The organism is Spirillospora sp. CA-128828 (assembly GCF_050945415.1).
Classification (GTDB): domain Bacteria; phylum Actinomycetota; class Actinomycetes; order Streptosporangiales; family Streptosporangiaceae; genus Spirillospora.
Genome location: NZ_CP191986.1, coordinates 4,972,133 through 5,029,803, shown reverse-complemented (window position 1 = coordinate 5,029,803; position 57,671 = coordinate 4,972,133). Strand labels below are relative to the sequence as shown.

Here is a 57,671-nt window from a genome sequence, read left to right as displayed (position 1 = left end):
CCAGGAAGTCGGCGTCCTCGTCCAGCTCAAGGGACCCGCGGACCGCGCTGTAGGCGCCGTCCCCGGCCAGCACGACGGTGGCGGGCTCGGCGTTCCCGTCCTCCATCAGGACGGCCCCGGCCTCGGTGTCCACGCCGGTGACGCGCTGGGAGAAGCGCAGCGTCACCCCGGGCGTGGCCTCGGCGGTGTCCAGCAGCGACCGGTTCAGCTCGGCGCGGCTGATGGAGTTGATGGCGCGCTCGCCGTCCGCGCTGTAGGGCTGGAAGTTCTGCGTGCCCCGGAGGGGATGCACCATCCGGCCGTGCATGGGCAGCGCCTGCTTGAGGGACTGGTCCCGCAGGCCCACCTGCTCCAGCGCGGCCAGGCCGCGGGCCGAGATCGCCAGGTTGATGGAGCGTCCGCGCTCGGCGCCCGCGACGCGCGGGTCGGGGCGCCGCTCGTACACCGTCACGGCGATGCCGCGGCGGCCGAGGAGCACCGCGAGCAGGCAGCCCGCCAGGCCCGCGCCGACGATCGCGACCCGCTGGTCGTCAGCCGCCATGAACGGGGACCTCCCCTGTCTCTGCCGGCTCGGTCTGCGAGCGGACCTCCCACAGGTCGGGGAAGGCGGGCGCGAACAGGGTGCTGCGCAGGTAGTCGGCGCCGGCCGACCCGCCGGTGCCGATCTTCGCGCCGATCGTCCGCTCGACCATCTTCAGGTGCCGGTACCGCCACTCCTGGATGCCCTCGTCGACGTCGACGAGCGCCTCGCAGACCTCGGCGGCCGGTCCGCTCTCGTCCGCGTAGACGGTGAGGAGGACCTTCTGGACGCCGGGGTCCGGCTCCCACGCCCGGGACGTGTCGCGGCCGAGCGCCGCCTCCGGGACGGGGAGCCCGCGGCCGGCGAGGTAGCGCAGCAGCGAGTCGAACACCGACGGGCGGGAGACGGCGGCCTGGAGCCGCTCGTCGCCGCGCAGGTCGGAGGCGGGGAACGCGCGCCGGCCGAGGACGGCCTCGATCTCGCGGAACTGCTCGCTCTGGAATCCGCTGGAGCTGCCGAGCGCGTCGCGGAACGAGGCGAACTGCCGGGGCGTCATCGTCTCCAGCACGTCCAGCTGCCCGACCACGGTCTTGAGGATCTTGGCGATGCGGCGGGCGGTGTGCAGCGAGCCGCCGCTGTTGCCCTCCTCCAGCCTGCTCTGCAGCAGCTCGGCCTCGTGCAGGATCTGCTTGAACCACAGCTCGTAGACCTGGTGGATGATCACGAAGAGCAGCTCGTCGTGGGCCCGCGTCCTCGGCTCCTGGCAGGACAGGAGATCGTCGAGCTTCAGATAGCCGCCGTACGTCATCGTCGGCGAATCCGCCATCACGCCTCCTTGCGACACAACGGATGTGCCCCGCAGCATAAGCGATCGTTCCGCCCGCCCAGGGGGCGGGAAGGCCGCCTCACCACAGCCGCAGGGAGCGCCTGAAGATCTCGGCGACGGACTCCTCGTCCACCGGGCGCGGCGAGGTGGCCAGCAGCCGCTGCTGCTTCATCGTGCCCTCCACCAGCCCGGGGATGTCGCCCTCGGCGTAGCCGACGCCGGCGATCCCGTCCGGGATGCCGATGTCGCGCATCAGGCTCAGCACGGCGAGCGGCAGGTGCTCGGCCGGGTCGTTCGGCCGGTCCAGCCGCGGGTCGAGGAGCTCGGCGGCCCGCACGTGCCGTTCGGGACGCGCCTGGTAGGTGAACCGGAACGCCTCGGGAGCCGTCAGCGACACCGACATCCCGTGAGGGACCATCGCCTCCCCGCCGGGGTAGCCGTCCGGGTGGAAGTCCTTCACCATCCCGGCGATCGGGTAGGCGTTGGCGTGCGGGATGTGGACCCCGGCGTTGCCGAAGCCCAGCCCCGCGAACGTGGCCGCCAGCGCCATGTCGGTGCGGGCCTGCCGGTCGTCGCCGTCCCGGACGGCCTTGCGGAACGACCGGGACAGCAGGCTCAGCGACTTCTCCGCCCACATGTCCGACACCGGGTTGGCGCCGCAGTACGGCACCCGCTGCTCGGGGCGCTTGCGCTCGTAGTCGTCGTAGGGGCGTGCGGTGTAGCTCTCCAGGGCGTGGCACAGGATGTCCATCCCGGCGGACGCGGTCACGCCGGACGGCTGCGACATCGTCAGCTCCGGATCGACCACCGCGAGCGCCGGCCGCATCCGCGGATGGCTGATGCCGGTCTTGACCCGCAGGTCCAGGACGTCGAGGACGCACACCGTCGTGCTCTCGGCGCCGGTGCCGGTCGTCGTCGGGACGGCGACCAGCGGCAGCAGGGGCCGCTCCGGTGCGCGCCCCGCCCCGACGGGCGGGTTCAGGTACTCGGCGAGGTCGCCCTCGTTCGTCGTCAGCAGGTTGACCGCCTTCGCGGTGTCGATGCTCGACCCGCCGCCGACCGCCACGTAGGCGTCGTAGGGCCCGGTCTCCCGCGCGTGCTCGACGGCGTGCCGCATGCTCGCGTCCGTCGGCTCGACGCGGACGCCGTCGAAGACCGCCGCCTCGATCCCGTACGCCTTCATCGCGTCGGCGATCCGCTGCGGTCCGCCGGTGGCGGCGACTCCGGGGTCGGTCACCACCAGCACCCTGCCCGCCCCGTACTGCGCCAGGTCGAAGCCGATCTCGTCGGCCGCCCCCGTGCCGAACTTCAACTGCGGTGCCCCGTAGGTGAAGACCGTTTCGTTCGTCATGACCGTCCTCAGGTGTAGAAGGCGTCCGGTGCCTCTTCTCGGCGATTCCCCGGATCTTCTCCGCCGACGCGCACCGGCCGCCGGGATCGTCGACGACCGGCCGGGCGCGGACCGCGCTAGTCGAGGTCGCCGGTGGTCAGGCGTACCCGGCGCAGAGCAGCGGTGATCTCGGCCGCCTCGGCGGCGGGGAGGCCGGAGATGCCGAAGCCGGACTCGTTCAGCGCGAGGGTGGCCTCCTCGGCGAGGTCGCGGCCGGCTGGGGTGAGGGTGGCGAGGACGACGCGGCGGTCGTCGGGGGAGGGGCGGCGGCCGACGAGCCCGCGCTGCTCCAGGCGTCCGATGACGTTGGTGACCGACGCGGGGTGCACCATGAGGCGGGTGCCCATCTTGCCCATGGGGAGCGTCCCGGTGCGGGTGAAGGCGAGCAGCCGCAGCGCCTCGTAGGCGGCGAACGTCAGCCCGTACGGTTTGAGGACGGCCTCGATCCGGCTCAGCAGCAGCTGCTGGGCCCGCATCACCGAGGTGACGGCCGCCATGTGGTCGGCGTGCTCGGGCCAGCGGGTGCTCCACTGGCGGTGGGCCTCGGTGATCGGGTCGGGGGTGTCGGGCACCGGCCCACCGTACGTGGTCTTGACTGCGTCGCGCACGGAAACTATTTTAACTTCCAAATATTGGATGTCCAAGGTTTGGGGTGGGGACGGTGACGCGGGACCTGCACGCGCCGGTGCACCCGGTGCGGTTCGTGACGGCGGCGGCGCTGTTCGACGGCCACGACGCGGCGATCAACATCATGCGGCGCATCCTGCAGTCCCAGGGCGCCGAGGTGGTGCACCTCGGCCACGACCGCTCGGTCCGCGAGGTCGTCGACGCCGTCCTGGAGGAGGACGCGCAGGGCGTGGCGATCAGCTCCTACCAGGGCGGCCACGTCGAGTACTTCGAGTACCTGTCGCGCAGCCTGAAGGAGGCCGGCGCCGAGCACGTGAAGGTGTTCGGCGGGGGCGGCGGCGTCATCGTCCACGAGGAGATCGCGCGGCTGTCCGGCGCCGGGGTGCGGATCTTCTCCCCGGAGGACGGGCAGCGCCTCGGCCTGCCCGGGATGATCAACGAGCTGGTGCGCGACTGCGACGTCGACCTCGCCGCGGAGCCCGTTCCCGTGGACGAGGTCCTCGCGGGGGAGCGGCGCGCCCTCGCCCGGGCCATCACCTGCCTCCAGGCGGGGAAGCTGCCGGCGGACGACCGGGCACGGCTCGCGGAGGCGGCGGGCGCCCGGCGGGTGCCGGTGCTGGGGATCACCGGGACGGGCGGGTCCGGGAAGTCGTCCCTCACCGACGAACTGGTGCGGCGGCTGCGCGTCGACCAGGGGGACCGGCTGCGCGTCGCGGTGCTGGCCGTGGACCCGACGCGGCGGCGCGGCGGCGGCGCGCTGCTGGGCGACCGGATCAGGATGAACTCCCTGGACGGCGACCGCGTGTTCTTCCGCTCGCTGGCCACGCGGGGGGCGCGGGAGCTGCCGGAGAACGTCGGGGACATCGTCACCGCCTGCAAGGCCGCCGGATACGACCTGGTCGTCCTGGAGACCCCCGGCATCGGGCAGGGCGACGCCGCGATCGTCCCGCTGGTCGACGTCTCGCTGTACGTGATGACGCCGGAGTTCGGCGCCGCGTCCCAGCTGGAGAAGATCGACATGCTCGACTTCGCGGACGTGGTGGCGATCAACAAGTTCGAGCGGCGCGGCGCCGCCGACGCGCTGCGGGACGTGGGCCGCCAGCTCGTCCGCAACCGGGAGGCCTTCGGGCAGAAGCCCGACGACATGCCCGTGTTCGGCACCAGCGCGGCGACGTTCAACGACGACGGCGTCACGGCGCTCTACCAGCACCTCGGCGGGCTGCTGGGCGGCCACGGGCTGCGGCTGGAGGACGGCGCCCTGCCCGACGTCACGACCAAGGTGTCGACCGGCGCCGCGACCGTGATCCCGCCGGGCCGGGTGCGGTACCTGTCCGACATCGCCGAGACGGTGCGCGGCTACCACGCCGACACCGCGAAGCAGATCGAGGCGGTGCGGCGCGTCCAGCGGCTCGACGAGGTGCGCGCCGAGCTGACGGACGCGGCCGAGGTCGAAGGGCTGCTGGAGAAGGCGCGCCGCGACGTGGCCCCCGGCAACGCCGAGCTGATCGAGGGCTGGCCCGCCGTGGTGGAGTCCTACTCCGGCGACGAGCAGGTCGTGAAGATCCGCGACAAGGAACTGCACACCAGGCTCACGCGGGAATCGCTGTCGGGCAGCCGGATCCCGCGCGTCGCGCTGCCGCGCTACACCGACCACGGTGAACTGCTGCGGTTCCTCCGGTCGGAGAACCTGCCCGGCGGCTTCCCCTTCACGGGCGGTGTGTTCCCCTTCAAGCGCGACAACGAGGACCCCGCGCGCATGTTCGCGGGGGAGGGCGACCCGTTCCGCACCAACCGCCGCTTCAAGCTGCTGTCGGAGGGCCAGCCCGCGACGCGGCTGTCGACCGCCTTCGACTCGGTCACGCTCTACGGGCGCGACCCGGACGAGCGCCCCGACGTGTACGGCAAGGTCGGCACGTCCGGGGTGTCGATCGCCACGCTCGACGACATGAAGGCGCTCTACGACGGGTTCGACCTGTCGTCGCCGACCACCTCGGTGTCGATGACCATCAACGGGCCCGCGCCCACGATCCTGGCGTTCTTCCTCAACACCGCCATCGACCAGGGCCTGGACGCCTTCTACGAGGAGCACGGGCGCGAGCCGTCGGCGGAGGAGGCCGCGCAGATCCGCGCGCGCGTGCTGTCGACCGTGCGCGGCACCGTGCAGGCCGACATCCTCAAGGAGGACCAGGGGCAGAACACCTGCATCTTCTCCACCGAGTTCTCGCTGCGGATGATGGGCGACATCCAGGAGTGGTTCATCGCCAACAAGGTCCGCAACTTCTACTCGGTGTCGATCTCCGGCTACCACATCGCCGAGGCGGGCGCGAACCCCATCAGCCAGCTCGCGTTCACCCTCGCCAACGGGTTCACCTATGTCGAGTCCTACCTGGCGCGCGGCATGGACATCGACGACTTCGCGCCCAACCTGTCGTTCTTCTTCTCCAACGGCATGGACCCCGAGTACAACGTGCTCGGACGCGTCGCCCGCCGCATCTGGGCCGTGGCCATGCGCGACCGGTACGGGGCCAACGAGCGCAGCCAGAAGCTCAAGTACCACGTGCAGACGTCCGGGCGTTCCCTGCACGCGCAGGAGATGCACTTCAACGACATCCGCACGACGCTGCAGGCCCTGATCGCCATCTACGACAACTGCAACAGCCTGCACACCAACGCCTACGACGAGGCCGTCACCACGCCCACGGCGGAGTCGGTGCGGCGGGCGCTGGCGATCCAGCTCATCATCAACCGCGAGTGGGGCCTGGCGATGAACGAGAACCCGCTGCAGGGGTCGTTCGTCATCGACGAGCTCACCGACCTGGTCGAGGAGGCGGTGCTGGCGGAGTTCGACCGCATCAGCGAGCGCGGCGGCGTGCTCGGCGCGATGGAGACCGGCTACCAGCGCGGCCGCATCCAGGACGAGTCGATGCTGTACGAGCAGCGCAAGCACGACGGCTCCCTGCCGATCATCGGCGTCAACACCTTCCGGAGCCCGGACGCCGCGGACGGGACGCCGAAGAAGATCGAACTGGCCCGCGCGACCGAGGAGGAGAAGCGGTCCCAGCTCGACCGCGTCCACGGCTACCAGGACGCGCACGGCGCGGAGGCGTCGGCCGCCCTCGCCGCGCTCAGGGACGCGGCGCAGGCGGGCGAGAACGTCTTCGCGGTGCTGATGGACGCGGCGCGCGTGTGCAGCCTCCAGCAGATCACCGACGCGTTCTTCGAGGTCGGCGGCCAGTACCGCCGCAACGTGTGAGCGCTCTCGACGACACCCGCGTCCCGGTCTCAGTCCCGGACCGGGTGGGGCGGGTCGTGTCGATCGTCCCGTCGCTGACGGAGACGGTCGCGGTGACCGCCCCCGGGCTGCTCGCCGGCGCGACCGACTGGTGCACCCATCCCGGGGGCCTGGACGTGCCGCGCGTGAGAGGCACGAAGAACCCCGACGTGGCGAAGATCGCGGAGTTGCGGCCGGACGTCGTCGTCGGGAACACCGAGGAGAACCGTCCCGAGGACGTCGAGGCGCTGCGGGCGGCGGGAATCCCGGTGTGGATGACGGAGATCCGCACGGTCGACGAGGCCCTGGCGTCGTTGCGGCGCATGCTCACCGAGGCGTGCCGTGTGCCCGTCCCGTCCTGGCTGGACGAGGCGGCCCGCGTCTGGGCGGATGTGAGACCGGGCCGGATCCGCGCGGCCGTCGTCCCGATCTGGCGGCGGCCATGGATGGTCGTCGGCCGCGACACCTTCACCGGCGACGTCCTGGCCCGCCTCGGGGTGTCCAACGTCTACGCCGGGCACCCCGACCGGTATCCGAAGATCCCGCTGGACGAGCTGAACGCGTCCGGCGCCGGCCTCGCCGTCCTGCCGGACGAGCCCTACCGGTTCACGGCGGACGACGGCCCCGAGTCGTTCCCCGGCATCGACGTGGCGCTCGTCAGCGGCCGGTACCTGACCTGGTACGGCCCGTCGCTGGTCGACGCCCCGGCGGTGCTGTCAGGCCAGATCGGCGCGGCGCGGACGTACTAGCCCGGGGGCCGCCGGGTGAACATCGCCTCCACGCAGCGGGCCATGCGATCGTCCAGTTCCTCCGCGGGCACGTCGATCTCCCGCGCCAGATGCTCGCGCAGCAGCGTGTACCCGTAGATCGTCGATGCGATCGCCGCCTGGACGGCCGCCACGTCCTCGACCGGCAGGTCGCCCCGCGCGGCCTCCGCCGCGAGGTCCTCCCGGCCCGCGCCCCGGTTGAGCAGGACGCGGGGCCGGTCGTCGCCGTCCAGGACCAGCAGTGTCGCCAGCCGGACCGGCTCGGGATTGCGCAGGCTCGTCCAGAACAGCCGCGACAGCCGGCCGCGCAGCGGCAGCCCGGCCGCGTCCACGGCGTCCTCGGCGTTGGGGCGGGCGCGGTGGAACAGCGCCGAGCGCAGCAGTGCCCGCCGCGACCCGAAGTACTGGTAGACGAGCCCGCGGTTGACCCCGGCCTCGTCGGCGACCTGCCGCAGGTTCAGCCCGGCGAGGACGCCGCCGCGGCGCAGCAGCGCGATCGCCGCCGCGCGCAGCGACTCCTCGGTCCCCTCCCGGTCCCGCCCGCGGGCCGCCCCCTCAGGCGCGGGGACCACCGGCCACGTAGATGACCTGGCCGGTCACGAACGAGGCGTCGTCGCTCACGAGGAAGGCGACGGTGCCGGCGATGTCCTCGGGGACGCCGACGCGCCGGACGGGGATCTCCTTGGCGGCGGCGGCCTTGAAGTCCTCGAACCCGACGCCGATCCGGGCGGCGGTCGCGGCCGTCATCTCCGTCGCGATGAACCCGGGGGCGATCGCGTTGGCGGTCACGCCGAACTTGCCCAGCTCGATGGCGAGGGTCTTGGTGAAGCCCTGCAGGCCCGCCTTGGCCGCGGAGTAGTTGGCCTGGCCGCGGTTGCCGAGCGCCGACACCGACGACAGGTTCACGATCCGGCCCCAGCCGGCCTTCGTCATGTGCTCCTGCACGGCGCGGCTCATCAGGAACGAGCCGCGCAGGTGCACCGACATGACGGAGTCCCAGTCGTCGTCGGACATCTTGAACAGCAGGTTGTCGCGGGTGATGCCGGCGTTGTTCACCAGCACGACGGGCGGGCCGAGCTCGGCGGCGACGCGCGCGACGGCGGCGGAGACCGCCGCGGAGTCGGCGACGTCCACGCCGACGGCGAGGGCCGTGCCGCCGTCCTTGGCGATCGTCTCCACGGTCCCGGCGCAGGCGGCCCCGTCGAGGTCGCAGACCGCGACGGCGAAGCCCTCCTTCGCGAGCCGGACGGCGGTGGCGGCGCCGATGCCGCGCGCCGCTCCGGTGACCAGGGCGACCCGGGTGTCAGTCATGTGCGCAGCCTTTCCGTCAGACCTGGATGTCCTTGGCGATGATGGTCTTGAGCACCTCGCTGGTGCCGCCGTAGATGCGGGTGACCCGGGCGTCGGCGTACAGGCGCGCGATCGGGTACTCCAGGATGTAGCCGTAGCCGCCGTGCAGCTGGAGGCACTTGTCGACGACGCGGGCCTGGACCTCGGTGCAGAACAGCTTGCAGACGGCGGCGTCGGCGGGGGTGAGCTCGCCGGCGTCCAGCGCCTCGATGCAGCGGTCGACGAGCGACCGGGCGGCCTCGACCTCGGTGGCGCATTCGGCGAGGACGAACTTGGTGTTCTGGAACGACGACACGGTCTTGCCGAAGACGGTCCGGTCCTGCACGTACCTGCGGGCGAACTCGACGGCCGCGGCGGCGGACGCGTAGGAGCTGGTCGCGATGCCGAGGCGCTCCTCGGCCAGGTTGTGGGTCAGGTACTCGAAGCCGCGGCCCTCCTCGCCGAGGAGGTCCTCCACGGGCACCCGGACGTCGGTGAACGAGAGCTCGGCGGTGTCGGAGCTGCGCAGCCCGATCTTCTCCAGCTTCCGGCCGACCGCGTAGCCGTCGCTCCTGGTGTCGACGGCGAGGATCGACAGGCCCGCCCGTCGGTTCTCCGGCGTGGCGGGGGACGTCCTCGCCACCACGAGCACCCGGTCGGCGAGGACGCCGCCGGTGATGAACGTCTTGGCGCCGTTGAGGACGTAGTGGTCGCCGTCCCGCTTCGCGGTGGTCTGCATGCCGGCGAGGTCGGAGCCGGTGCCGGGCTCGGTCATCGCGATCGCGGTCATCATCTCGCCGGACACGAACGGCGGCAGCCAGCGCTTCTTCTGCTCCTCCGACCCGTACTTCAGCAGGTAGGGCAGGACGAGGTTGACGTGCACGCCGTAGCCGCCGAAGCTCACCCCGGCGCGGGCGCACTCCTCGGAGATCACCGCCTGGTACTTGAAGCTGGTCTCGCCCGCGCCGCCGTACTCCTCGGGCACCTGGATGCCGAACACGCCGATCTCGCCGAGCTTGTTGTAGAAGTCGCGCGGCGGGTGGCCCGCGTCCTCCCACGCCTCGTAGACCGGCGCGACCTCGGCCTCGATGAACGCCCGGATCGTGTCCCGGAACGCTTCATGGTCCTCGTTGAAAACGGTGCGGCGCACGCCGTGCCCCTCTCGCTGCGTTAACTAACAGAACGCTAACTTAACCCGAACGTAGTTCTAGAATCAACTACGCGTCTGGTTCCGAGGGGCGGGGCCGAGGCGGTTCAGCAGTCGGGTTCGCAGACCCGGCGCGAGACGGCCTTGAGGAAGATGCCCTGGATCTGCCCGGGCGTCTCGGCCACGTAGGCGTCGCCGTGCGTCACCTGCGCGATCTGCCGCAGCTCGTTGACGTCCACGCCGGACCCGTAGCCCACCATGTTGACCTGGACGGGACGCTCCGGGTCGTACGCGCGCCGCATGTGGTCGAGGGTCTCCTCCAGGGACGGGCCGCCCGGGTCCTCGTTCTTCCCGTCCGTCCAGAGCAGGACCGAGTTCACGTACTCCGGCTTGTAGGTCCGCTTCATGTGGTCGAACGCGGCCATGACCGTGTCGTACAGGCCGGTGTCGCCGTGCTTCTTCACCCTGATCCGCGCGAATGCGCTCAGCACGAGCTGCCGGCGGGTGGCCGAGCCGAGCCGCTCGTTGAGCGGGCCGACACCGACCATCTCCCGCCAGTCCTGGTCGTCCTCCAGCTTCGTGGAGAAGATCCACTGGCCGAGCTCGCTGTCATCCGGCAGTAGCGACAGCCCGCCCTGCGCCGTGCGGACCGTGGACTGCAGCCGTGTGACGCCGGGCGCGACGGTCTCGTCCATGGACCCGGACACGTCGATGATGCTCAGCATCCGGATGCTCAGCGACAGTTGCGCCCACGACTGCATGGTGCGCCGGACGTCGGCCGCCGGCGTCTCCGGGAGCGCCTTCGGCGGGCTCGGGTTCAGGCCGGTCCGCGCGGTGAACGCCGCGGGCGCCGCCCCGCCCGGCGCCCGGAACCCCAGCCGCTGGACGTCCGCGCGGGTGGCCTGGTCCGAGAGCGCCTTCCCCAGCAGCCGTGCCGCGCTCACCTTGGCCGCGTCCTTCGACAGGACGGTGACGGGATGGTCGAGGAAGATCGTGCCCTCCGCCGGGTACACCGCGACCGCCGGCTCGGCCGGGCGCCGCGCGTTGTAGCCGTACACCGCCTGCTCGGGCGCCAGCGCGACCGGGTAGCGGTCGGTGTCGCCCTGGCCGAACGCGGTGAACTCCGCCTTGACCGAGGCCGCGACGCCCGCCCGGATCGTCCGGACCACGCCGGCGAACATGGCCTCGCCGCCGGGGGCCTTCGCCAGCAGCGCGTCGGCCAGCATCAGCGAGCCCATGCCGGTGGCGCTGCGGCCGGGGTCGGGCACCTGCAGCCTGAACAGCCGCGGCGGGATCACGCTGTCGTCCGTCCCGGTGGCGGGCCCCTCCTCGGCGTTCGAGGCCGTGCCCGCCGCCGCGAGGAGGTCCTTCCAGGACGGCTGCTCCGGCGCGCCGAGGTTCCGCAGCTGGGTCGCGAGCCCGCGGGGCATCGCCAGCACGATCGGGGAGGAGGCGATCCCGCCCAGCCGGGTGAACTCCCCGGACGTCCCGTTCCCCCCGGAGCCGCCGGCGAGCTTGGTCCACAGCGACGAGTCGGGGATCCAGACGTCCGGTTTCCGCGTCACCCCGGCCACGCCCTTGCCGGACAGCAGCGTCGCGACGGCGGCCGGATCGGTGGCCCGCACCCGCGCGCGGACGCACCGGCCGTCCACCTCGTGCTTCGCGTCGTTGAACCGGCGCGCCGCCCGGATCACCGCCGGCGCGACGTCCGGAGCGGCCGCCACGCCGACGTCGAGCGCGTCGTCGCCGGAGCAGCCGCCGCCCGCCGTGGTGACCGCGTACACGCCGAGGCCGGTGAGCAGGACCAGGCCGATCGCGCCCGCCAGCGGGCCGAGCAGGATGCCGCCGACGCGCCTTGGGGGACGGCCCCCGCCGAAGCCCCGCCGCTTCCCGGCCGGCTTGGCGGCGGCGTGCGCCGGTCCCGGCGGACGGGGCGTGCGGTCCGGTTCGGCGAAGGCGTCGAAAGGTTCGCCGGTTCTCCTCCCGGGCGTTTCGGGCCGCCGTGGGCCGCCGCCGTGCGCCGCCCTCCTGTGGACGCCCTCGTACCCGTCGGGGACGCCGCCCGGGTCGGAGGCGCCGAGGAAGGTGAAGGGCGCCTCGGGGCCGCCGGTCTCCGGCAGGTTCCGGGGTGCCCAGTCGGGCACGTCGTCGTGTCCGCTCATCGCCGATCTCCGTTTCCCGGGCGGGGGTGCCGGGCCGCGTCGCGCCATGTGCCGACGCCCCGATCATGAGACACATGGACGATGTGTCTCACATAGGCCAGATGTGATGTTGGTCTCATCGGCGTCTTCCGTCAAGTGGTTCGGCGAGTCGGGAATGGGACGCGGCCGGTCAGGAGCGCGGGACGGGCTCCCCGGCCCGCGGCGCGGCCGGCCCGGCGTACGGGGGCTCCCCTCTGGCGCGGGGACGGTGCCGGCGCTCAGCAGTACGCAGCGGACCCGGGAACGGATCGGTCCGTGGCCGGGACGTTCTGACGGAGGGTGCCCGGCCGGAAACGCCGCGCCCGCAGGGGATCCGGGGGCGAGAGGTTCGGCTCGACCGGGTTTCGGGTCATGGCCGGACCAGGCCAGCCGTAGAGCTTGTGCTCCGGCGGAGGGATGCTAGGCGCCCGGACGGACGGTCAAGGAGCGCTCCCCGGAAGGTCATCCGCGACCCTCGGAACGTCCAGTGCAGACCCTGGACAGTGAAAAGCGGCGCCGGGTGGATACGGGGGCAATCCACCCGGCGCCGCATCATCGGTGTTCCGACGGGGGCCCGGAACACCGGCACGGGCGCCCCGACGGGGGATCAGAGCGCCGGTACAAATCGTACACCGAAACCCCCCGCGGTTAGTCAAGGGAATGTCACGACCGGATTTCCGGACGCTGTCCGGAAACCGGCTTCTGTTCCCTTTGTGAGCGGTCGTCGAAGGTCGCGGAGGCCGTCGGCTCGCGTCCCCCGTTCGCGAAGATCACCGCGACGTAGGGCAGTACGGCGGCCGCGACCACCATGAGCACCGCGAGCCACCACGGCGCGCCCGCCACCGCGGCCACCACCGCCCCCAGGAAGCAGATCGTGCGGACGCCCATGGACATGAGGTAGCGCCGCTGCCGGTAGCCGATGTCCTCGGACATGGGGCGGGGAGCGTCGGTGACCGTGTAGACCGCCGGCTCCCTGTGGTGGCGGGGATTCACCTTCACGTTTCCACGGTAAGCCCATGGAGTCCGCCCTGCGACGGCGGGCTGGGCAAAACATGCGGGAGGAACGAGATGACCGATCGCACGTATCGGGTGACGGAGATCGTGGGGACCTCGCCGGAGTCGGTGGAGACGGCGATCCGCAACGGCGTCCGGCGCGCCGCGCAGACGCTGCGCCACCTGGACTGGTTCGAGGTGACCGAGGTCCGCGGCCAGATCGAGGACGGGGAGGTCGCCCACTTCCAGGTCACCATGAAGGTCGGCTTCCGCCTGGAGGACACCTGAGCGCCGCACAGGGCCCGCCCCGGCCGGGGCGGGCCCTGGAAGACCTCCGGACGCGGGAGGTCAGGACGCCTGCGACACCGTCGACATGTTGAAGTCGGGGATCCGCAGCGCCGGCATCGCGGCGCGGGTGAAGTAGTCCGACCACTCGCGCGGCAGCGTCGGCCGGGTCTCGCCGACCTCGGCGAGCCGCGACAGCAGGTCGACGGGGCTCTCGTTGAACCGGAAGTTGTTCACGGCCCCGACGACCTCGCCGTCCTCGACGAGGTAGACGCCGTCGCGGGTGAGGCCGGTCAGCAGCAGGCTCTGCGGGTCGACCTCCCGGATGTACCACAGGCACGTCAGCAGCAGCCCCCGCTCGGTGCGGGCGACCATCTCCTCCAGGGAGGCGCCGCCGTCCGGCCCCCGCAGGGCCAGGTTGTCGACGGGCGGGGTGAGCGGCAGGCCGGTGCGCTCGGCCGAGTGCCGGGTCTGGGCGAGGGACGTGAGCGTCCCGCCGCTGATCCAGTCGGTGGCGCCGAGCGCGAGCCCGTTGTCGAACACCGACGCCTCGCGGCTGGAGGCGTGCGCGACGACGAACGGGGCGCACTCCATGCCGGGCGCGGCCGGGTCGCTGGACAGCGTGACGGGCAGGTCCGCGAGCTTCTCCCCGACGCGGGTCCCGCCGCCGGGGGCGCTGAACACCGTCCGGCCGTCCTCGGCGTCCTGCGCGCCCGCCGACCAGTACAGGTAGATCATCAGGTCGGCGACGGCGGACGGCGGCAGGACCGTCTCGTACCGCCCGGCGGGCAGGTCCACGCGCCGCTCGCCCCACTCCAGCCGCCGCGCGAGGTCGCCGGTGAGGGCGGGGACGTCGACGTCGGTGAAGTCGCGGGTGCCGGTGCCCGCCCACGCCGAGCCGCCCGCGCCCTTGGCGTTCAGCTCCAGCAGCCCGGTCGGCTGGTCGTGCCGCAGCCGCAGGCCCGCCGAGCTGCCGAGGAACGTCGAGGTGAGCACGTGGTTGGCGAACCCGTACAGGCGCCGGTCGCCGGCCTGCGCGGCGGCGAACGCCTCGCCGAGCGCGGGCGCGAACCCCTCGAAGACGCCGATGCCGGTCTCGGCCGGTTCGTCGTCCCACCCCGCGGCGCCGGACGGCCCCCCGGTGATCAGCGGCCGGGCGTCCTCGGCGGGCTCGTTCCCGGCCGCGTCGGCCTCGGCCGCGCGGACCAGGTCCTCGATACCGTCGGCGCCGACCGCGGACCGCGACACCACGCCGGCCGCGACGCCGCCGGCGGTCTCGCGCAGCGCGATGACGGTGAGGCGGCTGGACCGCGTGACACCGTTGGTGGTGAGGGTGTTGCCCGCCCACCGCAGGTTCGCGGTGCTCGCCTCGTCGGCGATGACGATGCAGTCGTCGGTGCGGGACAGCGCCAGCGCCCGCTCGACGGCCTCCTGCGGCCTGATGCTGCTCACTGGCCGGCCTCCTTCAGCGCGTTGAGGATGTTGACCCCGCGGAACAGCGCCGACGGGCAGCCGTGGCTGACCGGCGCGACCTGCCCGGGCTGGCCCTTGCCGCAGTTGAACGCGCCGCCGAGCACGTACGTCTGCGGGCCGCCGACGGCCTCCATCGAGTTCCAGAAGTCGGTGGTGGTCGCCTGGTAGGCGACGTCGCGGAGCTGCCCGGCGAGCCGCCCGTTCTCGATCCGGTAGAAGCGCTGCCCGGTGAACTGGAAGTTGTACCGCTGCATGTCGATCGACCAGCTCTTGTCGCCGACGATGTAGATGCCGCGCTCGACGCCGGAGATCAGCTCGTCGGTGGAGGGGCCGTCCTCGGCGGGCTTGAGCGAGACGTTCGCCATCCGCTGGATCGGCATGCTGGACGAGGCGTCGGCGAACGCGCAGCCGTTGGAGCGGTCGGCGCCGGTGAGGCGGGCGATGCGCCGGTCGGTCTGGTACCCGGTGAACAGCCCCTCGGAGACGATGTCGAACGCCTGGGTCCGCACGCCCTCGTCGTCGTAGCCGATGGTGGCCAGGCCGTGCTCGACGGTCCGGTCCCCGGTGATGTTCATGACCTTGGAGCCGTACTGCAGGTTCCCGAGCTTGTCGGGCGTCGCGAACGAGGTGCCGGCGTAGGCGGCCTCGTAGCCGAGCGCCCGGTCCAGCTCGGTGGCGTGCCCGATCGACTCGTGGATCGTCAGCCACAGGTTGGACGGGTCGACGACGACGTCGTACACGCCCGGGTCGACCGACGGTGCCGCGAGCTTCTCGGCGAGCAGCTCGGGGATGCGGGCGAGTTCGCCGTCCCAGTCCCAGTGCTCCCCGGACAGCCACTCCCACCCGTACCCGGCGGGCGGCGCGAGCGTGCGCATCGTGTCGAAGAGGCCGCCGGCGATGCCGACGGCGGTGACGACGGGGTGCAGCCGGACGCGCTGCTGGGTGGTGACCGTCCCGGCGAGGTCGGCGAAGAACTTGTTCTCCTTGACCTGCAGGAGCGTGGCGTCCACGTGGTCGACGCGGTCGTCGCCCAGCAGGCGGCGGCTCCAGCCGGACAGCAGCGCGACCTTGTCGGCGGTCGGCACGTCGAACGGGTCGGTCTCGTAGGCGGAGATCCACGTGCGTTCGCCGTGCACGGGTTCGGGCGCCAGCTCGATGGGCTCGCGGTTGACGGCCTTGGCGACGGCGGCGACGCCGACGGCCTGCTCGGCGACGCGGGCGGCGCCGCCGGGCGTCAGGTCGATGCCGGCGGCGAAGCCCCAGGTGCCGTCCTTGACGACGCGGACCGACAGGCCGACGTCGTCGGCGTCCAGGGCGGTCTCCAGCGCGGCGTCGTGCAGGCGGAGTGTCTGGCTGCGGATGCGCTCCAGGCGGAAGTCGGCGTGCTCGGCGCCCAGCTCCCGGGCGCGGGACAGGGCCGCGTCGGCCAGCGCGCGGAGCGGCAGCGCGGTGAAGGCGGGATCGATGTCATGCACCCTCCGCAACCTACCTCCCGCGCCCGCTGCTCCGGGGCCGCGCGGCGGCGAACAAACCGGGGTGACGGATCTTGTCGGTTCGGCACATCCGCAGGGGCGCCGCGGGCCCGCTAATGTCGTTCCGCAGCCAGCAAGCAGCACAACGAGAGGGTCGTGTATGAGTCGCTCTGTCCTCGTGACCGGGGGTAACCGGGGCATCGGCCTGGCCATCGCCCGCGAGCTCGCCGCGGCGGGCGACACGGTCGCGGTCACCTACCGGTCCGGCGAGCCGCCCGAGGGACTGTTCGGCGTCCGGTGCGACGTGACGAGCGCCGAGGACGTCGACGCGGCCTTCTCGAAGGTCGAGGCGGAGCAGGGCCCGGTCGAGGTGGTCGTCGCCAACGCCGGGATCACCAAGGACACGCTCCTGGCGATCATGAGCGAGGACTCGTTCACGTCCGTCCTCGACACCAACCTGACCGGCTCGTTCCGCGTGGCCAAGCGGGCCGTGAAGGGCATGATGCGCAAGCGCGCGGGGCGGATCGTGCTGGTCTCCTCGGTCGTGGGGCTGATGGGCTCGCCGGGGCAGTCCAACTACGCCGCGTCCAAGGCCGGCATGGTCGGGTTCGCGCGTTCGCTCGCCCGCGAGCTGGGGTCGCGCGGGATCACGGTGAACGTGGTGGCGCCCGGGTTCGTCGACACCGACATGACGTCGGTGCTGAGCGAGGACCAGCAGAAGGCCATCACGGCCGCGATCCCGCTGGGGCGGATCGCGGACCCCGGAGAGATCGCCAAGGCCGTGCGGTTCGTGGCCAGTGAGGACGCCGCCTACATCACCGGGGCCGTGATCCCGGTCGACGGCGGCCTGGGAATGGGGCACTGACGGTCATGGGAATCCTCGAAGGCAAGCGCATCCTGGTCACCGGCGTCCTCACCGACGCCTCCATCGGCTTCCACATCGCGCGGATCGCGCAGGAGCAGGGCGCCGAGGTGGCGCTGACCGCCTACCCGCGGCCGACGCTCACGCAGCGGACCGCCAAGCGGCTCCCGTCCGGCCCGGACTCGCCGCCCCCGGTGATCGAGCTGGACGTGACGAACGCCGGGCAGCTCGACGCGCTCGCGGGGAACCTGCGCGACCACGGCTTCGACCACCTGGACGGCGTCGTCCACGCGATCGCGTTCGCGCCGCAGACCGCGCTCGGCGGCACCTTCCTGGAGACGCCGTGGGAGGACGTGGCGACCGCCGTGCACGCCTCCACGTACTCGCTGAAGTCGCTGACGATGGCGTGCCTGCCGCTGATGAAGGACGGCGGCTCGGTCGTCGGGCTGGACTTCGACGCCAGCAAGGCGTGGCCGGTGTACGACTGGATGGGCGTGGCGAAGGCCGGCCTGGAGTCGTGCGCCCGCTACCTGGCCAAGTACCTGGGCCCGCAGGGCATCCGGGTGAACCTGGTCGCCGCGGGCCCGCTCGCCACGATGGCGGCCAAGAGCATCCCCGGGTTCGAGGGCATGACCGAGATGTGGCCGCAGGCGGCGCCGCTCGGCTGGGACATCAAGGACAGCGAGCCCACCGCCCGCGCGTGCGCGGCCCTGCTGTCGGACTTCTTCCCCGCGACGACGGGCGAGATCGTCCACGTCGACGGCGGCCTGCACTCCATCGGCGCCCCGTCGGCGTGAGCGCCGTCCGAACGAGCGCCGCGCCGCTCAGCGGGCGGCGCGGCGGCGGCGCAGGGCGCGGCCCGCGACGCTGATGTTGAGGGAGCCGACCGCTCCGGCGGCGCCCGCCGCGGCGGCGACCAGGAGCATCTGGCCGTCGTCGCGCCCGGAGGCGGCGACGGGCGAGATCAGGCGTGTCTGCGGCATGGCGGCCGTCCTGCCGGCCGGGTACCGGTAGGCGTTCGGGTCCGCGGCGATCTCGGGCAGGACGCCGGGCACCCCGGGCGCCGTGGACGGGGTCTGCCCGGAGTACGGCTCGAACCCTCCGGGCCCCGTCATGGTGGACGGCCCTGACGGGCTCGCCGCCCGGCCGCGGCCCGGCGACGACGACGGCTTGCGCGGAGCCTTGGCGGGCGCCTTGTGGGGCTTCTTTGCGGAGGGCTTCTCCGGTTTGGGTTTCGCCGTCTTCGGCGGAGTGGGCTTCGGCGCCGGGCTCTTCGGGGTGAGGGCGTCGCGGAGGTTGCCGAGGTTGCACTTCCAGTTCTCGATGGTGCTCTCGGGGTCGACGCCCTTCTTGCACGTCTCCGCCGCGTCGGCCGCCGGGGCGGCGAGGACGAGGACCAGCGCCCCCGCCGAGACCGCCGCCGACGCCGTTCCGAGCCGCCTGAGCCGCTGGGGCATGTCGTTCCTCCACCCGCACCGATGCCGTCCCTGACCCTGTTGACATCGTGTCCCATACGGGGTGGTCCGTAAACCGCGGCACAACGGTTTCTTTACCCGTCAGTACGTCACTGGATCACCAGCCGTGCCAGCCTGGTGCGCCGGGCGGGCGCCCCGTTCTCGCGGACGGCCCTGGCCAGCGCGGGTCCGGCGGCCTGGACGACGGACAGATGCCGGCGTGCCAGCCCGAACGCGGTGGCCACCAGCGGCCGCGACAGCCCGTCCGCGGACATGACCGCGACGACGGCGGGGCGCCGCGTCCCGCGCGCCGGCGCGACGGGCACGGCCCAGCCGTGCCGCAACCGGGACGCGTCCGCCGGGGCGACCACCGCGGCCCCGCCGGGGAACTCGATCTCCAGCCCGTGCGGGCCGCCGCCGGTCACCACGCCGGTCTCGCCGAGCGGAGCGTGCGGGAGCGGGGCGGCGACGACCACCCGGTCGCCGGGGTCCATCCCGCCCAGCTTGCCGGGGCCCGGGTTCAGGCGGGCCTTGAGGGCGGCGTTGAGCGCGCCGGTGCCGGCCTCGCCGCCCGCGGCCGGCGCGACGACCTGGACGTCCTCGACCGGGATCCCGAGGGCCCGGGGGATCGAGCCGGTGACGAGCTGGACGGCCCGGTGCACCGCCTCGCCGGGGCTTTCGGCGGGCACGATGACGACCTCGCGCTCGGGCGCGTCGACGGCGGTGAGGTCACCGCCGCGCACCGCCGCGGTCAGCGCGCCGAGCGGGTCGGACGGCGGCGCGGCGTCCAGCGTCACCACGGGCACGGCCTCCGACGCCTCCAGGTCGTCCAGCGGGCGGCCCGGCCCGGTGGGCGGCGGGGCGTCCGGCTCGGCGCACAGCATCAGGTGGGCGCCGTCGGGGCACGCCTCGGCGAGCACCGCGCACAGTTCGACGTCGAGCGCGGAGCCGTCCGCCACGATGACCAGATCGAGGTCGAAGGGATGCTGCTCGCCGCGCCGGTAGACCACGGCGCCGGGCGCGTCCGGTGCGTCGTCGAGCGGCTCCAGCAGCCGGTGCAGGCTGGTGACGGTGACGCCGTCCGCGTCCCCGGTGAGATCGGCGGCGAGGTCGGCGGCGGCGCGGTCGGTGGGCGCGGCGACGGCGGTCCGGACGCCCTGCGACGCGGCGGCGGCCGCGATGCCGGTGACCGCGCGCGCCAGGTCGTCCGGCGTCCCCCGCAGGATGCTCACGCCGGTGCGGAGCGCGGCGGTGAGCGCGAGGGACCGGTCCTCGGGCAGCCCGTCGCGCAGGCCCTTCACCGCGGCGTCGTCCAGGAGCGGCGCCGCCGTGAGCGTCAGCCGCTGGAGGCCCTCGGCCGCGGCCTCCTCGGCGAGCGCCCACCGCGCCGGGCCGAGCGTCTCCTCCGGCTCCGGCGGCTCGGCGTCCTCCTCGAAGGACTCCTCGTCGAACGCGGGCTCCTCGGTGAGCGACAGGACCTCCGCCTCGTCCAGCGCCGCCTCGATCGCGCCGCGCGGGTCGGGGAACCGCGCGCGTTCCAGCGCGGACAGCACCTCGGCGGCGGGCGTGACCGTGTGGCCGGCGCGGGCCGCCTCGGTCAGCAGGTGAAGGACGAGCGCGCCGCCGCGCCGGGGGTCCCCGGGCTCGGCGCCGTCGCCGAGGAGGGCGCGCGCGAAATGGTCGGCCTGGCCGGGCTGGACGCCCGGGACGCGCAGCAGCCGCCACGGGTCGGCGCGCAGCAGCCCCGCGGCGTCGGGCCCGAGCCCACGGGCGGCCCGCGGGGCGAGCGCGGCGGGGACGCCCGTCTCGGTGAAGAGCGCGGTGAGCGCCTGCAGGTTCTCCTGCGGGGTCCGGTCCTCGCCGGGCGGCGGGGCCGGCGCGGGGTCGCGGGCTTCACCGTCCGGGCGGGGCCGGTCGTCGAGCGCCCGCGCGGCGGCCTCGGCGGCGCGCATGGCCTCCGCGGCGCGCGCCGCCCGCTCGGCGGGGGAGGGGGTCTCGTCAGGGGTGTCGGTCACGGGCTTCCCGTCGCGGCTGATCACGGTTGGCGGTGGACCGTCCCGAGCGTGCCACGGACGGTCCCGGGGGTCACTTAGAACACGGCGTCACTGACAACACCGGGCACTGCGAGGACGGGGTCCACGATCACAGGTGGGAGGGTGTGTCGGAGAGGTCGGAGACGTCGTCCAAGGCGCGGCGGATCTCGTTCGGCAGCGTGAGGTCCTCGCTCTCCAGGATCGCGCCGAGCTGCGCGGCGGTCCGGGCGCCGACGATCGGCGCCGCGACCCCCGCGCGGTCGCGGACCCACGCGAGCGCGACCGCGAGCGGGGAGCGGCCGAGGCCCTCGGCGGCGGTCACCACCGACTCCACGATGCGGGCGCACTCCTCGTCCAGGTAGGGCTGGACGAACTCGGCGAAGTGCGGGGCGGCGGCGCGCGACCCGGCGGGGATGCCGGTGCGGTACTTGCCGGTGAGGACGCCCCGGCCGAGCGGCGACCACGGCAGCAGGCCCGCCCCGGCGTCCAGCGCGGCGGGCACGACCTCGCGCTCGATGTCGCGGCTCAGCAGCGAGTACTCCAGCTGCGCCGACACGACCGGCGCGCGGCCCGGCCAGGCCCGCTGCCACGCGGCGGCCTTGGAGACCTGCCAGCCCGCGTAGTTGGACACCCCGACGTACCGCGTCCGGCCGGTCGCGACCGCCTCGTCCAGCGCCGACAGCGTCTCCTCCAGCGGCGTGGCGGGGTCGTAGACGTGCAGCTGCCACAGGTCCACGTGGTCGAGGTCCATCCGGTCGAGGGAGGCGTCCAGGGCGCGGAGCAGGTGCCTGCGGGAGCCGTCGTAGCGGCCGTTCGGCCTGATCGCGGCCTTGGTCGCGATGACGAGGCCGTCCCGGTCGACGAGTTCGCTCAGCAGCCGGCCGAGGATCCGCTCGCTGTCGCCGTCGTTGTAGACGTCGGCGGTGTCGACCAGGGTGCCCCCGGCCTCCATGAACGCGACGAGCTGCGCCGCCGCCTCGTCCGGGTCGGTGTCCTGCCCCCAGGTCATGGTGCCGAGGCCCAGCCGGGACACCAGCAGCCCGCTCCGCCCGAGGTGACGCTCCTTCATAGGCGGCCAATCTAGCGGTCCGCGCGATCCCGGCGGAAAGTGAGCATCCGTCACGTCCGGCTTCAGCCCCGCCCATCGATCCTGGTGAGTTCCGCTGGCGCCGGGTGCCGCCGGGCTAGAGTGCGCAGCCATGGCGCCACCCCCGTTCTCGATGTACTCGCCGAAGACCCCGGACGGCGACGGCGGGCCGCCCGTGGCTCCGGTGTTCGGCGCGGGCCCCGCCGACGACCCCGGCTATCTCGGCTCGCTGCGCGGCGGGACCGAGCTCGGCCGGGTGCGCCTGATGATGCTGGTGCTGCTGGCCGCGCCCGTGCTCATCCTGGCGATCATGCCGCTGATCGTGGAGGACGGCCGCGGGGACGCCCCGCCGTGGATCTACGCGCCGCCGGCCGCGGCCGCCCTGCTCGCGCTGCTGGCCGGGCCACGGGCGCCGCGCCCGATGGCGCCGGGCGCGGAGCCGCCGGCGGCGGCGATGACCGCGCTGCTGATGTTCCGGCAGGCGGTGCTGCTGCGGTTCGCGCTGGCCGAGGGCGTGATCCTGCTGGGCCTGCCCCTGGCGATGGTCGGGCACAGCGAAACGGTGTTCGTCGCCGGGTTCGTCCTCGGCTACCCGCTGCTGGTCTGGCTGGCGCTGCCCACGCGCGGCATGGTGGAGCGGGTGCGGCGCCGCCTGGAGGCGCGGGACGCCGAGTCCCACCTGTGGGCGGTCCTCCTCGCCGCGCCCCCGCCTTCGGGCGCGACACCGCCCGCCGCGGGCCGGTAGTCCAGTCCGGGGCCGCGTTACAGGCCGCTCACGGCCGAGCAGGTGGCGCCTCTGGGCGCTTGCCTTACGGCGCCGGGTTCACACGGTCTCTTCTGGCCCGGGTTTCCCCCGGAGCTGCCCCGTCTCAGGGGCACAACTGAGAGAGAAGGGTGGTAGAGCCCTAATGATTCACGTATACAACGGCTTACCGGCGACCGGAGCGCCTCAGGCGTCTCCGTTCGCCGGGTGGCCGGCGACCGTTCCCGTCACCAACGGGGGGCTTCCGAGCTTCCCTTGTGCCGGGTGGCCGGTGACCGCTCCCATCACCACCGGAGCGCCGCCGATCGTCCAGGCGTGCGACAAGCCTGGGCACCTGCAGACGACATGCATGTTCTGCCAGACGTCGTACTGCACGGTATGCGAGAGTCACAGCTGCTAGTCCCGACCGGTACCAGGCCCCGCGTGGCCTGGGCGGTGAGCAGCTGATCTACACACCGGCCCCTCGGCGCACATGCCGAGGGGCCGGCCTTTGCCTCCGGCCTTACAGCCAGCCGCTCTTGCGGAGGCGGCGGAACAGCAGGACGCAGATGACGGCCATCACGGCGATGACCAGCGGGTATCCGATGGTCCAGTGCAGTTCGGGCATGTGGTCGAAGTTCATGCCGTAGATCCCGGCGATCGCGGTCGGCACCGCGATGATCGCGGCCCACGCGGAGATCTTGCGCATGTCCTCGTTCTGCTGCTTGCCGAGCAGCGCCAGGTGCGCGGTCAGCACGCTGTTGAGCAGCTCGTTGTGCGCGTCGACCTGCGAGTCGACGCGCAGCAGGTGGTCCAGGACGTCGCGGAAGTACTCCCGGGTGCTGCCGCACTCGGCGACCCGGCCCTTCACGATCTCCTGCAGAACGGGGATCAGCGGGTCCTCGGCGCCGCGGAACTCAAGCACCTCCCGCTTGAGGTTGTAGATGTCGGCGGTGACGTCCCGCGCGCCCGGGTCGAACACGGCCCGCTCCAGCCCGATGATGTCGACCTCGACTTCGTGGGCGACGAGGCCGTAGCGGTCGACGACCTCGTCGCACACCGCGTACAGGACGGCGGTGGCGCCGTGCTTGAGCAGCTCCGGGCTGTCCTCCAGCCGCTTGCGGACGAGGCCGAGCGGGTTCCCCGCGCCGTGCCGGACGGTGACGACGAAGTCGCGGCCGAGGAACACCATGATCTCGCCGACCTCGATGTCGGACGTCTCGTCGATGTACGCGAGCGTCTTCAGCACGACGAACAGCGTGTCGTCGTAGCGCTCCATCTTGGGCCGCTGGTGCGCGGTGACCGCGTCCTCGGAGGCGAGCGGATGCAGCATCAGCTCGTCCTTGACCAGCTCGAACTCGTCCTCGTCGGGCTCGAACAGGCCGATCCAGAGGAAGCAGTCACCGTCCGCGCGCGCGGCGTCGAAGGCGTCGCTGATGTCGCCGTCGATGTCGTGGCGCTTGCCGCCCGCGTAGATGGCCTTGTCGACGATCACAGTGTGCATTCTTCCGCATTCGGACGCCTGCCCGTGCCGCCCGGCCGGGATGATCTCCTAGAGTGAACCGGTGTGACGACGCTTCTCCTGGTCCGGCACGGCCTGACCGCGATGACCGGCCCGGTGCTGGCCGGATGGACGCCCGGCGTCCGCCTGGACGACCGGGGCCGCGCGCAGGTCACCGCCCTCGCCGCCCGCCTGGCGCGGCTTCCGCTGGCCGCCGTCGTGTCCAGCCCCCTGGAACGCTGCGCCGAGACGGCCGAGGCCATCGCCGCCGGGCACGCCGGGCCGGTCGGGAAGATCGAGACGGACGAGCGGTTCGGCGAGGTCCGCTACGGCGACTGGACGGGCCGGCCGCTGAAGGAGCTGGCCGAGGAGCCGCTCTGGCGGGTCGTCCAGGCCCACCCGTCCGCCGCGCGGTTCCCCGGGGAGGCCGGCGAGTCCCTGGCCGGCGCGCAGCACCGCGCCGTCACGGCCGTCCGCGACTGGAACGCGCGGATCGCGGCCGAGCACGGCCCGGACGCCCTGTACCTCGTGTGCAGCCACGGCGACATCATCAAGTCGGTCGTCGCCGACGCCCTCGGCCTGCACCTGGACCAGTTCCAGCGCATCCAGGCCGACCCGGCGTCCCTCACCGTCATCCGGTACACCGAAACGCGCCCGTTCGTCGTCCGGGTCAACGACACCGGAGGCGATGTCGCCGGGCTCGTTCCCGAACCGCGGGAGGAAGGTTCCGGGAAAGACGGACTCGGTCCGGGCGACGCGGTCGTCGGCGGCGGCGCGTAGGGTCGGTGTCATGCCCGTCATCTCCTACGACCTGCCGGAGCGGTTCGTCGCCGGCGCCGTCGGGCGGCCAGGCGACCGCGCCTTCTTCCTGCAGGCGCGCTCGGGCCGCCGCGTCACCAGCGTCGGCCTGGAGAAGTTCCAGGTGACGCTGCTGGCCGAGCGGCTGGAGGAACTGCTGGACGAGGTGCTGCGGCGCGCCGGCGGGGAGTCCGCCGTCCCCGCGGTCGCCCCGTCCGATCTCGAGGACGACGGTCCCCTCGACCAGCCCGTCGAGGAGGAGTTCAAGGTGGGCACGATGGCGCTCGCGTGGGATCCCGACGACGAGCAGGTCGTGATCGAGGCGCAGGAGGTCACCGAGTCCGAGGAGGAGACCGAGGTCGGCGAGGACGATCCCGCCATCGCGGTGCTGCGGGTGCGGATCAGCCCGGCGCAGGCCCGCGCCTTCGCCGAGCGCGCGCTGAAGGTCGTCGCGGCCGGGCGCCCCCCGTGCCCGCTGTGCGGCCTGCCCCTCGACAGCGAGGGGCACGTGTGCCCCCGCCAGAACGGATACCTCGGCTGAGATGACACCCCTGCGAACGGACCGCGCCCGGACGCGCGTGTGCCGCCGTCCCGCCGGGCCCGGTGCGGCGGAAACAGGCCCGCCGCGCTGGATCATGGGCGACGTGGCCGGGAGAATGAACGCATGACGCAGTCCTCCCGGGACCGGGCACCCGCCGGCGACGTCGCCGGGCAGGGCGGGCCCGCCCGCCCGGTGTCCCCGCGCGACGTCGCCGCCGCCGAGGGGCTGCTGTCGGCGGGGCGCCTCGCCGTGGAGGGCCGCCTCGTCCAGGCGTCCAACGCCACGCTGTACTGCTCGATCGAGCACGACGGGCTGTCGGCCAACTGCGTCTACAAGCCCGTCGCGGGGGAGCGGCCCCTGTGGGACTTCCCCGACGGCACCCTCGCCGAGCGGGAGGTCGCCGCCTACGAGGTATCCAAGGAGATGGGCTGGGGCACCGTCCCGCCGACCGTGCACCGCGACGGTCCCTACGGGCCCGGCATGGTGCAGCTGTGGGTGGAGCCCGACCCCGACGTCGACCTCGTGTCGCTGTCGCGGTCCGACGACGAGGCCATCCGCCGCATGGCCGTCTTCGACGCCGTCGTCAACAACGCCGACCGCAAGATCGGCCATCTGCTGCCGCCCGGCGACGGCCATGTGTACGGCTGCGACCACGGCGTCTGCTTCTCCGTCGACTACAAGCTGCGCACGGTGCTGTGGCAGTGGCGCGGCAAGCCCCTCACCCCCGAGGCCCTCGACGCCCTCGGCCGGGTCGACGCCGGGCTGCGCGGCGGCGCCCTCGGCGCGCGGCTCGCCGAGCTGCTCACCGCCGACGAGGTCGACGCCACGCGCCGCCGCGTCGAGCTGATGCTGAAGCACCGCATCCACCCCTATCCGCCCGAGGACTGGCCCGCCATCCCCTGGCCGCCGCTGTAGCCCGCCCCGGCCTGTGCGGGTTTTTGGGGGAATGCTCCAATTGGGGCATGTGCACTGCGATCATCAGTGTCGATCCCTCCTCCCCGGTCCCGGTCCTGCTCGTGGGCGTCCGGGACGAGTTCGTCGCCCGCGACTGGGAGCCGCCCGGGCGGCACTGGCCGGACCGGCCCGGCCTCGTCGGCGGCCGTGACCTGCGGGCCGGCGGCACCTGGCTGGCGGTGGAGCCGGACGCGCCGCGCGTCGCGGTCGTGCTGAACGGCCGCGGCCGGATGGCGCCCGAGGCGGGCCGCGCGACGCGCGGGGAGCTGCCGCTGCGCGCCGCCGCCGACGGCAAGCTCGGCGACCCGGACCTCGCCGCCTTCGACCCCTTCCACCTCGTCCTCGCCGAACCCGACCGGGTGCGCCTGTGGAGCTGGGACGGCACGGCGCTCGGCGAACGCGGCCTCGGCCCCGGCCTCCACCTCATCGTCAACAGCGGCCTGGAGGGCGAGGGCCAGCTGGAAGGGGAGACCGAGGACGCCTACATGGCGGCGCGGCTCGCGCACTTCCGGCCACGTCTGGCCACGACGCCACGCCCCGAGCCCGGCCCGGACGAAACCGTGGAAAAGGCGTGGGGTGCGTGGCTGCCGCTGGTGAACGGCGACGGGCTGCCCCGAGCCGACCACCGCGCCCTGCTTCCCCTGCTCGACCTGGGCGACGGCCGCGTCTGGGGCACCACCTCGGTCAGCCTCGTCGCGCTCGGCAGGGCCGGCGTCCGGTACGACTTCTCCGCCGCACCCGGCGACGGCGCCGCCTGGTCCCGCGTGCGGTAAGGACACGGTGACCCGTCCGGTCGGCGGCTACGCCTGCGATCAATCACCCTGGGTGCTAGTTTGGCTACTTAATGCGATCTTCGTCGGAGGCGGCGCCGAGGAGGCGCCGGGCCGAGACCGGGACCCGGAGGCCGCCGGAGGCCGCGGGCGGCGCCGCGCCGGTGGAGTGCCGCACCCCGTTCCAGCTCGCGTGCGGCCGGTTCCGCCGCGACCGGCTCGCGGTCGCGGCCCTCGCCGTCCTGGCGCTGATCGTGGCGTTCGCGGCGCTGGCGCCGCTGTGGGCGCAGCTGACCGGCCACCCCTACGACGCGACGTTCCCGCGGACGGGCCTGGACGCCGGCGGGCAGCCCCGCGGGCCGGGCGCCCGGTTCCCGCTCGGCGCCGACCAGCTCGGCCGCGACGTCCTCGTCCGGGCCGCCTACGGCGCGCGGATCTCCCTGGCCGTCGGGGTCCTCGCGGCCCTGCTCGCCGCCGCCGCGGGCACGGCGGCCGGGACGCTCGCCGGGTTCGCGGGCGGCGCCCTGGACACGCTGCTGGCCCGGCTGATGGACACGACGCTCGCGCTGCCGTACCTGCTGGTGGCGATCACGCTGGCGACCACGTTCCGGATCTCCTCGGTCGCCGCGAGCCTCACCCTGACGATCGTGGTGATCGCGTTCTTCCAGTTCGCGGCGTTCGGCCGGGTCATCCGCGGGCAGGTGGTCGCGCTGAAGCGCCGGGAGTTCATCGACGCGGCCCGGGCGCTCGGCTCCTCCAACGTCCGGATCATGTTCGCCGACGTCCTGCCGAACCTGGTCGCGCAGATCACCGTGCTGACCTCGCTGCTGATCCCGGCGTCGATCGTGTTCGAGGCGACGCTGTCCTTCCTCGGCGCCGGGGTCCGGCCGCCGATGCCGAGCTGGGGGTCGATGCTCGGCGAGGGCGGCGACGTGTTCCAGACCGCCTGGTGGCTGCTCGCCGTCCCGGGCGGCCTGCTGCTGCTGACCACGCTGTCGTTCAACCTGCTCGGCGACGGGATCCGCGACGCCCTGGACCCGGGCGGCGACCGCCCCGCCGGGGGGAGGTGAGCGCCCGTGGCGCGTTTCCTCCTCCGCCGCCTGCTGTACGCGGTCATCGTGCTGTGGCTGGTGTCCACGCTGGTCTTCGCGTTCCTGCACCTGTCGCCCGTCCCGGTGGAGCGGGTCATCGGCGGGCCCCGCGCGACCACCGGCATGCTGGACCAGATCCGCCGCAACCTCGGGCTCGACCTGCCCGTCCCCGTCCAGTACTGGCGGTTCGCCGAGCGGCTGCTGCGCGGCGACCTCGGCGACTCCTACGTCAACGGCACACCCGTCACCGCCCTGATCGGCGACCGCCTCCCGGCGACGCTGTGGCTGGTGGCCGGCGCCGGCGTCCTGTGCTCCGCCGGCGGCGTCCTGCTCGGCGTGCTCAGCGCGACCAGGGCACGGACCCTGTGGGACCGGGCCGCGACCGTTTTCGTGCTCGCCGGCCTGTCCACGCCGCCGTTCGTGATGGCGCTGGTGCTGCTCTACGTGTTCGCGACCAGGCTCGGGCAGAGCGGCGTCCACGTCTTCGAGGCGGGGCCGCCGCTGCAGGAGCACTTCCTGCGCCGGATGGTCCTGCCGTGGATCGCGCTCGCGTTCCTCCTGATGGCCTCCTACACCCGCCTCACCCGGGGGGCGATGCTGGACGTCCTGGGCGAGGACTACGTGCGGACCGCGCGGGCCAAGGGCCTGCCGGAGCGCCGCGTCGTGTGCGGGCACGGGCTGCGGGCCGCGCTGGCCCCGGTCGTCACCCAGGCCGGCATCGACCTCGGCGCGCTGATCGGATCCACGATCGTGACCGAGAAGGTGTTCGGGCTGCAGGGCGTTGGGCAGCTCGTCTACCAGTCCATCGCCCTCGGCGACACCCCGGTGATCATCGGGGTGACGCTGCTGGTGACGTTCTTCGTGGTCGCGGCGAACCTGCTGGTCGACATCGGCTACTCGGTCCTGGACCCGCGCGTCCGCCCCGCCTGACGGCCCCCTGACCGGCCGCCCCCCGCAGATGCCATGATCTCGGATTCATGCCGCGAACTGCGCATGGATAAGCTTTCGGGTATGCGATCGTGGCCCGCCCCCGAAGTCCCCAGCCTGTCCGACGCGGGACTGCCCGCCGCGGCACGGCCGCTGAGCCTGCACGACACGGGGACGGGGGAGACACGTCCCACGACGCCCGGCGAAACCGCCCGGATGTACGTGTGCGGGATCACCCCCTACGACGCGACCCACCTCGGCCACGCCAACACCTACCTGGCGTTCGACCTCGTCAACCGGGTCTGGCAGGACCTCGGCCACCGGGTGCACTACGTCCAGAACGCCACCGACGTCGACGACCCGCTCCTGGAACGTGCCCAGCAGACCGGGGAGGACTGGCGAGAGCTCGCCGACCGGGAGATCCAGCTGTTCCGCGAAGACATGACCGCGCTGCGGGTCCTGCCACCCGACCAGTACATCGGCGCGGTCGAGGCGATCCCGCTGATCGTGGAGATGATCGAGAAGCTGCGCGGCCGGGACGCCACCTACGAGGTGTCCGGCGACACCTACTTCCCGATCGCCGCCGACCCGGCGTTCGGGCAGGTCAGCGGGCTGCCGCGGGACGAGATGACGGCGCTGTCGGCCGAGCGCGGCGGGGACCCCGGCCGGCCCGGCAAACGCGACCCGCTGGACGCCCTGCTCTGGATGGCGAAACGCCCCGGCGAGCCCGGCTGGGAGTCCCCGTTCGGCGAGGGCCGCCCCGGCTGGCACGTCGAATGCTCCGCGATCTCCGTCGAGTACCTCGGCATGGCGTTCGACGTCGAGGGCGGCGGCTCCGACCTGGCGTTCCCGCACCACGAGATGGGCGCCTCCCACGCCCAGGTCGCCACGGGGGAGCGGCCGCACGCACGCGCCTACGTCCACGCGGGCATGGTCGGCCTGGACGGCGAGAAGATGTCGAAGTCGCGCGGCAACCTCGTGTTCGTGTCGAAGCTGCGGCAGAGCGGCACCGACCCGATGGCGATCCGGCTGGCGCTGCTGGCCCACCACTACCGCGCCGACTGGGAGTGGACGCCCGCCGCCCTGGACGAGGCCGCCGCACGCCTCGGCCGCTGGCGCGCCGCTGTGGCCCGCCCGTCCGGGCCGCCCGCCGCACCGCTGGCCGCCGCGGTCCGCGACCACCTGGCCGGCGACCTGGACGCCCCGGCCGCACTGGCGGCCATCGACGGCTGGGGCGCCGCCGACGGCGCCGACGAGGCCGCCCCGGCGCAGGCCCGTGCCATCGCCGACGCCCTGCTGGGCGTCACGCTCTGACCCTCCGCCGGCCGAGCCGGGTCATTCCAGCACGTAGCAGTCCCAGTCGGACGGGGTGCCCGCGTCGCCGCGCAGGCGCGCCTCGGCGTCCGGCCGGTACTGCGACGTGCACACCAGCGTCATCGTGATCTTGGTGTCCACGCCGATGTCGCCGCCGCGGGGGACGCAGTACCAGTCGCCGGAGCGGAACACGGCGTCGCGGTCGCGGGCAGCGCAGTACCTGCCGGGGTCGGGGGACCCGAGCACGACGGGTGTGGGCGGCGGGTCACTGGAGGTCGGCGGGTCGCCGTTCCCTCCGCCCGGCCGCGTCCCCTGGCCCGGCCCGGGACGGCCCGCCGTGGTGGGCGGCCTTCTGGAAGTACGGCCGGTGGTGGGCGACGCCGACGACGGCCCGGACGAGTGCCGCGCCGTCGTCGGAGCCGAGATCGGCCCGCCGCCGTGCGTCCCGGTGGGCCCGGACGGTCCGCCCCGATGCCGGTCCAGCAGCCCGTATCCGGCGGCGCCCACGACCGCGGCCACGACCACCGCGGCGGCGGCCGCGGCCAGCGGCCGGCCGAGGCGCCGCCGCCCGGGGCGCCCGCCGCCGGGACGCGGGTCGGTGGCCACGGGCGGCAGCGTGCCGGTGCCGTCCGTACCCTCGGTGGAGCCCGCCCCCGCGGGCGGGGCTTCGGCCGGCGGGGTCTCGCCGGGCGCGGCCGCGGCGGGCGCGGGTTCGAAGGCGTCCTCGTGGCCGACGAGCCGCAGAAGCAGCTGCGCCGCCGTCGGCCGCCGCGCGGGGTCCTTGTCCAGGGCGGCCGCGACCAGCTCGCGCAGCTCGCCCTCCAGGTCCCCGAGGTCGGGCTCGTGGTGCAGGACGCGGTACATCACCGCCGGGACGGAGTCGGACCCGAACGGGGGCCGCCCGGTCGCCGCGAACGTCATCGTCGCGCCCCAGGCGAACACGTCCGCGGCGGCGCCGACGTCCTCCCCGGACACCTGCTCGGGCGCCATGTACGCGGGGGTGCCGACCGCGCGGCTGCTCACCGCGCTGGCGGCGTCCAGGACGCGCGACAGCCCGAAGTCGATCACGCGGGGCCCGTCGGGGCCGAGCAGCACGTTGTGCGGCTTGAGGTCGCGGTGCACGATCCCGGCGCGGTGGATGGCGGTCAGCGCGCTGGCGGTGCTGACGGCGAGCCGGTCCAGCGCGCCGCCGCCCATCGGCCCGTCCCGCGCGACGAGCCGGTTCAGCGCCTCGCCGGGGACGTACTCGCTGACCAGGTAGGGGCTGTCCCCGGCGACCTCGGCGTCCAGGAACTGGGCGGTGCAGAACCGGGCGACCTGCTTGGCGACCTCCGCCTCGCGGACGAACCGGGCCCGCGCGGTGTCGTCGTCGTCGAACTGGACCCGCAGCAGCTTGACCGCGACGCGCTCGCCGTCCGCGCCCTCACCGAGGTAGACCGTGCCCTGCGCGCCGGACCCGAGCCGCCCGAGCAGCTCGTAGCGGCCGAGACGCGCCGGATCATGAGGATGCAGGGGCTGGGCCTCCGGCAAAACCTGCGCTCCCTCACCCGTCCGGTCATCGGTCGCCGCACATCACGTTAGGCCCGCCACCCTATACAGGGCCAGGCCGCCCGAGACCGCGTCCGGGCCGCGGGCCCTTCCCCGCGCGCCGCCGCCGGAGGCGAGCGGGCGCGGTCAGGGGCGACCGGCGGCGATCACTCCGGATCGCGGCGGCGCAGGTAGCGCTCGAACTCGCGGGCGATGGCGTCGCCGCTCGCCTCGGGCAGCTCGGTGGCGTCCTTCTGCTCCTCCAGCGTGCGGACGTACTCGGCGACCTCGGAGTCCTCCTCGGCGAGCTCGTTGACGCCGTGCTCCCAGGCGCGGGCCTCCTCGGGCAGCTCGCCGAGCGGGACGGTGACGTCCAGGAGGTCCTCGACGCGGCGCAGCAGCGCCAGGGTCGCCTTCGGAGACGGCGGCTGGGCGACGTAGTGGGGGACCGCGGCCCACAGCGAGACGGTGTCGAGGTCGGCCTTGGCGCAGGCGTCCTGGAGCACCCCGAGGATCCCGGTCGGCCCCTCGTAGCGGGCCGGCTCCAGGTGCAGGGTGCTGACGAGCCCGGCCTCGGACGCGGCGCCCGTGACGGGCACCGGGCGGGTGTGGGGGGCGTCGGCGAGCAGCGCGCCGAGCAGGACGACGTTGCGGATCTCCAGCTCCAGCATCAGCCCGACCAGCTCGCGGCAGAACGACCGCCACCGCATGTTCGGCTCGATCCCGTGCAGCAGCACGACGTCCTTGCCGTTGGGGAGCCGCGTCCAGGACACGCGGGTCGTCGGCCAGGTGATGCCGCGGGTCTCGCCGTCGGTCATCTCCACGATCGGGCGGGTGACCTGGAAGTCGTAGTAGTCGTCCGGATCGAGCTCGGCGATGGGCACCGCCTCCCAGGCGGACTCCAGATGCGCGATCACCCCGCTGGCGGCCTCACCGGCGTCGTTCCACCCCTCAAAGGCGGCCACGAGCACCGGATCGACGAGTTCCGGCACGCTTTCCAGCTCGATCACGCGCTGCCTCCTTCCGACGCCCAGGTACAGCGTCACCGACGGGGGCCGTCATTCCCGGGGCGGGGTCCCCGCTCATGATCGGTGGCTGTCAGCCTACGTCCTGACAGTGACGTACCCCACCCCACAGGAGGCCAGACCCCGCCCTGTACGCCCGCGGCGGAACCCGGGTCACGATCCGGTCACCGGCCGCGGGGGGTGGTGTGCGCGATCAGCACGTCGCAGGGGGAGCGGTGCGACAGGTTCGCGGGCACGGACCCGAGGATGCGGCCCGCGAGGCTGTTGAGGCCGCGGTTGCCGACCACGACGAGGTCCGCGCCGCGCTCCTTGGCGATCCTGCTGATGACGTCGACGGCGTCGCCCTCGGCGGCGACGTGCTCGATGTCGGTGGCGCCGGCCGCGACGGCCCGCTCCCGCGCGGCCCGCAGCGCGTCGTCGGCGGGCGTGGACCCCTGCACCTTGTAGGCCAGGTCGCCGAGCCGGTCGGCGGCGCTCGCCCGCTCGCGCTCCGGCATCGGGCTGTAGGCGGAGGCGAGCAGGAGGGTGGCGCCCGTGGCGGCGGCCAGCTGCGCGGCCCGGTCGACCGCGCGGAACGAGGAGTCTGAACCGTCGGTGCCGACGAGGATGATGCGGTACGCGCTCATGCCGTTCCTTACCCGTTGGTAGTCACTGCTGGCACGGTATCGGCCCGGTGACCCTTCCGTCACCGTCTCTTTGCACACCCCGTCCAAGAGGAGCGGCCCTTCCAGCATGTGGACGGCCCGGAGCCGCCTCCGGCCGCGCGGATAGGGTGGGTCCCCGCCCCTTCGCCCCGTGAGGAGAGACGTGACCCCTGGCCTCCCGCAAGCCGTGCTGTTCGACATGGACGGCCTGCTCATCGACTCCGAACGCGTCTGGCTGGAGGTCGAGTCGGAGGTCATGGCGTGGCTGGGCGGCGAGTGGAGCACCGCCCACCAGGAGCGCCTGGTCGGCGGCTCCCTCTACCTCGCCGTCGACTACATGCTGGAGCTGACCGGCGCGGACGCCCCCCGCGAGGAGGTCGGCCGGCGGATGCTGGACGGCATGGCCGAGCGGCTCAGCACCTGCGTCCCGATGATGCCTGGCGCCAAGGACCTCCTCGCCGAGGTCCGCGCGGCGGGCATCGCCGCGGCGCTGGTGTCCTCCAGTCACCGGCGGCTGATCGAGCCGGTGCTGGACGCCGTCGGCCGCGAGCACTTCGCACTCAGCGTCGCCGGCGACGAGGTGACCCGGACCAAGCCCGACCCCGAGCCGTACCTGACCGCCGTCGCCCGGCTCGGCGCCGACCCCGCCCGCTGCGTGGTGCTGGAGGACTCCCCGAACGGCGTCGCGGCGGCGGAGGCGGCCGGCTGCGTCACCGTCGCGGTCCCCGGCGTCCTGCCGATCCCGCCCGCGCCGGGACGCACGGTGGTCGCCTCGTTGCGCCAGGTGAACCTGGCGATGCTGGCGTCGCTGGCGGGCTGAGCCGGCGGCGACCCGGCCGTCGCCGCACCGTTGCCGGGCGGTGACCCACTCACGCCGCAGGAGGAGGACGGCCCGGCCGCAAACCGTCCGCCGGGAGGAGCAGGACCGGCGCCTCGCGTGTGACGATGGAGAGAGCACCACCGTACGGAGTGAGGGGCCGGCATGAGCGACGCAGCCATATTCGCGATCAGTCTCGGGGTGACCCTGGTCGGTCTGGTGATCAGCTGGGGCGCCTACCGCCGCCGGGGCGCCGGCACGGGGATGCGCGGTGCGGCCCTGTCGCTGGTGCCGCTCGCGGCGGCGATGACCGGGGTGACGGAGTTCTTCGTCGACCTGGCGTTCAGCCCGGTGAAGTGGGCCGGCGTCGCGGTGGCGGGCCTGGCCGTCCTGCTCTACATGACGTCCGGGGCGATGCTGAGCCGCCGCGCGGGCACCGAGGGCGGCAAGTCCGGCAAGTCCGGCAAGGCCGCCGAGGGTGGCGCCGGGCGGCGGTCCGCGGGGCGCGGCGGGAAGCCGAAGGGCGCCGTGGAGGGCCCCGCGCAGCGCGGCGGCGACCCCGAGATGGCGGAGATCGAGAAGATCCTTCGCGACCGCGGCATCTCCTGAGCGGCATCTCGCCGGGCGGCGTCTCCTGAGAGCGGCGCGCGGTTCACCGTGTGCGCAGCGTGACGGCGGGCCGGGACGTATCCACCCCGATGGGGACGTCCCGGCCCGCCGTTTCTCCGCTTCCACGCTCTGACCTGCGGAGAATCGATATCGGAACGGACTCAGTACGGTAAACTTTGCCGGTCTAGACCGGCCTTCGCTTGCCTGGCAGGGGTTACCGGAACGTACTATTCGGGCGATTTGTCCGAAGTGTTGAGTGACTGCGTGTTGCCCAGATGACGACGAGATCACAAGTCAGATACGGGTACTGGCGAAGGTCGCCTCACGGATGGAGAGTCGTGCCCGAAGGACTACGTTTCCCTTCAGCAAACGCGGCGTAACGGGCACGGGGGCAGCGGATGATCTCCGCGACCGCCGGTCACTCGCCGGCGGCATGGCCGAACCAGTGGCCGGACGGTAGGAGGTATGGAGCGTGGCCGCACCCCTTGAGGTGACCGGGTCCGACGCCGAGGCGCAGCCGGAATCGGTGCTCGCCGGTGTCGACAGGAAGAAGATCCAGGGACGGTCCCTCGGGCAGATCGCCTGGATGCGGCTGAAGCGCGACAAGATCGCACTCAGCGGCGCCGTCATCGTCATCGTGCTCATCCTGATCGCGATCTTCGGCCCGTTCTTCGTGCAGAACCCGCTGACCTACCACCAGAACCTGATCGACCCGACCTACAACCGGCCGAAGTCCGGGATCTGGCACTCGGGCATCAGCGGCGACCACTGGCTCGGCGTGGAGCCCGGCACCGGCCGCGACATGCTCGCCCGGATCGTGCACGGCGCCCGCATCTCGCTGCTGGTGTCGTTCCTGGCCACCCTGATGTCGGTGGTCATCGGGACGGTCGCGGGCATCGTCGCCGGCTACTTCGGCGGCTGGGTCGACTACCTGATCAGCCGTGCGATGGACGCCTTCCTCGCCTTCCCGCTGCTGCTGTTCGCGATCGCGCTGGTCGGCGTCGTGTCCGACGGGGCGTTCGGGCTGAACGGCAACGGGCTGCGGATCTCGGTGCTGGTCGTGGTCATCGGGTTCTTCAACTGGCCTTATATCGGCCGCATCATCCGGGGTCAGACGCTGTCGCTCCGGGAGCGCGAGTTCGTCGACGCCGCCCGCAGCATGGGAGCCCGGAACTCCTACGTGCTGTTCAAAGAGGTCCTGCCGAACCTCGTCGCGCCGATCCTGGTCTACTCGACCCTGCTGATCCCGACGAACATCCTGTTCGAGGCGGCGCTGTCGTTCCTGGGCGTCGGTGTCATCCCGCCGACCCCGTCCTGGGGCGGCATGCTGACGCTCGCGGTGCCGATCTACTCCTCCGACCCCGCCTACATGATCATCCCCGGTATGGCGATCTTCATCACCGTCCTCGCCTTCAACCTCTTCGGTGACGGGCTGCGGGACGCTCTCGACCCTCGGGGCAAGTGACTCGGGTTCAACGGACCCGTCTATTTGAAGGGGTGCGCCTGCACATGAACAAGATGAGACCAATCGCGGTCTTCGCGGCCGGCGTGGTCGCGGCCGCGGGGCTCGCCGCCTGTGGCGGCGGTGACTCGGGCGGGTCCGGAAGCGGCCCCGGCTACAACGCCGGCAACCAGGCCCAGGTCAACAAGTCGGACAAGAAGGGCGGAACGCTCAAGTTCGCCGACTCCGACGACTGGGACTCGCCGGACCCGGGCAACACCTACTACGCGTTCTCCCAGAACTTCGCCCGCCTCTACGGCCGTGGCCTGACCACGTTCAAGGCGGCCGCGGGCAAGGAGAGCCTTGAGATCACGCCCGACCTGGCCACCGACATGGGCCAGTCCAGCGACGGCGGCAAGACCTGGACGTACAAGCTGCGCACCGGCGTCAAGTACGACGACGGCACCACGGTGACGTCCAAGGACGTGAAGTACGCGATCGAGCGCAGCAACTTCACCAAGGAGCTGCAGCTCGGGCCGAAGTACTTCAAGCAGTACCTCGTCGACAACAAGCCCGCTTACAAGGGCCCGTACGAGGACAAGAGCGACGAGGGCCTGAAGTCGATCGAGACCCCCGACGACCAGACGATCATCTTCCACCTGAACGCGCCGTTCCAGGAGTTCGACTACCTGGTCGCGATGTCGCAGTCGATCCCGGTGCCGAAGGCCAAGGACACCGGCACCAAGTACGAGACCTCGATCGTCTCCAGCGGTCCGTACAAGATCGACAACTACACGCGCGGCAAGTCCATGTCGCTGTCGCGCAACCCGAACTGGAACCAGAGCACCGACCCGCTCCGCAAGGCTCTGCCTGACAAGATCGAAGTGCAGATCAAGCAGAACGCCGACGACATCGACCAGCGGCTGCTCGCCGGATCGCTGGACATGGACATCGCCGGCGTCGGCGTCCAGGCGGGAACCCAGCCGAAGGTGCTGACCCCCGAGCAGAAGCCGTACGTCGACAACCCGGTCCAGGGCTTCCTGCGGTTCATGTCGCTGAACCAGCACGTCAAGCCGCTGGACAACCAGCACTGCCGCATCGCCGTGCAGTACGCGACCGACAAGGTCGCCGCGCAGACCGCCTACGGAGGCCCGCTCGCCGGCGGCGACATCGCCACCACGATCCTGCCGCCGACGGTGTCCGGGTACAGCAAGTTCGACCTGTACCCGCAGAAGCAGGCGGAGGGCGGCGGCCTCGACCAGGCCACCCTGGCCAAGGCCAAGCAGGAGCTGCAGGCGTGCGGCAAGCCGAACGGCTTCTCCACCAAGATCTCGGCGCGGTCGGACCGGCCGAAGGAAGTCGCGATGGCCGAGGCGATCCAGCAGAGCCTCGCCAAGGTCGGCATCAAGGTCAGCATCGTGCAGTTCCCGGCCGGTGACTACTTCAACAAGTACGTCGGCGTGCCGAAGTACGTGCACGACCACGGCATCGGCATGATGATCATGGCGTGGGCGGCGGACTGGCCGACCGGCTACGGCTTCCTCTCGCAGATCATCCACGGTGACGCGATCAAGCCGTCCGGCGGCAACAACCTCGCCGAGATGGACGACCCCGCGGTCAACAAGGGGCTGGACGACGCGATCGCCAACCCGGACGAGGCCGCCCGCCTGAAGGCCTACGGCGAGGTCGACAAGACGGCGATGGGGAACGCCATGGAGGTCCCGCTGATCTACGCCAAGGCCCTGATGTACCGGCCGAAGCGCGTGACCAACGCCGGCATCACCTACGGCTACGGCGGAATGTACGACTACCTGAACATGGGCGTGGAGTGACACTCCGCTTCGTCCGTGCGTCCATCTGAAGGCAGGTGAAGGCGACGCCCGCCGGCCCGGCAGGGACCTACCGGTCCCGCCGGCCGGCGGGTGGGGCCGAGCAATGTGTTCGCATACATCATCCGGCGGCTCATCGGTGCCGTCATCATGTTGCTGCTGGTCAGCCTGGTGACCTTCGGCATCTTCTTCTGGCTGCCGAAGCTGGCGGGGCAGACCACCGACCAGATCGCGGCGTCCTACGTCGGCAAGGCGCCGACCGCGGAGGCCATCCAGGACACCAAGGAGCGGCTCGGCCTGGACAAGCCGGTCGTGGTGCAGTACGGCAACTACCTGAAGGCGATCGCCGTCGGCAAGGACTACAAGGCCGGCCCGGTGACCGACCACTGCCCGGCGCCGTGCCTCGGCTACTCGTTCCGCAGCAGCCAGCCGGTCCTTGAGACCCTGCTCGACCGCGCCCCTGCGACGCTGTCGCTGGCACTCGGCGCCGCGATCGTCTGGCTGGCCGGCGGCATCGCCACCGGCGTGGTGTCGGCGCTGCGAAGAGGCTCGATCTGGGACCGCGCGACGATGATCATCGCGTTGAGCGGTGTGTCGCTGCCGATCTACTTCACCGGCCTGGTCTCGCTCGCCCTGTTCTCCTACAGCATCAAGATCTTCCCAGGGGGCGGCAGCTACACGCCCTTCCTCGACAATCCGGTGAAATGGTTCGAGGCGCTGGTGCTGCCCTGGGTGACGCTCGCCTTTCTCTACGCCGCGATGTACGCGCGGCTCACGAGAGCGGGCATGCTGGAAACGATGAACGAGGACTACATCCGCACCGCCCGCGCCAAGGGGCTGCCGGAGAAGACCGTCGTCACCAGGCACGCGCTGCGCGCCTCGCTGACGCCGATCCTCACGATCTTCGGCCTCGACCTCGGGCTGCTGCTCGGCGGCGCGGTCCTGACCGAGAACACCTTCGGCATCCCGGGGCTGGGCCAGCTCGCGATCAGCTCGATCCGCGGCGGCGACCTGCCCATGGTGCTCGGCGTGACGCTGCTGACCGCGACCTCCATCGTCGTGATCAACCTGATCGTCGACATGCTGTACGCCGTCGTCGACCCGAGAGTGAGGCTTGGCTGATGACCGGCACCGCGCCCGCCGCGGACACCGCGGGCACCGGCGAGGCTCCCACCTCGTTCCTGGAGGTCCGCGACCTCAAGATCCACTTCCCGACGGACGACGGGCTGGTGAAGTCCGTCGACGGGCTGTCGTTCGCCCTGGAACGCGGCCGCACCCTCGGGATCGTGGGCGAGTCCGGCTCCGGCAAGAGCGTGACCAGCCTCGGCATCCTCGGCCTGCACAACCGGCGCAACGCCGACGTGTCCGGGGAGATCTGGCTGGACGGCAAGGAGATCGTCGGCGCCTCGCAGGGCGAGGTGCGCCGCCTCCGCGGCCGCAACATGGCGATGATCTTCCAGGATCCGCTGTCGTCGATGCATCCCTTCTACACGGTCGGCAAGCAGATCATCGAGGCCTACCGGGTGCACAACGACGTGTCCAAGGCGGTGGCCCGCAAGCACGCCATCGACATGCTGGGCAAGGTCGGCATCCCGAAGCCGGACAAGCGGGTGGACGACTACCCGCACCAGTTCTCCGGCGGCATGCGGCAGCGCGCGATGATCGCGATGGCGCTGTCGTGCGACCCGGAGCTGCTGATCGCCGACGAGCCGACGACGGCGCTGGACGTGACGGTGCAGGCGCAGATCCTGGACCTGATCCGCGACCTGCAGCAGGAGTTCAACTCCGCCGTCATCATGATCACCCACGATCTCGGGGTGGTCGCGGAGCTGTCGGACGACATCCTGGTGATGTACGCGGGCCGCGCGGCGGAGTACGCGTCGGTGGACGACGCGTTCCACCGGCCGCTGCACCCCTACACGTGGGGTCTGCTCGGGTCGATGCCGCGGCTGGACCGGGAGCGGTCGGAGCGGCTGCTGCCGATCGAGGGGTCGCCGCCGAGCCTGATCAACGTGCCGTCCGGGTGCGCGTTCCATCCGCGCTGCCCCTACAAGGACCTCAACGGCGACAAGAGCACGACCGAGCGGCCCGAGCTGGTCGAGGTCGAGCCCGGCCACAAGGCGGCGTGCCACCTCCCCCTGGAGAAGAAGCGCGAGATCTGGAACGACGAGATCCGGGCGAAGCTGTGACGAGCACAGGTGGGAACGAGACTGTGAACACGACCAAGACCCCGGCGGGCGAGACCCGTCCGGCCGAGGAGACCCGCCCCGTGCGGGACGGCGAGCCGCTGCTGGAGGTGGACAACCTCGGCAAGCACTTCCCCGTCACCGCGGGGCTGCTGCGCCGGCAGGTCGCGGCGGTGAAGGCCGTCGACGGCGTGTCGTTCTCGGTCCGCAAGGGCGAGACGCTCGGGCTGGTGGGGGAGTCGGGCTGCGGCAAGTCCACCACCGGCCGGATGATCATGCGGCTGCTGGACCCGAGCTTCGGGAAGATCACCTTCGAGGGGCAGGACATCACCACGATGTCGCAGGGCCGGCTCCGGCCGCTCCGCCGCGACCTCCAGATGATCTTCCAGGACCCGTACTCGTCGCTGAACCCCCGCAAGACGGTCGGCGCGATCGTCGGGGCGCCGTTCCGGCTGCAGAACATCGAGGCCAAGCAGGGCGTGAAGAAGGCCGTCCAGGAGATCCTGGAGCTGGTCGGCCTCAACCCCGAGCACTACAACCGGTACCCGCACGAGTTCTCCGGCGGGCAGCGGCAGCGCATCGGGATCGCCCGCACCCTGGCCCTCAAACCGAAGCTGATCGTCGCCGACGAGCCGGTGTCGGCGCTGGACGTGTCGGTGCAGGCGCAGGTCGTCAACCTGCTGGAGGACCTTCAGGACGAGCTCGACCTCACCTACGTGGTGATCGCGCACGACCTGTCGGTGGTCCGGCACATCTCCGACCGCGTCGCCGTCATGTACCTCGGCAAGATCGTCGAGCTGGCGGACCGGGCCGACCTGTACGAGCGGCCCATGCACCCCTACACCAACGCGCTGCTGTCGGCGGTTCCGGTCCCGGACCCGAGCGAGCGCGGCGACCGCAAGCGGATCCGGCTGCAGGGCGACGTGCCGAGCCCGCTCGACCCGCCGCCCGCGTGCCGGTTCCACACCCGCTGCTGGAAGGCGCAGGACATCTGCAAGCAGGTCGAGCCGCCGCTGGTGGAGCTGAGCCCGGGCCACCTGGCCGCCTGCCACTTCCCGGAGAACACCACGGTCAGCGCGACCGACGCGGTCGCCAAGGCCGCGGTGGCGCCCGGCGCGACCGGGGCCGACGCGGCCCCGGCCGACGACGCCGAGCCCGAGGAGTAGCCTCTCCCGGCGCGCCTCCCGCACGGAACAAGACCCGGCCCCCCGCGTTGGGGGACCGGGTCTTGTTCTTGTCAGCCGCCGGTTCGGGGCGGCCCGTCCGGGGTCACTCGGTGGAGATGGCCTTGAGGACGTCCATGCGTCCCGCCCGCCACGCCGGCCACAGCGCCGCGAGGACACCGATGACCGCGGCCACCACCAGGTAGATCACCAGCGTCCCGTAGGGGACGGCGAGGACGCCGAGGCCCTGGTCCGCCAGGGCGTTCTGCAGCGCCGCGCCGAACGCGACGCCGATGCCCATGCCGAGCACCGCGCCGAACACCGCGATCACGATCGACTCGACGCGGATCATGCGGCGCAGCTGGCGGCGGCTGATGCCGATGGCGCGCAGCAGCCCGATCTCCCGGGTCCGTTCGATCACCGACAGGGCGAGCGTGTTGACGACGCCCACGGCGGCGATGATGACCGACATGGCCAGCAGGATGGTCAGGAACGTCACGAACCCGTCGACCTGCTTGCGGGCGTCGGCCTTCAGCGACGTCTGGTCGGACACCTTCAGGTTCGGGTAGTCCTTCAGCGTCGACTCCAGCGCCGTCTTCGTCGCCGCCGACGGTGCCGCGTCCACCACGATCGCGTCCACGGACGGTTTCACGGTGTGCCGCAGGTACGCCGGCTGGGAGATGATGGTGTTGCCGATCAGGTTGCTCTTGGCGAACACGCCCGTCAGCGTCAGCCGCTCGGTCCTGCCGTCGGTGAACTGGACGGGCACCACCGCCCCGACCTTCCAGCCGTGGTCCTTCGCGGTGTCCTCGTTCACCATGATCCCGGCGTCGCCGATCCGGGTGCCACCGGAGGTGACCTTCAGCTTGGCGGCCTTGGCGATCACCGCGACGTCGCCGGACATGTACGACGCCTTCTTCCCGTCGATCTTGGCGCCGCCCGCGTAGGTGGGGGTCGCGGAGGTCACCCCGGGCGTCGACCCGATCTTGCCGGCGACCTCGCCGCCGATGCTGCCCGCACCCTCGGACTGGACGAGGTAGTCGGCGCCGAACTGCGCGTCGACCTGCTCGTCGACCGACGCCCGCATCGTCGCGCCGAGCACGTTCACCGTGGTGATCAGCGCCAGTCCGATCATCAGTGCGGCCGCCGTCGCGGCGGTGCGGCGCGGGTTGCGCAGCGCGTTCTGCCGCGCGAGACGCCCCGGCGCGCCCATCAGCCGCGCGAACGGCGCGCCGAGCACCTTCACCACCGGCACACTGATCACCGGGGCCAGCATCGCGACGCCGATGAACACCGCGAACGCGCCCACCCCGACCAGCGCCACCGGGCTCCCGCCGTTCCCGGCGAGCCCGGCGCCGATGAGCCCGGCGCCCGCGAGGGTGAGCAGCGACCCGAGCGCGATACGGATCCGCAGCGACCGCTGCGGCAGCGCGACGTCGTCGCGCATCGCCGCGACCGGCGGGATCTTCGCGGCGCGGCGGGCCGGGAAGTACGCCGACACGACCGTCACGACGATGCCGACCGTGTAAGCCCAGATCACCGGGGTCTTGGTGAACGTCAGCCCGCCCTGCCCCGCGTCGCCCATCTGCGTCTGCAGCAGCGACGCCAGACCCGCACCGGCCGCCAGGCCGAGCGTGGAGCCGACCACACCGACCGCGACGGCCTCGCCGATCACCGCCCGCGTCACCTGCCCGCGGGCCGCGCCGATCGCGCGCAGCAGCGCCAGCTCCCGGGTCCGCTGCGCGACCAGCATCGAGAACGTGTTGAAGATGATGAACGACCCGACGAAGATCGAGATCAGCGCGAACACCAGCAGGAAGATCCGGAAGAAGTTCATCATCGTCGCGATGTCGCTCTTGGTCTCCTCGCGGAGCTTCTCGCCGGTGACGGCCTCCGTGCCGGACGGCAGGACCTTCGCGACCCGGTCGCGCAGCTCGGCCTGCGACACGCCGGTCGAGCCCATCTCGATGTCGGTGAAGTAGCCGGGCTTCAGCATCAGCCTCTGCGCGGTCGGGGTGTCGAACGCGGTGAGCGTCGCGCCCATCAGGTTCCCGGTGTCGGCCAGCCCGACGATCCGCATGCGGGCGGGCGGCCCGGCGGTGACGACCCGGGTGGTGTCGCCGACGGCGAGCTTGCCCTTCTCCGCGGTCTTGGCGTCGATGACGACCTCACCGGGCCCCTGCGGGGCGCGGCCCGACTTCAGGTCGTAGGACCCGCCCGTCGTCCAGTTCGTTCCGATCTGCGGCGGCCCGTTCTGCGCCGTCCCGACGATCTTCCCGTCCTTGCCGACGACCGCCGCGTACCCGCTGACGTTGCCCTTCGGGTCCTTGACGCCCTCGACGCCCTGCAGGGCCTTCAGCACCGTCGCCGGCACCGGCTGCACCGCCATGCCGTCGTCGTCGCCCTCGACGACCTTCTTGGCCCGGACGTCCACGGCGACATTGGTGCCGACCCGGCTGAACAGGTCGTCGAACTGCTTGTTCATGCTGTCGGTGAAGATCAGCGTGCCGGCCACGAACGCGACGCCGAGGATCACCGCGACGGCCGTCAGCACCAGCCTGATCTTGTGCGCCGCGAGATTGCGGAGCGTGACCTTGCCCATCATCGCGCCGACACCCCGGACTCCGGCGTGCCCACGGGGCCGGTGTTGTGGCCGCCGGCGTCGAAGCCCTTCATGCGCTCCAGCACCCGCTCGGCCGTCGGCTCGGCCATCGTGTCGACGATCTGCCCGTCGGACAGGAACAGCACCTGGTCGGCGTACGCGGCCGCGTTCGGGTCATGGGTGACCATCACGATCGTCTGGCCCATCCGCCGCACCGAGTCCCGCAGGAACCCCAGCACCTCCGCGCCGGACCGCGAGTCCAGGTTCCCCGTCGGCTCGTCCGCGAAGATGATCTCCGGCCGGGACGCCAGGGCGCGGGCGCACGCCACCCGCTGCTGCTGCCCGCCCGACAGCTCCGTCGGGCGGTGCTTCAGCCGCGGCCGCAGCCCCACCGTGTCGATCACCGCGTCCAGCCAGTCCTTGTCGGCCTTCCGGCCCGCGATGTCCATCGGCAGCGTGATGTTCTCCAGCGCGGTCAGGGTCGGCACCAGGTTGAACGCCTGGAAGATGAACCCGATCTTGTCGCGGCGCAGCCGGGTGAGCTGCTTGTCCTTCAGCCGCGTCAACTCGGTGTCGCCGATGTACACCTGCCCGGAGTCCACCGAGTCCAGCCCCGCCATGCAGTGCATCAGGGTCGACTTCCCGGACCCGGACGGCCCCATGATCGCCGTGAACCGGCCGCGGGGAATGCCGACGGTGACCCCGTCGAGCGCGACGACCTGGGCGTCGCCGCGCCCGTACACCTTCGCGATCTGCTGGGCCCGAGCGGCGAAGTCGCCCGCCCCGGGCGCGGACGCCGCGCCGGCGGTCGATGGGGCGGTGTTCGTCACGTGAAACTCCCGTGTGTGAGTGAGCTGGGAAAGGGTCCGGACCGCGCCGTGCCCCCGGCGATCCGACATCCAAAACAGTAGAACCCCGCCCAACCCCTGTGATGCACCCCAGGAACGGACTTGGCGGTCCACCCACGGCAGGAGAAACCCGCACCCACTCGTCCTACCGGAGTAGGCCTCCACCCCCCGAACGCCAGGGACACCTCAGGGACCGACCCTGAAACCGCCCACCCCCGCGCGGCGTCCCCCGGGACGGCTCAGCTCTGCCCCGGCCTGCTCAACCCCGTCTCGTACGCGTACACCACGGCCTGCACCCGGTCCCGCAACCCCAGCTTCGCCAGGACGTTCCCCACGTGCGTCTTCACCGTCGTCTCGCTCACCACCAGCTCCGCCGCGATCTCCGCGTTCGACTGGCCCCGCGCCACATGCGCCAGCACCTCGCGCTCCCGCTGGGTCAGCGTGTCCAGCCCCGGAGGCGGAGCCGCGTCCCGCACGGCCGGCAGCCGGTTCGCGAACTTGTCCAGCAGCCGCCGCGTCACCGACGGCGCCACGATCGCGTCGCCCTCCGCCACGATCCGGATCGCCTGCACCAGATCCTCCGGCGGCGAGTCCTTCAGCAGGAACCCGCTCGCACCCGCCCGGACCGCCTCGATCACGTACTCGTCCAGGTCGAACGTCGTCAGGATCAGCACCCGCGGATCATGCGACGCCGCACCCTCCCGGATGATCCGGCGGGTCGCCTCGATCCCGTCCACCCCCGGCATCCGGATGTCCATCAGCACCACGTCCGGCAGCAGCGACCGCGTCAGCTCCACCGCCGCCGCGCCGTCCCCGGCCTCCCCGACCACCGCGATGTCGGCCTCCGCCTCCAGGATGAGCCGGAACCCCGTCCGCAGCAGCGGCTGGTCGTCGACGAGCAGCACCCGCACCGTGGTCATCGGGCCCTACCTTTCTGGGGGCGACCCCCAGACCCCCGGGCCGGGCGGCCCGACGATCCTCGCTTCGCTGCGGTCATCGGGCCGCCACCGCCGGCCGCCGTCCCGGACCGTTCATCGTCGCGCTCCTCGCCTCACCCGGGGCACCGCGTCCGCGGCACCCTGCCAACCTACGGCCTCGCACCGCTCACGCCTCCAGCGGGAAACGCGCCCGCACACCGAACCCGCCCCCGACCCGCGGCCCGATCTTCAACTCGCCACCGTACAGCGCCACCCGCTCGTACATACCGACGAGCCCATGCCCCGGATTGTCCCCGTCGTCGGCCATGAACGTCGCCGTGCCCCGCCCGTCGTCCTCGATCTCCACCGTCAGATCATGATCCCCGTAGTACAGCCGCACCCACGCCCGCGCCTGCGGCCCCGCGTGCTTCAGCGTGTTCGTCAGCGCCTCCTGGATCAACCGGAACGCCGCCACGTCCACCCCCGGCGACGGCGCCCGCGCCTCACCCTCGATCCACAGCTGCACCGACAGGCCCGTCTCCCGCACATGATCCAGCAACTCGCCCAGGTCGCCCAGCCCCGGCTGCGGCGCCAGCTCCCGCCCCGCCCGGTCCTGGTCCCGGTCCGTCCGCAGCACCCCCACGATCCGCCGCATCTCGCTCAGCGCCGTCCGCCCGACCTCCTCGATCGTCGACATCGCCTCACGCGCGCTCCCCGGATCCCGGTCGATGATCCGCCGCGCCGCCCCCGCCTGCACCGTCATCACGCTCACGTGATGCGCCACCACATCGTGCAGCTCCCGGGCGATCCGCGACCGCTCCTCGATCCGCGCCGCCCGCGCGTCGGTGCCACGCGCCCGCTCCAGCCGCGCCGCCCGGTCCTCCAGCTCCGCGAAGTACGCCCGCCGCAGCCGCAGATTCCGGCCCAGCACCCACACCCCGATGACCAGCGCGCAATCCGTGATCAGCACCACCGGCGACGCCGACACCGGCAGCAGGATCAGGTACACGAGGAAATAGACGAACGCGATCAGCCCGCCGGCCGCGCTCTGCGCCAGCCCCCGGTGGGCCGCCACCGTGTACACCGCGATCAGGAACGCCACCACGTCCGGCACCGACGGCGGATACCCCGCCACCGCCATCACCAGCTCACCACCGATGATGAACAGCAGCACCGGCATCGGATGACGCTGACGCCACGCCAGCGCCATCGTCACCACGACCACCAGCAGCCCGTCCCACACATCCGGCGCCCGGAAGTCCTCATAGCCCGCGTTGGTGGGGAGCTCCTCCAAGAACAACTGCGGCAGCCCCACCGCCAGCAGCCCCACCGCCAGCAACGCATCGGACGCCATCGGACGCGCCTGCAACCAGGCGCGGACGGCACGAAGACCACGGATGCGGGGTGACACGACACTCACCCTAGGAGGTAGCGGCAGGTCCCGACCCCTCCTGGACGCGGATCCGCGGTCCTCCCCAAGGATGACCCGGCCGCACCCGCACCCACCCTAAAGATCGTCGTGCTCCCGGGCCATCCCGCCCGGACGCCCCTCCACCGGCCCCGCACCCTCCAGATCGGCCGGCGACGGCCGGTTCACCGGCACCACCGGCAACGGCGGGGGAGTACCACCGAACTCCGGGCACCGCTCCTTGTGATCACACCAGTCGCACAACCGGCCCGCCCGCGCCCGCCACTCACCCGTCTCCATCGCCCGCCGGATCGCCTGCCACAGCGCCTCGACCTTCCGCTGCGTCGCCCGCAGATCCGCCTCGTCCGGCTCGTAACGCAGAACCTCGCCGTTCCCCAGATACATCAGCTGCAGCAACCGCGGCACCCGCCCCCGAAGCCGCCACAGCACCAGCGCGTAGAACTTCATCTGGAACAGCGCACGCGCCTCGAAATCCGCCCGCGGCGCCGTCCCCGTCTTGTAGTCCACGATCCGCACATCACCGCTCGGCGCCACATCCACCCGGTCGATGTACCCCCGCAGCTTCAACCCCGAGTCCAGCACCGTCTCCACGAACAGCTCCCGCTCGGCCGGCTCCAGCCGCCGCGGATCCTCCAGCGTGAAGTACCGCTCCACCATCCGCCGCGCATGCGCCAGCCACTCCGCGTGCTCCGCCTCCCCGGCGTCCCCGTCCTCGAACAGCTCCGCAAGACCCGGCTCCGCCTCCAGCAGCCGCTCCCACTCCGGCCCCAGCATCTCCAGCGCCGCCGCCGGCGTCCGCGTCCCCGCCGGCAGGTCGTACAGCCGCTCCAGCACCGCGTGCACCAGCGTCCCCCGGACGGCCGCCGCACTCGGACGCTCCGGAATCCGATCGATCACCCGGAACCTGTACAACAACGGACACGTCATGAAATCGCCCGCCCGGGACGGCGACAACGACCCCGACACCACCACCCCGCCCGCATCCCCCGCCACCGCAGCCGATGCCCCACTACCCGCCTCGGTCGTCGTCATGGCACAGCACACTAGGCGACACCCCCGACGAAAATCCCGCACCCGCCCCACCACACCCCGCCGACCCCCAGCGCCCACCCGCAGCCGACCCGCCCCTCCGGGGCCGTAGCATCGATGACGTGACACACAGCGCGCCCCCGACCGAGGGCAGGACACCGGCCGGCGGCACCGGACCCGACGACGACCGCGCCGCACGCCCCGGCCTCCTCATGGGCCGCCTCCTCGGCGTCCCCATCTACGTCTCGCCCAGCTGGTTCCTCGTCGCCGTGCTCGTCACCGTCATGTTCGAAGGACAAGTCCACGACGTCGTCAGCCGCCCCCTCAGCTACCTCGTCGCCTTCACCTACGCCGTCCTCCTCTACGGCTCGGTCTTCGTCCACGAACTCAGCCACGCCGTCACCGCACGCGCCTTCGGCCTCCCCGTCCGCTCCGTCACCCTCCACATCCTCGGCGGCGAGACCTCCATCGAACGCGAAGCCCCCACACCCGGCCGCGAATTCCTCATCGCCTTCGCCGGACCCCTCGTCAACCTCGTCCTCGCCGGACTCGGCCTCCTCCTCCACGCCACCCTCCCCCTCCCCGACGTCGCGCTCCTCCTCATCGAAGCCCTCACCTTCGCCAACCTCCTCGTCGGCGTCTTCAACCTCCTCCCCGGCCTCCCCCTCGACGGCGGCCGCCTCGTCCGCGCCATCGTCTGGAAAGCCACCGGACGCAGCCGCAACGGCGCCATCTTCGCCGGCTGGGTCGGCCGCGCCGTCGCCATCGGCTGCCTCATCGCCGGCGCCTACCTCGCCACCTACAACACCGGCGAAGGCGGCGGCATCGGCTGGCTCGCCCTCCTCTGGTCCGCCCTCGTCGCCTCCTTCATCTGGGTCGGAGCCACCCAGGCCATCCGCGCCGAACGCGTCCGCGACCGCATCCCCCTGCTGTCCGCCCGCCGCCTCGCCCGCCGCGCCACCCTCGTCACCGCCGACGTCCCCCTCGCCGAAGCGATCCGCCGCGCCCAGCAGGACCACGCCGGCGCCATCGTCATCGCCGACCACGACGGCAGACCCCTCGGCCTCGTCAACGAGAAGGCCGTCACCGCCACCCCCGAACACCGCCGCCCCTGGATCAGCGCCGGCGACCTCTCCCGCGGCATCGACGACCACCTCACCCTCCCCGCCGACATCACCGGCGAAGACCTCATCGAAGCGCTCCGCCGCGCCCCCGCCACCGAATACCTCCTCGTCGAACCCGACGGACGCGTCTACGGCGTCCTCGCCGTCACCGACGTCGACCGCGCCTTCGCCGGAGTCTGAACCGCCCGAGCCCACGCCCCTCCGCGCCCCGCACGGCACGGCCGGACCGCCCCCCACCCGCCGATAGCCTTGACCTCCATGAGCGAACCCCAGCCGAACGACCCCGCCCACTCACCCGGCCGCATCCCCCACGGCCCCTTCCGCCCCGGCGACCAGGTTCAGCTCACAGACCCCAAAGGCCGCATCAACACCATCACCCTCCAGCCCGGCAAGCTCTACCACTCCCACAAAGGCTCCGTCCCCCACGACGACATCATCGGCAGCCCCGAAGGCACCGTCTTCCGCTCCACCGGCGGCACCGAATACCTCGCCTTCCGTCCCCTCCTCGCCGACTTCACCCTCCGCATGCCGCGCGGCGCCGCCGTCGTCTACCCCAAAGACGCCGCCCAGATCATCGCCATGGCCGACATCTTCCCCGGGGCCCGCGTCATCGAAGCCGGCGCCGGATCCGGCGCCCTCACCTGCTTCCTCCTCCGCGCCGTCGGCGAACACGGCCTCGTCTCCTCCTACGAACGCCGCCCCGACTTCGCCGACATCGCCCGCGCCAACGTCGAAAAATTCTTCGGCGCCCCCCACCCCGCCTGGCGCCTCACCGTCGGCTCCCTCGAAGACGCCCTCGCCGAGACCGACGTCGACCGCGTCGTCCTCGACATGCTCGCGCCCTGGGAAACCCTCGACGCCGTCGCCAAGGCCCTCATCCCCGGCGGCATGGTCTGCGCCTACATCGCCACCACCACACAGATGTCCCGGGTCGTCGAAGACCTCCGCGCCAACGGCCGCTTCGCCGAACCCCAAGCCTCCGAGACCATGCTCCGCACCTGGCACGTCGACGGACTCGCCGTCCGCCCCGACCACCGCATGGTCGGCCACACCGGCTTCCTCGTCACCGCCCGCCGGCTCGCCGACGGCGTCACCCCGCCCGCCCGCCGCCGCCGCCCCGCCAAAGGCGCCCACCCCGCCCCCGGCCAGGACACGCCCGGCCAGGACACGCCCGGCCAGGACACGCCCGGCCGGAACGCCACGCCGGCGCGACCCGCCGAGTCCTAGATCACATTCCCGCCACGCGCCCCACCGAACTCGGCAAACCTCCCCCCACGACACGCCCGCGCCCACGAACGCCCAGGTCCAGGCCCCGTAACCCCCCACCCCGCCGCACCCCCGCGGCACCCCCGCCAACCCTCCCGGAACACACCCGCACGACACGAACACCGAATGGGCAGGTTACGGAAGCCCTCCAGATAGGTAGGGTCTCAGTAGGTCGTCGGCTCTCTTCGTGAGGAGGTGACGGGGCGTGGCCGCTCGTGACGATGCTGGGGCGCGCAGGGCGCAGCACGAAAAGGAGGTCAGGGACCTTCAAACGCAGATCTCCTTCCTGGAGGAGGAGATCTCCGTGCTGCGCCGCAAGCTCGCGGAATCCCCGCGCCAAGTACGTGTGCTGGAAGAACGCCTCCATGAGGCACAGGCAAACCTGGCCGCTGTAACAGGCCAGAACGAGCGACTCGTAGCGACCCTCAAAGAGGCTCGCGAACAGATCGTCGCGCTCAAGGAGGAGGTCGACAGGCTCGCACAACCACCCTCCGGATTCGGTGTCTTCCTCGAAGGACGCGACGACGGAACAGTCGACATCTTCACCGGCGGACGCAAACTACGCGTCAACGTCAGCCCGGCCGTCGACATCGACGAACTCCAGCGCGGCCAAGAGGTCATGCTGAACGAGGCCCTCAACATCGTCGAAGCCCTCAAGTTCGAAGAGCAAGGCGAAGTCGTCATGCTCAAGGAACTCTTCGACGACGGCGAACGCGCCCTCGTCATCGCCCACGCCGACGAAGAACGCGTGGTCAAGCTCGCCGAGCCGCTCCGCGGCGTCCCCCTCCGGGCCGGCGACTCCCTCATGCTCGAACCCCGATCCGGATACGCCTACGAGAAGATCCACAAGGCAGAGGTCGAAGAACTCGTCCTCGAAGAGGTCCCGGACATCTCCTACAACGAGATCGGCGGCCTCGGCTCACAGATCGAAATGATCCGCGACGCCGTCGAACTGCCCTACCTGCACGCCGACCTCTTCCGCGAACACCAGCTCCGCCCCCCCAAGGGCGTGCTGCTCTACGGCCCCCCCGGATGCGGCAAGACCCTCATCGCCAAGGCCGTGGCGAACTCCCTCGCCAAACAGGTCGCGGAGAAGACCGGCCAAGAGGGCAAGAGCTTCTTCCTCAACATCAAGGGCCCCGAACTCCTCAACAAGTACGTCGGCGAGACCGAACGGCACATCCGCCTCGTGTTCCAGCGCGCCCGCGAAAAGGCCTCCGCCGGAACCCCGGTCATCGTCTTCTTCGACGAGATGGACTCCATCTTCCGCACCCGCGGATCCGGAGTCTCCTCCGACGTCGAGAACACCATCGTCCCCCAGCTCCTCAGCGAGATCGACGGCGTCGAGGGCCTGGAGAACGTCATCGTCATCGGCGCCTCCAACCGCGAGGACATGATCGACCCCGCGATCCTGCGCCCCGGCCGCCTCGACGTCAAAATCAAGATCGAACGACCCGACGCCGAAGCGGCCAAGGACATCTTCTCCAAGTACATCCTCGACGGACTGCCCCTCCACCCCGACGACCTCAAGGAACACGGCGGCTCCACCGACGCCACCGTCGAGGCCATGATCCAGCGCACCGTCGAACGCATGTACACCGAAAGCGAGGAGAACCGCTTCCTGGAGGTCACCTACGCCAACGGAGACAAGGAAGTCCTCTACTTCAAGGACTTCAACTCCGGCGCGATGATCCAGAACATCGTCGACCGCGCCAAGAAAATGGCCATCAAGCAGTTCCTCGACACCGGCCAGAAGGGCCTGCGCGTCGCCCACCTCCTCGCCGCCTGCGTCGACGAGTTCAGCGAGAACGAGGACCTGCCCAACACCACCAACCCCGACGACTGGGCCCGCATCTCCGGCAAGAAGGGCGAACGGATCGTCTACATCCGCACCCTCGTCTCCGGAACCAAGGGCACCGAGGCCGGACGCTCCATCGACACCGTCGCCAACACCGGCCAGTACCTCTAACCCCGAACACACCGTGACAAAGCGCACGCGGCGGCCCCCCCGAAGGGAGGCCGCCGCGTACGCATGCCCCGCCACGACCCCCGCGAACAGCGGGCCCCATGGCTCCACCCTCCCGGCCCCGATAGGCTCGACGATATGAGTGTTCGGCGGGTGATGGGCATCGAGACCGAGTACGGCATCTCCGTACCCGGTCAGCCAGGGGCCAACGCGATGGTGACCTCCTCCCAGGTCGTCAACGCCTACCTCGCGGCGTCGGCGGCACGGGCCCGCAGAGCCCGCTGGGACTTCGAAGAGGAGAACCCCCTCCGCGACGCCCGCGGCTTCGACCTCGCCCGCGAGGTCGCCGACCCCACCCAGCTCACCGACGAAGACCTCGGCCTCGCCAACGTCATCCTCACCAACGGCGCCCGCCTCTACGTCGACCACGCCCACCCCGAATACTCCGCGCCCGAATGCACCAACCCCCGCGACGCCGTCATCTGGGACAAAGCCGGAGAACGCGTCATGGCCGACGCCGCCCAGCGCGCCGCCCTCGTCCCCGGCACCCACCCCATCCAGCTCTACAAGAACAACACCGACAACAAGGGCGCCTCCTACGGCTGCCATGAGAACTACCTCATGCGCCGCGAAACCCCCTTCGCCGACATCGTCCGCCACCTCACCCCCTTCTTCGTCTCCCGCCAGGTCGTCTGCGGCGCCGGCCGCGTCGGCATCGGCGTCGACGGCCGCGGCGACGGCTTCCAGATCAGCCAGCGCGCCGACTTCTTCGAAGTCGAGGTCGGCCTGGAGACCACCCTCAAACGACCCATCATCAACACCCGCGACGAACCGCACGCCGACCCCGAAAGGTACCGGCGGCTCCACGTCATCATCGGCGACGCCAACATGGCCGAGCTCTCCACCTACCTCAAGCTCGGCACCACCTCCCTCGTCCTCGCCATGATCGAGGACGGCTTCCTCACCGTCGACCTGTCCGTCGACATGCCCGTCGCCGCACTCCGCGCCGTCTCCCACGACCCGTCCTGCAAGCACCTCCTCACGCTCCGCGACGGCCGCAAGATGACCGCCGTCCAGCTGCAGATGGAGTACCTCGAACAGTCCCGCAAGTACGTCGAGGACCGCTTCGGCGCCGACGTCGACGAGATGACCAGGGACGTCCTCGACCGCTGGGAATCCGTCCTCCACCGCCTCGGCGACGACCCCATGCAGCTGTCACGGGAACTCGACTGGGTCGCCAAGCTCTCCCTCCTCGAGGGCTACCGCAGCCGCGACGGCCTCGACTGGTCCCACCCGCGCCTCCAGCTGGTCGACCTGCAGTACACCGACATCCGGCCGGACAAGGGCCTCTACAACCGCCTCGTCGACCGAGGCCGTATCGACCGCGTCATCACCGAGCCCCAGGTCCAGGCCGCCGTCGAGGACCCGCCCGAGGACACCCGCGCCTACTTCCGCGGCCGCTGCCTGCGCCAGTACGCCGAGTCCGTCGCCGCCGCCTCCTGGGACTCCGTCATCTTCGACGTCCCCGGCCGCGAGTCGCTCCAGCGCGTCCCCACCCTGGAGCCCCTGCGCGGCACCAAGCAGCACGTGGGCGCCCTCCTGGACCGCTGCCGCACCGCCGCCGACCTCGTGGCCACCCTGACCGGCCAGAGCTGACTCAGGAGCCGTTCAAGGCCGGGCAGCGCGCGAGCGCCGTCCGGCCTGTTCGCGCACGCATTGGATAGCGCGACTATCGAGTTCTCCGCACGTCGCTGACCTGCGCCAACGGGTGAGGTCTCCGTTTCGTGACCGGTATGACCGTTTCGCTGGCACGCTGACCGGCGATAACCCGAGCAAGTCCCCGGCCCCCGGGGCGGAGGCGGCGAAACGGGTGTTCAAGATCCGCTAGCCGTCGAAGATCGGAGATAGGGTCGGAAGGACCGGCAGAGCGGAGGTATCGAATGGCCACGAAGGACACCGGCGGTCAGAAGCAGACCACCCGGCGCACGGAAGAGGTCGAGGAGACCGAGGCCACGACCACCGAGGACGTGCAGGAGCGCCAGGAGAAGCTCACGGACGACGTGGACTCAATTCTGGACGAAATAGACGAAGTATTGGAAGAGAACGCAGAAGATTTCGTAAGGGCGTATATTCAGAAGGGTGGGGAGTAATCCCCATAAAACGGACATCTCCGAAAAGCCAATAAATGGCATACGCGGGGCTGGTCGGAAAATCGAAGAGATGACGCAAAGGTGTGAGCGGGGCCGGTAAGGTCTCGCTCATGCTTTCGAAAAGATGCAAGGACTGCGGAGAGAACAAGCCGGTCACGGAGTTCTGGAAGCTCAAGTCCTCCAAGGACGGCCTCGCCTACTACTGCAAGGTCTGTTTTGGCTTACGTAACAGTCACTCATATCGGAAGAAGCAGGCCGAACTCGGCAAGGCGACCCGGGCCTACCGGAGATACTCCGATGTTCCCGAGGGGATGAAATACTGCGCGAAGTGCAAGGAGATCAAGGGCGTCGATGAGTTCGGGCGGAACCGTTCTCATAAGTCGGGGCTTGCCGACTACTGTCGCCCCTGCCATGCGGCCGCCATGGCCGAGGGGAGGATCCGCAATCACGGAAGCGGACGCAACTGGCAGTTGAAGCGCAGGTACGGCCTCACCGAGGGTGAGGTCGAGCAGATGATCGCCGAGCAGGGCGGCGTCTGCGTCATCTGCCTTCGGGGCGACGCCAAGCACGTCGACCATGACCACCTCACCGGACTCGTTCGCCGTGTCCTCTGCTTCAAGTGCAACGGGGGCCTCGGACAGTTCGACGACGACCCCGATCGGATGCGGCTCGCGGCCGACTACCTGGAGCTGCGGGGTTCCCACGCCAGGCGGATGCACATCGAGATCGGCGCTCCGGTCTTCGGAGGGCCCGAACGCGTCCGCTGGGATCCGTTCTGGCGGACGAGGAAGAACGCGGTGCAGTCCGCCCGGCACTACCACCTGCGCCAGAAGTACGGGATCAACGACGAGGACACGCAGTGGCTGCTCAAGCTGCAGTTCGGGCATTGCGCGGTGTGCTTCGACGTCCCGGCTGAACATGTCGACCACGACCACAGGACGGGTATGGTGCGCGGCCTGGCGTGTTCGGGATGCAACACCGGCATGGGCCAGCTGAGGGACGATGCGATCACCCTCCGCCGCGCCGCCGATTATGTGACGGGTCGGCTCGTGCAGAGAGTGCCTACCGAGGACGGTGGCACGCGTCTGTCGTTGACGGTCCCGGACGTCGATCCGGCGACGGTTCCGAGAGGCGGCTGGAAGGCGCTCTGGGAAGAGGACGGCCGGTACCGGAAGGAGACCCTGCCGTTCGACGAGGAGCTCGACTTCCCGACGTGGGACGACTCGGAGCCGGTCGGCGCGCCGGGACCTGCTTGAGGGCCGGAGGCGCCGAGGGACGCGAGCCGACCGGGGCCGAGGCTGGGTGCGCCTGCCTTCGCGGCTTGGCAGAGGCCTTTGCGGGGCGGGTTCGCCGTGGGCTGATCGGGTGGGGTGATCGTGGCATGCGCGTGGGCGACCTTGAACAGTAGGGTCATAGGCGTCCGTGCCGGTGAGGTTGCCGCCAGCCGGTGCCATGGTGGAGGGGAAGGGAGTCGCGTGGCGTCCCACGATTCGCACACCGGACGTCTGCCGGGGTTGTTCGCGAGCCCGGATACGTCGTCGTTCACGGAGTTCCTGGGGGCGTACTCTCCGGAGTTGCTGCCCGGCAGGCGGACGCCGCCGGCGTCGCGGGCGGGCGACGACATCCCGCACGGGACGACGATCGTCGTGGTGGGCTTTCCCGGCGGGGTGGTGATGGCGGGGGACCGGCGGGCGACGGCGGGCAACGTCATCGCGCAGCGTGACATCGAGAAGGTGTTCCGGGCCGACGAGTTCTCGGCGATCGCGATCGCGGGGACGGCCGGGATCGGGATCGAGATGGTGCGTTTGTTCCAGGTGGAGCTGGAGCACTACGAGAAGCGTGAGGGCCGGACGCTGTCGGTGGAGGGCAAGGCGAACCGGCTGGCGACGATGGTGCGGCAGAACCTGGGCATGGCGATGCAGGGTCTGGCGGTGGTACCGCTGTTCGCGGGCTATGACGAGGAGCGGGACGAGGGGCGGATCTTCTCCTATGATCCGGCGGGCGGCCGGTACGAGGAGCGGGACTTCCATTCGATCGGTTCGGGTTCGGTGTTCGCGCGTGGTGCGCTGAAGAAGCTGTACCGGGCGGACCTGTCGGCGGAGGACGCGGCGCTGGTGTGCGTGCAGTCGCTGTACGACGCGGCCGACGACGATTCGGCGACGGGCGGGCCCGATCTGACGCGCCGGATCTTCCCCGTGGTGGCGTCGGTGACGTCGGACGGGTATCGCCGGCTGGGCGAGGACGAGGTGGGCGCGCTGGCGCAGGCCGTCGTCGACGGACGTTACGACTCGCCGGGCGGTCCGACCGCCCCGCTGCGATAGAAGGGATCCTGACCGGTGTCCATGCCGTTCTACGTGTCGCCCGAACAGCAGATGAAGGACAAGGCGGACTATGCGCGGAAGGGGATCGCGCGTGGCCGCAGTGTCGTGGTGCTGCAGTACGACGACGGCATCCTGTTCGTGGCGGACAATCCGTCGCGGGCGCTGCACAAGATCAGTGAGATTTATGACCGGATCGCGTTCGCGGCGGTGGGGAAGTACAACGAGTTCGAGAATCTGCGGCTCGGCGGTGTCCGGTATGCGGATATCAACGGGTACCAGTACGACCGCCGGGATGTGACGGCGCGGGGGCTGGCGAACGTGTACGCGCAGTCGCTGGGGACGATTTTCACGGAGACGAACAAGCCGTACGAGGTGGAGCTGGTCGTCGCGGAGGTGGGCGAGGACGCGGAGACGGATCAGATCT

General features: G+C 71.8%; 51 protein-coding genes (2 of these 51 running past the window's edge). 28 read left to right on the top strand and 23 right to left on the bottom strand.

Going from position 1 to position 57,671, the window contains the following annotated elements:
• From ACQPXG_RS24685 to ACQPXG_RS24670, 4 genes are all read right to left on the bottom strand, one after another.
• Nucleotides 1–541: the beginning of an FAD-dependent oxidoreductase gene (locus ACQPXG_RS24685; protein WP_433461483.1), read on the bottom strand. 764 nt of this gene lie to the left of the window's left edge; the window shows 541 of its 1,305 coding nt (coding positions 1–541); the start codon lies at nucleotides 539–541; the stop codon falls past the left edge of the window.
• Entirely contained in the window at nucleotides 531–1,346 is an 816-nt protein-coding gene (locus ACQPXG_RS24680; RefSeq protein WP_433461482.1) for a tryptophan 2,3-dioxygenase, read from the bottom strand. Before ACQPXG_RS24680 ends, ACQPXG_RS24685 begins: the two co-directional genes overlap by 11 nt.
• A gap of 79 nt (nucleotides 1,347–1,425) precedes the next feature.
• A complete protein-coding gene (locus tag ACQPXG_RS24675; protein ID WP_433461481.1) occupies nucleotides 1,426–2,697 on the bottom strand; it encodes a hydroxyacid-oxoacid transhydrogenase in 1,272 nt (423 codons plus the stop codon).
• A 116-nt stretch (nucleotides 2,698–2,813) separates the two neighbouring features.
• Nucleotides 2,814–3,344, bottom strand: coding sequence for a MarR family transcriptional regulator (locus tag ACQPXG_RS24670; protein ID WP_433461480.1), 531 nt, complete (start codon nucleotides 3,342–3,344; stop codon nucleotides 2,814–2,816).
• Nucleotides 3,345–3,397: 53 nt separating this feature from the next.
• On the opposite strand from ACQPXG_RS24670, the gene icmF reads away from it, so the two are divergent.
• Both icmF and ACQPXG_RS24660 read left to right on the top strand, forming a co-directional pair.
• A complete protein-coding gene (gene icmF, locus ACQPXG_RS24665) occupies nucleotides 3,398–6,616 on the top strand; it encodes a fused isobutyryl-CoA mutase/GTPase IcmF (RefSeq protein ID WP_433461479.1) in 3,219 nt (1,072 codons plus the stop codon).
• Nucleotides 6,613–7,383, top strand: a complete 771-nt coding sequence (locus tag ACQPXG_RS24660; protein WP_433461478.1) for a helical backbone metal receptor — start codon at nucleotides 6,613–6,615, stop codon at nucleotides 7,381–7,383. The genes icmF and ACQPXG_RS24660 overlap by 4 nt, the downstream gene beginning before the upstream one ends.
• Here the strand turns inward: ACQPXG_RS24660 and ACQPXG_RS24655 are convergent.
• The 5 genes from ACQPXG_RS24655 to ACQPXG_RS24635 form a co-directional block, all read right to left on the bottom strand.
• Complete coding sequence (locus tag ACQPXG_RS24655; RefSeq protein WP_433461477.1) at nucleotides 7,380–7,973, bottom strand: TetR/AcrR family transcriptional regulator; 594 nt, start codon at nucleotides 7,971–7,973, stop codon at nucleotides 7,380–7,382. The genes ACQPXG_RS24660 and ACQPXG_RS24655 overlap by 4 nt on opposite strands.
• Nucleotides 7,957–8,712 (bottom strand): 3-oxoacyl-ACP reductase FabG, encoded by a 756-nt coding sequence (gene fabG, locus ACQPXG_RS24650; protein WP_433461476.1) that lies wholly within the window; start codon nucleotides 8,710–8,712, stop codon nucleotides 7,957–7,959. Before fabG ends, ACQPXG_RS24655 begins: the two co-directional genes overlap by 17 nt.
• Nucleotides 8,713–8,728: 16 nt before the next feature.
• Nucleotides 8,729–9,880, bottom strand: coding sequence for an acyl-CoA dehydrogenase family protein (locus tag ACQPXG_RS24645; protein WP_433461475.1), 1,152 nt, complete (start codon nucleotides 9,878–9,880; stop codon nucleotides 8,729–8,731).
• Nucleotides 9,881–9,984: 104 nt separating this feature from the next.
• Nucleotides 9,985–12,039, bottom strand: a complete 2,055-nt coding sequence (locus ACQPXG_RS24640) for a substrate-binding domain-containing protein (protein WP_433461474.1) — start codon at nucleotides 12,037–12,039, stop codon at nucleotides 9,985–9,987.
• A 681-nt stretch (nucleotides 12,040–12,720) separates the two neighbouring features.
• On the bottom strand, nucleotides 12,721–13,056 hold the full coding sequence (locus ACQPXG_RS24635; protein ID WP_433461473.1) for a DUF3099 domain-containing protein: 336 nt from the start codon (nucleotides 13,054–13,056) through the stop codon (nucleotides 12,721–12,723).
• Between the two features lie 69 nt (nucleotides 13,057–13,125).
• Here ACQPXG_RS24635 and ACQPXG_RS24630 point away from each other — a divergent pair, with 69 nt between their 5' ends.
• Nucleotides 13,126–13,338, top strand: coding sequence for a dodecin (locus tag ACQPXG_RS24630; protein ID WP_433461472.1), 213 nt, complete (start codon nucleotides 13,126–13,128; stop codon nucleotides 13,336–13,338).
• Nucleotides 13,339–13,398: 60 nt separating this feature from the next.
• On the opposite strand, the gene ACQPXG_RS24625 is transcribed toward ACQPXG_RS24630, so the two are convergent.
• Together ACQPXG_RS24625 and ACQPXG_RS24620 are read right to left on the bottom strand one after the other, a co-directional pair.
• On the bottom strand, nucleotides 13,399–14,778 hold the full coding sequence (locus ACQPXG_RS24625) for a metallopeptidase TldD-related protein (RefSeq protein WP_433470041.1): 1,380 nt from the start codon (nucleotides 14,776–14,778) through the stop codon (nucleotides 13,399–13,401).
• Nucleotides 14,779–14,783: 5 nt separating this feature from the next.
• Nucleotides 14,784–16,283 (bottom strand): TldD/PmbA family protein, encoded by a 1,500-nt coding sequence (locus tag ACQPXG_RS24620; protein ID WP_433461471.1) that lies wholly within the window; start codon nucleotides 16,281–16,283, stop codon nucleotides 14,784–14,786.
• A gap of 157 nt (nucleotides 16,284–16,440) precedes the next feature.
• Between ACQPXG_RS24620 and ACQPXG_RS24615 the strand changes: the two genes are divergently transcribed.
• Nucleotides 16,441–17,145, top strand: coding sequence for a beta-ketoacyl-ACP reductase (locus ACQPXG_RS24615; protein WP_433461470.1), 705 nt, complete (start codon nucleotides 16,441–16,443; stop codon nucleotides 17,143–17,145).
• Nucleotides 17,146–17,150: 5 nt separating this feature from the next.
• Complete coding sequence (gene fabI / locus ACQPXG_RS24610) at nucleotides 17,151–17,939, top strand: enoyl-ACP reductase FabI (protein WP_433461469.1); 789 nt, start codon at nucleotides 17,151–17,153, stop codon at nucleotides 17,937–17,939.
• Nucleotides 17,940–17,966: 27 nt separating this feature from the next.
• Here fabI and ACQPXG_RS24605 read toward each other — a convergent pair whose 3' ends face one another.
• The 3 genes from ACQPXG_RS24605 to ACQPXG_RS24595 form a co-directional block, all read right to left on the bottom strand.
• On the bottom strand, nucleotides 17,967–18,599 hold the full coding sequence (locus ACQPXG_RS24605; RefSeq protein WP_433461468.1) for a hypothetical protein: 633 nt from the start codon (nucleotides 18,597–18,599) through the stop codon (nucleotides 17,967–17,969).
• Between the two features lie 107 nt (nucleotides 18,600–18,706).
• A complete protein-coding gene (locus ACQPXG_RS24600; protein WP_433461467.1) occupies nucleotides 18,707–20,611 on the bottom strand; it encodes a helix-hairpin-helix domain-containing protein in 1,905 nt (634 codons plus the stop codon).
• A 127-nt stretch (nucleotides 20,612–20,738) separates the two neighbouring features.
• Entirely contained in the window at nucleotides 20,739–21,698 is a 960-nt protein-coding gene (locus tag ACQPXG_RS24595; RefSeq protein WP_433461466.1) for an aldo/keto reductase, read from the bottom strand.
• 130 nt (nucleotides 21,699–21,828) lie between these two features.
• Between ACQPXG_RS24595 and ACQPXG_RS24590 the strand changes: the two genes are divergently transcribed.
• Nucleotides 21,829–22,461, top strand: a complete 633-nt coding sequence (locus ACQPXG_RS24590) for a hypothetical protein (RefSeq protein ID WP_433461465.1) — start codon at nucleotides 21,829–21,831, stop codon at nucleotides 22,459–22,461.
• A 520-nt stretch (nucleotides 22,462–22,981) separates the two neighbouring features.
• Here the strand turns inward: ACQPXG_RS24590 and corA are convergent.
• Nucleotides 22,982–23,953, bottom strand: coding sequence for a magnesium/cobalt transporter CorA (gene corA, locus ACQPXG_RS24585; protein WP_433461464.1), 972 nt, complete (start codon nucleotides 23,951–23,953; stop codon nucleotides 22,982–22,984).
• A 72-nt stretch (nucleotides 23,954–24,025) separates the two neighbouring features.
• On the opposite strand from corA, the gene ACQPXG_RS24580 reads away from it, so the two are divergent.
• The 7 genes from ACQPXG_RS24580 (at nucleotide 24,026) to mshC (ending at nucleotide 30,354) form a co-directional block, all read left to right on the top strand.
• The gene (locus tag ACQPXG_RS24580; RefSeq protein ID WP_433461463.1) at nucleotides 24,026–24,739 is read left to right on the top strand and encodes a histidine phosphatase family protein; all 714 of its coding nucleotides are present in this window, start codon (nucleotides 24,026–24,028) and stop codon (nucleotides 24,737–24,739) included.
• A 10-nt stretch (nucleotides 24,740–24,749) separates the two neighbouring features.
• On the top strand, nucleotides 24,750–25,298 hold the full coding sequence (locus tag ACQPXG_RS24575) for a DUF3090 domain-containing protein (RefSeq protein ID WP_433461462.1): 549 nt from the start codon (nucleotides 24,750–24,752) through the stop codon (nucleotides 25,296–25,298).
• Between the two features lie 123 nt (nucleotides 25,299–25,421).
• Nucleotides 25,422–26,213, top strand: a complete 792-nt coding sequence (locus tag ACQPXG_RS24570; RefSeq protein WP_433461461.1) for an SCO1664 family protein — start codon at nucleotides 25,422–25,424, stop codon at nucleotides 26,211–26,213.
• Between the two features lie 47 nt (nucleotides 26,214–26,260).
• Complete coding sequence (locus ACQPXG_RS24565) at nucleotides 26,261–27,025, top strand: NRDE family protein (protein ID WP_433461460.1); 765 nt, start codon at nucleotides 26,261–26,263, stop codon at nucleotides 27,023–27,025.
• A gap of 71 nt (nucleotides 27,026–27,096) precedes the next feature.
• Nucleotides 27,097–28,092, top strand: a complete 996-nt coding sequence (locus tag ACQPXG_RS24560) for an ABC transporter permease (protein WP_433461459.1) — start codon at nucleotides 27,097–27,099, stop codon at nucleotides 28,090–28,092.
• A 6-nt stretch (nucleotides 28,093–28,098) separates the two neighbouring features.
• Entirely contained in the window at nucleotides 28,099–29,043 is a 945-nt protein-coding gene (locus tag ACQPXG_RS24555) for an ABC transporter permease (RefSeq protein WP_433461458.1), read from the top strand.
• Between the two features lie 81 nt (nucleotides 29,044–29,124).
• Nucleotides 29,125–30,354 (top strand): cysteine--1-D-myo-inosityl 2-amino-2-deoxy-alpha-D-glucopyranoside ligase, encoded by a 1,230-nt coding sequence (gene mshC / locus ACQPXG_RS24550; protein ID WP_433461457.1) that lies wholly within the window; start codon nucleotides 29,125–29,127, stop codon nucleotides 30,352–30,354.
• A 21-nt stretch (nucleotides 30,355–30,375) separates the two neighbouring features.
• Here the strand turns inward: mshC and ACQPXG_RS24545 are convergent, their stop codons facing one another.
• From ACQPXG_RS24545 to ACQPXG_RS24535, 3 genes are all read right to left on the bottom strand, one after another.
• Complete coding sequence (locus ACQPXG_RS24545; protein WP_433461456.1) at nucleotides 30,376–31,884, bottom strand: serine/threonine-protein kinase; 1,509 nt, start codon at nucleotides 31,882–31,884, stop codon at nucleotides 30,376–30,378.
• Between the two features lie 164 nt (nucleotides 31,885–32,048).
• A complete protein-coding gene (locus ACQPXG_RS24540) occupies nucleotides 32,049–32,891 on the bottom strand; it encodes a PAC2 family protein (protein ID WP_433461455.1) in 843 nt (280 codons plus the stop codon).
• 179 nt (nucleotides 32,892–33,070) lie between these two features.
• Nucleotides 33,071–33,532 carry a universal stress protein gene (locus ACQPXG_RS24535; protein ID WP_433461454.1) on the bottom strand — a complete coding sequence of 154 codons (462 nt, stop codon included), beginning with the start codon at nucleotides 33,530–33,532 and terminating at the stop codon, nucleotides 33,071–33,073.
• A gap of 181 nt (nucleotides 33,533–33,713) precedes the next feature.
• Between ACQPXG_RS24535 and ACQPXG_RS24530 the strand changes: the two genes are divergently transcribed.
• The 7 genes from ACQPXG_RS24530 to ACQPXG_RS24500 all read left to right on the top strand — a co-directional run bounded on the left by ACQPXG_RS24530 (nucleotide 33,714) and on the right by ACQPXG_RS24500 (nucleotide 41,598).
• Nucleotides 33,714–34,370, top strand: coding sequence for an HAD family hydrolase (locus ACQPXG_RS24530; RefSeq protein ID WP_433461453.1), 657 nt, complete (start codon nucleotides 33,714–33,716; stop codon nucleotides 34,368–34,370).
• 162 nt (nucleotides 34,371–34,532) lie between these two features.
• The gene (locus tag ACQPXG_RS24525; protein WP_433461452.1) at nucleotides 34,533–34,976 is read left to right on the top strand and encodes a hypothetical protein; all 444 of its coding nucleotides are present in this window, start codon (nucleotides 34,533–34,535) and stop codon (nucleotides 34,974–34,976) included.
• Nucleotides 34,977–35,448: 472 nt separating this feature from the next.
• Complete coding sequence (locus ACQPXG_RS24520) at nucleotides 35,449–36,441, top strand: ABC transporter permease (protein WP_433461451.1); 993 nt, start codon at nucleotides 35,449–35,451, stop codon at nucleotides 36,439–36,441.
• 53 nt (nucleotides 36,442–36,494) lie between these two features.
• Entirely contained in the window at nucleotides 36,495–38,249 is a 1,755-nt protein-coding gene (locus ACQPXG_RS24515) for an ABC transporter substrate-binding protein (protein WP_433461450.1), read from the top strand.
• Between the two features lie 105 nt (nucleotides 38,250–38,354).
• A complete protein-coding gene (locus ACQPXG_RS24510; protein ID WP_433461449.1) occupies nucleotides 38,355–39,368 on the top strand; it encodes an ABC transporter permease in 1,014 nt (337 codons plus the stop codon).
• A complete protein-coding gene (locus ACQPXG_RS24505; protein ID WP_433461448.1) occupies nucleotides 39,368–40,435 on the top strand; it encodes an ABC transporter ATP-binding protein in 1,068 nt (355 codons plus the stop codon). The genes ACQPXG_RS24510 and ACQPXG_RS24505 overlap by 1 nt, the downstream gene beginning before the upstream one ends.
• 23 nt (nucleotides 40,436–40,458) lie before the next feature.
• Nucleotides 40,459–41,598, top strand: a complete 1,140-nt coding sequence (locus tag ACQPXG_RS24500) for an ABC transporter ATP-binding protein (RefSeq protein WP_433461447.1) — start codon at nucleotides 40,459–40,461, stop codon at nucleotides 41,596–41,598.
• Nucleotides 41,599–41,701: 103 nt separating this feature from the next.
• On the opposite strand, the gene ACQPXG_RS24495 is transcribed toward ACQPXG_RS24500, so the two are convergent.
• The 5 genes from ACQPXG_RS24495 to ACQPXG_RS24475 all read right to left on the bottom strand — a co-directional run bounded on the left by ACQPXG_RS24495 (nucleotide 41,702) and on the right by ACQPXG_RS24475 (nucleotide 48,423).
• Nucleotides 41,702–44,200: an ABC transporter permease gene (locus tag ACQPXG_RS24495; protein ID WP_433461446.1), complete on the bottom strand. Its 2,499-nt coding sequence runs from the start codon at nucleotides 44,198–44,200 to the stop codon at nucleotides 41,702–41,704.
• A complete protein-coding gene (locus ACQPXG_RS24490) occupies nucleotides 44,197–45,027 on the bottom strand; it encodes an ABC transporter ATP-binding protein (protein WP_433461445.1) in 831 nt (276 codons plus the stop codon). The genes ACQPXG_RS24495 and ACQPXG_RS24490 overlap by 4 nt, the downstream gene beginning before the upstream one ends.
• Nucleotides 45,028–45,284: 257 nt before the next feature.
• Nucleotides 45,285–45,965, bottom strand: a complete 681-nt coding sequence (locus ACQPXG_RS24485) for a response regulator (RefSeq protein WP_433461444.1) — start codon at nucleotides 45,963–45,965, stop codon at nucleotides 45,285–45,287.
• A gap of 184 nt (nucleotides 45,966–46,149) precedes the next feature.
• Nucleotides 46,150–47,373: a sensor histidine kinase gene (locus tag ACQPXG_RS24480; RefSeq protein WP_433461443.1), complete on the bottom strand. Its 1,224-nt coding sequence runs from the start codon at nucleotides 47,371–47,373 to the stop codon at nucleotides 46,150–46,152.
• A 96-nt stretch (nucleotides 47,374–47,469) separates the two neighbouring features.
• Nucleotides 47,470–48,423, bottom strand: coding sequence for a RecB family exonuclease (locus ACQPXG_RS24475; RefSeq protein ID WP_433461442.1), 954 nt, complete (start codon nucleotides 48,421–48,423; stop codon nucleotides 47,470–47,472).
• Nucleotides 48,424–48,542: 119 nt separating this feature from the next.
• Here ACQPXG_RS24475 and ACQPXG_RS24470 point away from each other — a divergent pair, with 119 nt between their 5' ends.
• The 8 genes from ACQPXG_RS24470 to prcA form a co-directional block, all read left to right on the top strand.
• Nucleotides 48,543–49,724: a site-2 protease family protein gene (locus tag ACQPXG_RS24470; protein ID WP_433461441.1), complete on the top strand. Its 1,182-nt coding sequence runs from the start codon at nucleotides 48,543–48,545 to the stop codon at nucleotides 49,722–49,724.
• A gap of 78 nt (nucleotides 49,725–49,802) precedes the next feature.
• A complete protein-coding gene (locus tag ACQPXG_RS24465) occupies nucleotides 49,803–50,771 on the top strand; it encodes a tRNA (adenine-N1)-methyltransferase (RefSeq protein ID WP_433461440.1) in 969 nt (322 codons plus the stop codon).
• A 244-nt stretch (nucleotides 50,772–51,015) separates the two neighbouring features.
• Complete coding sequence (gene arc, locus ACQPXG_RS24460) at nucleotides 51,016–52,779, top strand: proteasome ATPase (RefSeq protein WP_433461439.1); 1,764 nt, start codon at nucleotides 51,016–51,018, stop codon at nucleotides 52,777–52,779.
• Nucleotides 52,780–52,914: 135 nt separating this feature from the next.
• Entirely contained in the window at nucleotides 52,915–54,432 is a 1,518-nt protein-coding gene (gene dop / locus ACQPXG_RS24455; RefSeq protein WP_433461438.1) for a depupylase/deamidase Dop, read from the top strand.
• Between the two features lie 284 nt (nucleotides 54,433–54,716).
• Entirely contained in the window at nucleotides 54,717–54,926 is a 210-nt protein-coding gene (locus tag ACQPXG_RS24450; protein ID WP_089325987.1) for a ubiquitin-like protein Pup, read from the top strand.
• Between the two features lie 83 nt (nucleotides 54,927–55,009).
• Nucleotides 55,010–56,182, top strand: coding sequence for an endonuclease VII domain-containing protein (locus ACQPXG_RS24445; protein WP_433461437.1), 1,173 nt, complete (start codon nucleotides 55,010–55,012; stop codon nucleotides 56,180–56,182).
• Between the two features lie 219 nt (nucleotides 56,183–56,401).
• Nucleotides 56,402–57,247, top strand: a complete 846-nt coding sequence (gene prcB, locus ACQPXG_RS24440) for a proteasome subunit beta (RefSeq protein ID WP_433461436.1) — start codon at nucleotides 56,402–56,404, stop codon at nucleotides 57,245–57,247.
• A gap of 21 nt (nucleotides 57,248–57,268) precedes the next feature.
• Nucleotides 57,269–57,671 carry the 5' portion of a proteasome subunit alpha gene (prcA, locus tag ACQPXG_RS24435; RefSeq protein WP_433470040.1) on the top strand. It continues 383 nt past the right edge of the window, so the window shows 403 of its 786 coding nt (coding positions 1–403); the start codon lies at nucleotides 57,269–57,271; its stop codon lies beyond the right edge, outside the window.

Coding starts and splice junctions, on each gene's coding strand:
- ACQPXG_RS24680 (WP_433461482.1), bottom strand. CDS start 1,346: ATGGCGGATTCGCCGACGATGACGTACGGCGGCTATCTGAAGCTCGAC.
- ACQPXG_RS24675 (WP_433461481.1), bottom strand. CDS start 2,697: ATGACGAACGAAACGGTCTTCACCTACGGGGCACCGCAGTTGAAGTTC.
- fabG (WP_433461476.1), bottom strand. CDS start 8,712: ATGACTGACACCCGGGTCGCCCTGGTCACCGGAGCGGCGCGCGGCATC.
- ACQPXG_RS24640 (WP_433461474.1), bottom strand. CDS start 12,039: ATGAGCGGACACGACGACGTGCCCGACTGGGCACCCCGGAACCTGCCG.
- ACQPXG_RS24630 (WP_433461472.1), top strand. CDS start 13,126: ATGACCGATCGCACGTATCGGGTGACGGAGATCGTGGGGACCTCGCCG.
- ACQPXG_RS24615 (WP_433461470.1), top strand. CDS start 16,441: ATGAGTCGCTCTGTCCTCGTGACCGGGGGTAACCGGGGCATCGGCCTG.
- fabI (WP_433461469.1), top strand. CDS start 17,151: ATGGGAATCCTCGAAGGCAAGCGCATCCTGGTCACCGGCGTCCTCACC.
- ACQPXG_RS24605 (WP_433461468.1), bottom strand. CDS start 18,599: ATGCCCCAGCGGCTCAGGCGGCTCGGAACGGCGTCGGCGGCGGTCTCG.
- ACQPXG_RS24595 (WP_433461466.1), bottom strand. CDS start 21,698: ATGAAGGAGCGTCACCTCGGGCGGAGCGGGCTGCTGGTGTCCCGGCTG.
- ACQPXG_RS24590 (WP_433461465.1), top strand. CDS start 21,829: ATGGCGCCACCCCCGTTCTCGATGTACTCGCCGAAGACCCCGGACGGC.
- ACQPXG_RS24575 (WP_433461462.1), top strand. CDS start 24,750: ATGCCCGTCATCTCCTACGACCTGCCGGAGCGGTTCGTCGCCGGCGCC.
- ACQPXG_RS24570 (WP_433461461.1), top strand. CDS start 25,422: ATGACGCAGTCCTCCCGGGACCGGGCACCCGCCGGCGACGTCGCCGGG.
- ACQPXG_RS24565 (WP_433461460.1), top strand. CDS start 26,261: ATGTGCACTGCGATCATCAGTGTCGATCCCTCCTCCCCGGTCCCGGTC.
- ACQPXG_RS24560 (WP_433461459.1), top strand. CDS start 27,097: ATGCGATCTTCGTCGGAGGCGGCGCCGAGGAGGCGCCGGGCCGAGACC.
- mshC (WP_433461457.1), top strand. CDS start 29,125: ATGCGATCGTGGCCCGCCCCCGAAGTCCCCAGCCTGTCCGACGCGGGA.
- ACQPXG_RS24535 (WP_433461454.1), bottom strand. CDS start 33,532: ATGAGCGCGTACCGCATCATCCTCGTCGGCACCGACGGTTCAGACTCC.
- ACQPXG_RS24525 (WP_433461452.1), top strand. CDS start 34,533: ATGAGCGACGCAGCCATATTCGCGATCAGTCTCGGGGTGACCCTGGTC.
- ACQPXG_RS24515 (WP_433461450.1), top strand. CDS start 36,495: ATGAGACCAATCGCGGTCTTCGCGGCCGGCGTGGTCGCGGCCGCGGGG.
- ACQPXG_RS24505 (WP_433461448.1), top strand. CDS start 39,368: ATGACCGGCACCGCGCCCGCCGCGGACACCGCGGGCACCGGCGAGGCT.
- ACQPXG_RS24495 (WP_433461446.1), bottom strand. CDS start 44,200: ATGATGGGCAAGGTCACGCTCCGCAATCTCGCGGCGCACAAGATCAGG.
- ACQPXG_RS24485 (WP_433461444.1), bottom strand. CDS start 45,965: ATGACCACGGTGCGGGTGCTGCTCGTCGACGACCAGCCGCTGCTGCGG.
- ACQPXG_RS24475 (WP_433461442.1), bottom strand. CDS start 48,423: ATGACGACGACCGAGGCGGGTAGTGGGGCATCGGCTGCGGTGGCGGGG.
- ACQPXG_RS24465 (WP_433461440.1), top strand. CDS start 49,803: ATGAGCGAACCCCAGCCGAACGACCCCGCCCACTCACCCGGCCGCATC.
- dop (WP_433461438.1), top strand. CDS start 52,915: ATGAGTGTTCGGCGGGTGATGGGCATCGAGACCGAGTACGGCATCTCC.
- ACQPXG_RS24450 (WP_089325987.1), top strand. CDS start 54,717: ATGGCCACGAAGGACACCGGCGGTCAGAAGCAGACCACCCGGCGCACG.